The organism is Streptomyces sp. GQ60 (genome assembly GCF_059758875.1).
Window position 1 is genome coordinate 55,830 of the sequence record NZ_JCAXEG010000018.1, and the last position, 57,671, is coordinate 113,500.

46 protein-coding genes (1 of these 46 only partly in view) are annotated in these 57,671 nt (G+C 71.8%); 30 read left to right on the top strand and 16 right to left on the bottom strand.

The window, feature by feature from the left end:
- The 3 genes from AC6CKD_RS31655 to AC6CKD_RS31665 form a co-directional block, all read left to right on the top strand.
- A protein-coding gene (locus AC6CKD_RS31655) for an amino acid adenylation domain-containing protein (RefSeq protein ID WP_498332151.1) crosses the window boundary here: on the top strand, positions 1–3,402 show its 3' portion. The gene continues 2,295 nt to the left of window position 1, outside the view; 3,402 of the gene's 5,697 nt are visible here — the last part of the coding sequence; the start codon falls outside the window, past its left edge; its stop codon occupies positions 3,400–3,402.
- The gene (locus tag AC6CKD_RS31660) at positions 3,399–6,674 is read left to right on the top strand and encodes an amino acid adenylation domain-containing protein (protein ID WP_498332153.1); all 3,276 of its coding nucleotides are present in this window, start codon (positions 3,399–3,401) and stop codon (positions 6,672–6,674) included. The genes AC6CKD_RS31655 and AC6CKD_RS31660 overlap by 4 nt, the downstream gene beginning before the upstream one ends.
- Positions 6,675–6,750: 76 nt before the next feature.
- Positions 6,751–9,822, top strand: coding sequence for a class I adenylate-forming enzyme family protein (locus tag AC6CKD_RS31665; RefSeq protein WP_498332154.1), 3,072 nt, complete (start codon positions 6,751–6,753; stop codon positions 9,820–9,822).
- 141 nt (positions 9,823–9,963) lie between these two features.
- Here the strand turns inward: AC6CKD_RS31665 and AC6CKD_RS31670 are convergent, their stop codons facing one another.
- Positions 9,964–10,392: a hypothetical protein gene (locus AC6CKD_RS31670; protein ID WP_498332156.1), complete on the bottom strand. Its 429-nt coding sequence runs from the start codon at positions 10,390–10,392 to the stop codon at positions 9,964–9,966.
- A gap of 6 nt (positions 10,393–10,398) precedes the next feature.
- Entirely contained in the window at positions 10,399–10,644 is a 246-nt protein-coding gene (locus AC6CKD_RS31675; RefSeq protein ID WP_498332158.1) for a hypothetical protein, read from the bottom strand.
- Positions 10,645–10,830: 186 nt separating this feature from the next.
- Between AC6CKD_RS31675 and AC6CKD_RS31680 the strand changes: the two genes are divergently transcribed.
- The 6 genes from AC6CKD_RS31680 (at position 10,831) to AC6CKD_RS31705 (ending at position 16,298) form a co-directional block, all read left to right on the top strand.
- Positions 10,831–11,019: a DUF6381 family protein gene (locus AC6CKD_RS31680; RefSeq protein ID WP_498332160.1), complete on the top strand. Its 189-nt coding sequence runs from the start codon at positions 10,831–10,833 to the stop codon at positions 11,017–11,019.
- Positions 11,020–11,193: 174 nt separating this feature from the next.
- Positions 11,194–12,315: an amidinotransferase gene (locus AC6CKD_RS31685; RefSeq protein WP_498332162.1), complete on the top strand. Its 1,122-nt coding sequence runs from the start codon at positions 11,194–11,196 to the stop codon at positions 12,313–12,315.
- A gap of 263 nt (positions 12,316–12,578) precedes the next feature.
- Positions 12,579–13,379, top strand: coding sequence for an ABC transporter substrate-binding protein (locus AC6CKD_RS31690; protein ID WP_498332248.1), 801 nt, complete (start codon positions 12,579–12,581; stop codon positions 13,377–13,379).
- Positions 13,376–14,176: an amino acid ABC transporter permease gene (locus AC6CKD_RS31695; RefSeq protein WP_498332164.1), complete on the top strand. Its 801-nt coding sequence runs from the start codon at positions 13,376–13,378 to the stop codon at positions 14,174–14,176. The genes AC6CKD_RS31690 and AC6CKD_RS31695 overlap by 4 nt, the downstream gene beginning before the upstream one ends.
- A gap of 7 nt (positions 14,177–14,183) precedes the next feature.
- Entirely contained in the window at positions 14,184–15,002 is an 819-nt protein-coding gene (locus tag AC6CKD_RS31700; RefSeq protein WP_498332166.1) for an amino acid ABC transporter ATP-binding protein, read from the top strand.
- Positions 15,003–15,191: 189 nt separating this feature from the next.
- Positions 15,192–16,298 (top strand): mechanosensitive ion channel family protein, encoded by a 1,107-nt coding sequence (locus AC6CKD_RS31705; RefSeq protein ID WP_498332168.1) that lies wholly within the window; start codon positions 15,192–15,194, stop codon positions 16,296–16,298.
- A gap of 68 nt (positions 16,299–16,366) precedes the next feature.
- On the opposite strand, the gene AC6CKD_RS31710 is transcribed toward AC6CKD_RS31705, so the two are convergent.
- Both AC6CKD_RS31710 and AC6CKD_RS31715 read right to left on the bottom strand, forming a co-directional pair.
- The gene (locus tag AC6CKD_RS31710; RefSeq protein WP_498332170.1) at positions 16,367–17,311 is read right to left on the bottom strand and encodes an NmrA/HSCARG family protein; all 945 of its coding nucleotides are present in this window, start codon (positions 17,309–17,311) and stop codon (positions 16,367–16,369) included.
- A 120-nt stretch (positions 17,312–17,431) separates the two neighbouring features.
- Positions 17,432–17,842, bottom strand: coding sequence for a Fur family transcriptional regulator (locus tag AC6CKD_RS31715; protein WP_498332172.1), 411 nt, complete (start codon positions 17,840–17,842; stop codon positions 17,432–17,434).
- A 338-nt stretch (positions 17,843–18,180) separates the two neighbouring features.
- Between AC6CKD_RS31715 and katG the strand changes: the two genes are divergently transcribed.
- From katG to AC6CKD_RS31735, 4 genes are all read left to right on the top strand, one after another.
- On the top strand, positions 18,181–20,370 hold the full coding sequence (katG, locus tag AC6CKD_RS31720; RefSeq protein ID WP_498332174.1) for a catalase/peroxidase HPI: 2,190 nt from the start codon (positions 18,181–18,183) through the stop codon (positions 20,368–20,370).
- A 227-nt stretch (positions 20,371–20,597) separates the two neighbouring features.
- The gene (locus AC6CKD_RS31725; RefSeq protein WP_498332176.1) at positions 20,598–21,488 is read left to right on the top strand and encodes a potassium channel family protein; all 891 of its coding nucleotides are present in this window, start codon (positions 20,598–20,600) and stop codon (positions 21,486–21,488) included.
- Positions 21,489–21,552: 64 nt separating this feature from the next.
- On the top strand, positions 21,553–22,164 hold the full coding sequence (locus tag AC6CKD_RS31730) for an NIPSNAP family protein (protein ID WP_498332178.1): 612 nt from the start codon (positions 21,553–21,555) through the stop codon (positions 22,162–22,164).
- A 159-nt stretch (positions 22,165–22,323) separates the two neighbouring features.
- A complete protein-coding gene (locus tag AC6CKD_RS31735) occupies positions 22,324–22,527 on the top strand; it encodes a hypothetical protein (RefSeq protein ID WP_498332179.1) in 204 nt (67 codons plus the stop codon).
- A gap of 138 nt (positions 22,528–22,665) precedes the next feature.
- On the opposite strand, the gene ligD is transcribed toward AC6CKD_RS31735, so the two are convergent.
- A complete protein-coding gene (ligD, locus tag AC6CKD_RS31740; protein WP_498332181.1) occupies positions 22,666–23,682 on the bottom strand; it encodes a non-homologous end-joining DNA ligase in 1,017 nt (338 codons plus the stop codon).
- A gap of 526 nt (positions 23,683–24,208) precedes the next feature.
- Between ligD and AC6CKD_RS31745 the strand changes: the two genes are divergently transcribed.
- Complete coding sequence (locus AC6CKD_RS31745) at positions 24,209–24,778, top strand: hypothetical protein (protein WP_498332183.1); 570 nt, start codon at positions 24,209–24,211, stop codon at positions 24,776–24,778.
- A gap of 26 nt (positions 24,779–24,804) precedes the next feature.
- On the opposite strand, the gene AC6CKD_RS31750 is transcribed toward AC6CKD_RS31745, so the two are convergent.
- Positions 24,805–25,500, bottom strand: a complete 696-nt coding sequence (locus AC6CKD_RS31750) for a CAP domain-containing protein (RefSeq protein ID WP_498332184.1) — start codon at positions 25,498–25,500, stop codon at positions 24,805–24,807.
- A gap of 515 nt (positions 25,501–26,015) precedes the next feature.
- Between AC6CKD_RS31750 and AC6CKD_RS31755 the strand changes: the two genes are divergently transcribed.
- Positions 26,016–26,261 (top strand): hypothetical protein, encoded by a 246-nt coding sequence (locus tag AC6CKD_RS31755; RefSeq protein ID WP_498332185.1) that lies wholly within the window; start codon positions 26,016–26,018, stop codon positions 26,259–26,261.
- A 47-nt stretch (positions 26,262–26,308) separates the two neighbouring features.
- On the opposite strand, the gene AC6CKD_RS31760 is transcribed toward AC6CKD_RS31755, so the two are convergent.
- Positions 26,309–26,962, bottom strand: a complete 654-nt coding sequence (locus AC6CKD_RS31760) for a sortase domain-containing protein (protein WP_498332186.1) — start codon at positions 26,960–26,962, stop codon at positions 26,309–26,311.
- Between the two features lie 223 nt (positions 26,963–27,185).
- Between AC6CKD_RS31760 and AC6CKD_RS31765 the strand changes: the two genes are divergently transcribed.
- The 3 genes from AC6CKD_RS31765 to AC6CKD_RS31775 all read left to right on the top strand — a co-directional run bounded on the left by AC6CKD_RS31765 (position 27,186) and on the right by AC6CKD_RS31775 (position 29,056).
- On the top strand, positions 27,186–27,536 hold the full coding sequence (locus AC6CKD_RS31765) for a CU044_2847 family protein (RefSeq protein ID WP_498332187.1): 351 nt from the start codon (positions 27,186–27,188) through the stop codon (positions 27,534–27,536).
- 267 nt (positions 27,537–27,803) lie between these two features.
- The gene (locus tag AC6CKD_RS31770; RefSeq protein ID WP_498332189.1) at positions 27,804–28,490 is read left to right on the top strand and encodes a CAP domain-containing protein; all 687 of its coding nucleotides are present in this window, start codon (positions 27,804–27,806) and stop codon (positions 28,488–28,490) included.
- A gap of 77 nt (positions 28,491–28,567) precedes the next feature.
- Positions 28,568–29,056 carry a hypothetical protein gene (locus tag AC6CKD_RS31775; protein ID WP_498332190.1) on the top strand — a complete coding sequence of 163 codons (489 nt, stop codon included), beginning with the start codon at positions 28,568–28,570 and terminating at the stop codon, positions 29,054–29,056.
- Positions 29,057–29,123: 67 nt separating this feature from the next.
- Here the strand turns inward: AC6CKD_RS31775 and AC6CKD_RS31780 are convergent, their stop codons facing one another.
- Positions 29,124–29,978 carry a caspase family protein gene (locus tag AC6CKD_RS31780; protein ID WP_498332191.1) on the bottom strand — a complete coding sequence of 285 codons (855 nt, stop codon included), beginning with the start codon at positions 29,976–29,978 and terminating at the stop codon, positions 29,124–29,126.
- Positions 29,979–30,169: 191 nt separating this feature from the next.
- Here AC6CKD_RS31780 and AC6CKD_RS31785 point away from each other — a divergent pair, with 191 nt between their 5' ends.
- From AC6CKD_RS31785 to AC6CKD_RS31805, 5 genes are all read left to right on the top strand, one after another.
- Positions 30,170–31,060 carry a DNA/RNA non-specific endonuclease gene (locus tag AC6CKD_RS31785; RefSeq protein WP_498332193.1) on the top strand — a complete coding sequence of 297 codons (891 nt, stop codon included), beginning with the start codon at positions 30,170–30,172 and terminating at the stop codon, positions 31,058–31,060.
- A 1-nt stretch (position 31,061) separates the two neighbouring features.
- Positions 31,062–32,009, top strand: a complete 948-nt coding sequence (locus tag AC6CKD_RS31790) for a hypothetical protein (RefSeq protein WP_498332194.1) — start codon at positions 31,062–31,064, stop codon at positions 32,007–32,009.
- A 201-nt stretch (positions 32,010–32,210) separates the two neighbouring features.
- Positions 32,211–36,236, top strand: coding sequence for an AAA family ATPase (locus AC6CKD_RS31795; protein ID WP_498332195.1), 4,026 nt, complete (start codon positions 32,211–32,213; stop codon positions 36,234–36,236).
- A gap of 6 nt (positions 36,237–36,242) precedes the next feature.
- On the top strand, positions 36,243–37,373 hold the full coding sequence (locus AC6CKD_RS31800; RefSeq protein WP_498332197.1) for a trypsin-like peptidase domain-containing protein: 1,131 nt from the start codon (positions 36,243–36,245) through the stop codon (positions 37,371–37,373).
- A gap of 30 nt (positions 37,374–37,403) precedes the next feature.
- Positions 37,404–38,477: a trypsin-like serine peptidase gene (locus AC6CKD_RS31805; protein ID WP_498332199.1), complete on the top strand. Its 1,074-nt coding sequence runs from the start codon at positions 37,404–37,406 to the stop codon at positions 38,475–38,477.
- 87 nt (positions 38,478–38,564) lie between these two features.
- On the opposite strand, the gene AC6CKD_RS31810 is transcribed toward AC6CKD_RS31805, so the two are convergent.
- Positions 38,565–38,771 carry a hypothetical protein gene (locus AC6CKD_RS31810; protein ID WP_498332200.1) on the bottom strand — a complete coding sequence of 69 codons (207 nt, stop codon included), beginning with the start codon at positions 38,769–38,771 and terminating at the stop codon, positions 38,565–38,567.
- 209 nt (positions 38,772–38,980) lie between these two features.
- Here AC6CKD_RS31810 and AC6CKD_RS31815 point away from each other — a divergent pair, with 209 nt between their 5' ends.
- The 3 genes from AC6CKD_RS31815 to AC6CKD_RS31825 all read left to right on the top strand — a co-directional run bounded on the left by AC6CKD_RS31815 (position 38,981) and on the right by AC6CKD_RS31825 (position 41,836).
- Positions 38,981–39,340: a hypothetical protein gene (locus tag AC6CKD_RS31815; protein ID WP_498332202.1), complete on the top strand. Its 360-nt coding sequence runs from the start codon at positions 38,981–38,983 to the stop codon at positions 39,338–39,340.
- 86 nt (positions 39,341–39,426) lie between these two features.
- Complete coding sequence (locus AC6CKD_RS31820) at positions 39,427–40,638, top strand: M4 family metallopeptidase (RefSeq protein ID WP_498332203.1); 1,212 nt, start codon at positions 39,427–39,429, stop codon at positions 40,636–40,638.
- Between the two features lie 226 nt (positions 40,639–40,864).
- Positions 40,865–41,836, top strand: a complete 972-nt coding sequence (locus AC6CKD_RS31825; protein ID WP_498332204.1) for a PP2C family protein-serine/threonine phosphatase — start codon at positions 40,865–40,867, stop codon at positions 41,834–41,836.
- A 34-nt stretch (positions 41,837–41,870) separates the two neighbouring features.
- Here AC6CKD_RS31825 and AC6CKD_RS31830 read toward each other — a convergent pair whose 3' ends face one another.
- Together AC6CKD_RS31830 and AC6CKD_RS31835 are read right to left on the bottom strand one after the other, a co-directional pair.
- Entirely contained in the window at positions 41,871–44,510 is a 2,640-nt protein-coding gene (locus tag AC6CKD_RS31830; RefSeq protein WP_498332206.1) for a SpoIIE family protein phosphatase, read from the bottom strand.
- Between the two features lie 159 nt (positions 44,511–44,669).
- Entirely contained in the window at positions 44,670–45,710 is a 1,041-nt protein-coding gene (locus AC6CKD_RS31835) for a glycosyl hydrolase (RefSeq protein WP_498332207.1), read from the bottom strand.
- 218 nt (positions 45,711–45,928) lie between these two features.
- Here AC6CKD_RS31835 and AC6CKD_RS31840 point away from each other — a divergent pair, with 218 nt between their 5' ends.
- The 3 genes from AC6CKD_RS31840 (at position 45,929) to AC6CKD_RS31850 (ending at position 47,892) form a co-directional block, all read left to right on the top strand.
- A complete protein-coding gene (locus AC6CKD_RS31840) occupies positions 45,929–46,621 on the top strand; it encodes an SMI1/KNR4 family protein (protein WP_498332209.1) in 693 nt (230 codons plus the stop codon).
- A gap of 55 nt (positions 46,622–46,676) precedes the next feature.
- Positions 46,677–47,282: a hypothetical protein gene (locus AC6CKD_RS31845; protein WP_498332211.1), complete on the top strand. Its 606-nt coding sequence runs from the start codon at positions 46,677–46,679 to the stop codon at positions 47,280–47,282.
- A gap of 103 nt (positions 47,283–47,385) precedes the next feature.
- Positions 47,386–47,892 carry a DinB family protein gene (locus AC6CKD_RS31850; protein WP_498332213.1) on the top strand — a complete coding sequence of 169 codons (507 nt, stop codon included), beginning with the start codon at positions 47,386–47,388 and terminating at the stop codon, positions 47,890–47,892.
- Positions 47,893–47,994: 102 nt separating this feature from the next.
- On the opposite strand, the gene AC6CKD_RS31855 is transcribed toward AC6CKD_RS31850, so the two are convergent.
- The 5 genes from AC6CKD_RS31855 to AC6CKD_RS31875 form a co-directional block, all read right to left on the bottom strand.
- Positions 47,995–49,431: a serine/threonine-protein kinase gene (locus AC6CKD_RS31855; RefSeq protein WP_498332215.1), complete on the bottom strand. Its 1,437-nt coding sequence runs from the start codon at positions 49,429–49,431 to the stop codon at positions 47,995–47,997.
- The gene (locus AC6CKD_RS31860) at positions 49,428–50,237 is read right to left on the bottom strand and encodes an FHA domain-containing protein (RefSeq protein ID WP_498332217.1); all 810 of its coding nucleotides are present in this window, start codon (positions 50,235–50,237) and stop codon (positions 49,428–49,430) included. Before AC6CKD_RS31860 ends, AC6CKD_RS31855 begins: the two co-directional genes overlap by 4 nt.
- Before the next feature lie 486 nt (positions 50,238–50,723).
- Complete coding sequence (locus AC6CKD_RS31865; protein WP_498332218.1) at positions 50,724–52,754, bottom strand: DUF8189 domain-containing protein; 2,031 nt, start codon at positions 52,752–52,754, stop codon at positions 50,724–50,726.
- A gap of 84 nt (positions 52,755–52,838) precedes the next feature.
- Positions 52,839–54,347 (bottom strand): DUF8189 domain-containing protein, encoded by a 1,509-nt coding sequence (locus tag AC6CKD_RS31870; protein ID WP_498332220.1) that lies wholly within the window; start codon positions 54,345–54,347, stop codon positions 52,839–52,841.
- Positions 54,344–55,261 carry an alpha/beta hydrolase gene (locus AC6CKD_RS31875; RefSeq protein ID WP_498332250.1) on the bottom strand — a complete coding sequence of 306 codons (918 nt, stop codon included), beginning with the start codon at positions 55,259–55,261 and terminating at the stop codon, positions 54,344–54,346. Before AC6CKD_RS31875 ends, AC6CKD_RS31870 begins: the two co-directional genes overlap by 4 nt.
- Positions 55,262–55,825: 564 nt before the next feature.
- Here AC6CKD_RS31875 and AC6CKD_RS31880 point away from each other — a divergent pair.
- The gene (locus AC6CKD_RS31880) at positions 55,826–57,490 is read left to right on the top strand and encodes a PLL family lectin (RefSeq protein ID WP_498332221.1); all 1,665 of its coding nucleotides are present in this window, start codon (positions 55,826–55,828) and stop codon (positions 57,488–57,490) included.
- Positions 57,491–57,671 lie beyond the last annotated feature (181 nt).

Here is a 57,671-nt window from a genome sequence, read left to right on the forward strand (position 1 = left end):
CTGCCACGCCGTACGCTGGTCCTCGGCGGCGAGGCCAGCAGCTGGTCCTGGGCGGCGGGCATCGCCGCACTGGGCCGGTGCGCGGTGTTCAACCACTACGGGCCCACCGAGGCGACGGTGGGAATCACCGTCCACGAGGTCACCGCCGACGGCCTGAACGCGCCGGGCAGCACCCCTATCGGCAGCCCGCTGGCCGGTGGGCGCTGCTACGTACTGGACGAGGCCCGCGACCCCGTTCCGCCGGGCGTCACCGGTGAGTTGTACCTGGGTGGGGACCGGCTGGCCCGGGGCTACCTCGGGCGGCCGGACCTGACCACCGAGCGGTTCCTGCCCGATCCGTACGCCGACCCGGCCGACTCGCCGGGCGCGGATCCCGCCGCGGCCGGCTCGTCCGGCACCGACGGGGGCGTCCCGGGGACCGGCGGCCCGCGGATGTACCGCACCGGCGACCTGGCGCGCTGGCGGACCGACGGGACCCTGGACTACCTCGGCCGCGGCGACGACCAGATCAAGGTCCGCGGCTACCGGGTCGAGCCCGGCGAGATCGAGGCCGCGCTGACCGCTCTGCCCGGCATCACCCAGGCGGTGGTCCTGGCCCGCGGTGAGGGCGTCAAGCAGAACCTCGTGGCCTACCTGGAACGCCCCGCCGGCGGCGAGCCGCCGGCCGCGTCCGAGCTGCGCGCCGCCCTGGGCGAGGTCCTGCCGGACTACATGGTGCCGGCCCGCTACGTGGTGCTGGAGAGGCTGCCGCTGCTCGCCCACGGCAAGGTCGACCGCAAGGCGCTGCCCGCGCCCTCGGACGGGCCGGCCGCCGGCGTCCACGTCGACCCCGAGACCGGGACCGAGCAGGTGATGGCCGCCATGTGGGCGGACCTGCTGGACCTCCCCCGAGTCGGTGCGCTGGACGACTTCTTCGAGCTAGGGGGCCACTCCCTGCTCGCCACCCAGGTGGTCGCCCGGATGCGCCGAGCCTTCCCCGACCTGGCCGCCCCGGTCGGCGTGATGGACCTCTTCACGCACCCGACGGTCCGTCGGCTCGCCGGACTGGTGGCCACCCCCGAGGCGGACCGCGGCCCGCGCCGGCTGCTGCACCTGCTCACCCCGGAGCGCCGCAAGGCGGCCGCCAGCGTGGTCTGCGCCCCCTACGGCGGCGGCAGCGCACTGATCTACAAGCCGCTCGCCGACGCCATGCCGGCGGACTGGGCCCTGCACTCCATCGCCGTCCCCGGCCACGAGCTGGGCGAGGAGGCGATGGACATCGACGAGGTCGCCCGGCTCTGCGCAGAGGAGATCGTCGCCAACGTCTCGGGGCCGCTGGTGCTCTACGGCCACTGCGGGGTCGGCGTCCGGCTGACCGTGGAGATCGCCCGCCGGGTGGAGGCGGCCGGCCGGGAGATCGACGCCGTCCACCTCGGAGGGATCTTCCCGTTCGCCCGCCCGAAGGGCCGCGGAGCCGCGATGGCCGAGCGCTTCGCCGAGCTGGCCGCCCGTCTGCGCAGCGACCAGGGCATGATCAACGCCCTGGCCGCGGCGGGCCTGGACGTGGACGAGGTCGACGAGGACCAGCTGCGGCTGATCGTGCACAACCGCCGGGTGGGCACCAAGGGCGCCGAGCGCTACTTCGGCGACCTGTACGAGAGCGAGGGCGGCGCCATCACGGCGCCGGTGATCGCCGTCTGCGGCGACCGCGATCCGGCGACCGAGTTCTACGAGGAGCGGTTCCGCGAGTGGCACCGGATCACCGGTACCGCCGCCGTGGTGGTCCTGGACGAAGCCGGGCACTTCTACCTCAAGTACCGAGCCGAGGAGTTGGCCGGAATCCTCACCGGGGTGCACCGGTCGATCGCCGCCGGCGAGGAGGCGCGCCACGCACGCACCGCCGACGCCACCTGGTGGCTGGCCGGCCTGTCCCGCGACGCCGCCGACGCGGCGCCGGGCACCGCGCCGGACTCCCGGCAGCCGGGGGCGCAGGAACGATTCGGGACGCCGGACACGGCCCGGAAGGCCCGAAAGGAATGGAGGGCCCGGAAGGCCCGGAAGGCACCCGGGCGCGGCCCCGTCCGCCCGACCATGGGCCGCTTCCTGGCCATCGCCACCGGCCAGCAGCTCTCGATGATCGGCTCGGCGCTCACCGAGTTCGCCCTGCCGATCTGGATCTACCTGCAGACCGGCTCGCTGCTCCAACTCGGTCTGCTGGCCGCCTTCGGCCTGGTGCCCGGCATCGTGGTCGCCCCGCTGGCCGGCGCCATCGTCGACCGCGGCGACCGCCGCCGGGTGATGCTGTGGGGCGATGTCGCGGCCGGCCTGACCCAGGCGGCCCTGCTGGTGCTCTACCTCAGCGACTCGCTGGAGATCTGGCACTGCTACGTGATGATCTCCCTGCTCTCCGCCTCGCTGGCCTTCCAGCGCGTCGCCTGGGGCTCGGCGGTACCGCAGCTGGTGCCCAAGCGGTTCCTCGGCCGCGCCAACGGCGTGGTCCAAATGGCCTTCGGCCTCGCCCAGTTCCTCGTTCCGCTGATCGCGGTCGGCATCCTGCACGTGATCGGCCTCGGCGGCATCCTGGTCTTCGACGTTGTCAGCTACCTGATCGCCACCGGCGTCACCCTGGCCGTTCGCTTCCCCGACGTGATGGCCGCCACCCGCCGCGAGAGCGTCGGCGCCGAGATTCGGGCCGGCTTCCAGCGGGCCCTCGGAAGCCGCCACTTCAGGGCCATGCTGTTCTGGTTCGCGGTGCTGAACATCTTCCTCTCCCCGCTCTTCCTGCTCATCACCCCACTGGTGCTCTCCTTCTCCTCGACCGCCGCGGCCGGCTGGGTCTCCACCGCGGCCGGCCTGGGCGCGGTCCTCGGCGGCCTCACCCTGCTGGTCTGGGGAGGCCCGCGCCGGATGCGCCTGCGCGGCGTCCTGCTCGCCACCCTCGGCCTCGCCGCCGCCTGTGTCGTGACCGGCCTGCGGCCCTCGGTGACCGTGGTCGCCGTCGGCGCGTTCGGCATGACCTACGGTCTGGCGCTGCTCAACGGCATCTACGCGACGGTCATCCAGACCAAGGTGCCGATGCGCTTCCACGGCCGGGTCATCGCGGTGAACACCCTGGTCGCCTGGTCCACCCTGCCGATCGGCTTCGCGCTGGTCGCCCCGGCCGGTCCCGAGCTGCTCCAACCCCTGATGGACGAGGGCGGCGCGCTGGCCTCCAGCGTCGGCGCGCTGATCGGCACCGGTGACGGGCGCGGCATCGGCCTGCTCTACCTGGTGTTCGGCCTCGCGATGGCCGCACTGGTCCTGATCAGCTTCTGCGTCCCCGTCCTGGCCCGCTTCGACCGGGAAGTCCCGGACGCCGAATCCGACGACCTGGTCGGCCTGGAGACCTTGCGGGCCCGCACGAAGAGCGAGATGAACAGATGACCTCCCCCGCCCCGATCGCCCGCCATCCGCTGACCGACGAGCAGCGCCGCCTCTGGTTCCTCCAGCAACTCAGACCCCGGGACGCCGGGTTCAATATGTACCTGAACCGGCGCTGGAGCGGGCCGATGAACCCGCGGGCGATGGGCGCGGCGCTCACCCGGCTCACCGCGCGGCACGAGGTGTTGCGCACCCGGTTCGCCCTGGACGACGAGCAGCCCGTCCAACTCGTCGAGCCCGTACGGGATGTCGTCCTCACCCTGGTCCCGATACCGGACGCCGCGGAGGAGTCGTTCACCGCGGCCTGCGCCCCGTTCGTCAACGCCCCCTTCGACCTGAGCGAGCGCCCGCCCCTACGGGCCGTCCTGGTCAGCGCCGGCGAGCACGAGCACGCCCTGAGCCTCGTGGTCCACCACATCGCCGCCGACGGCTGGTCGTTCACCGTGCTGTGGCGGGAACTGCTCGCGCTGTACCGCGAGGAGATGGGCGAGGGTCCGGTCGAACTGCCCGATCTCAAGCTCCAGTTCGGGGACTTCGCACGCGCCGAGCGGACCAGGCTGGACGGCGGCGCAGCCGAGGAGGCGGTCCGGCACTGGAGCGGTCGGCTGTCCGGCATCAGCGCCCTGCGGATGCCGCTGGACCATCCCAGGCCCGCCGAGCCCACCCATCCGGCCGGCTTCGCCGACCTCGCCCTCGGCGCCGACCTCGTCGCCGGAATCGACGCCCTGGCGCGCGAGCAGCGCTGCACCCCGTTCATGGTGCTGCTCGCCGCGTACCAGAGCGTGCTGGCACGCTGGAGCGGCAGCTGCGACTTCGCCGTCGGCACCCCGCTGGCGGGCCGCAACGAGACCGCCCACGAGGCCCTGCTCGGCTACTTCTCCCGCACCGGAGTGATCCGCGCGGACCTCACCGGCGAGCCCGACTTCCGCACCGTGCTGCGCCGGGTGCGCTCCGCCACGATGGCCGCGCTGAACCATCAGGACGTCCCGGCCGAGCGGGTGGCCGCCGAGCTGGGGCTGCCCGTGCTGCCCGGCGTCGGCGCGCTCTACCAGGCGGTGTTCGTCCACCAGAGCCAGTACGACGAGGCGGCCGGCGCCGACGGCCGCACCGCGCTGCCCGAGGGCGTCCGGACGGCGAGCATGGACTCCGGTTTCGACCGGGCCAAGACCGATCTGCTGTTGGACAGTTGGCGCACCCCGCACGGCGGGATGACGCTCTCGTTCTGCTTCGACCGGGAACTCTTCGAGCGCGCCACGGTCGAGGCCCTGGCGCGCCGGGTCCGAGACCTGCTCGCCCGAGCCGTCGTGGACGTGGAGGTCCCGCTGCACGGGGACTGGCTGCTGACCGGCGAGGAGCGCTCCGCGCTGCTCGCCCTCGGCACCGGGCCCGCCGTCTGCGAGGACGCCCGCCCGATCCTGCGCGGCTTCGCCGCCCAGGTCGCCGCGCGGCCCGACGCGCCCGCTCTCGAGTGTGCGGGCAGCGTCCTCAGCTACGCCGAACTCGACCGCGCCTCAGATGAGTTGGCCGGCCGACTGGGGCCCGTGTCCGGCCGTGCGGTGGGCGTCCGGATCGAGCCGTCCTTCGACCTGGTCATCGCCCTGCTGGCGATCTGGAAAGCCGGCGCCGGCTACCTGCCGCTCGACCCCGCGCACCCGGCCGAGCGCCAACGTCTGATGCTCGGCGAGGCGGACGCCGCCCTGCTGCTCAACGGAGGCGAGCGTCCGGACGTCGGGGCCCCGGAGCTGGGAGTCCCGGAGCTGCGAGTCCCGGCCGCGCTGGCCGCGGGCACCGTGTCCGGCGGCACGGGGCCCGAAGGGACCGCACTGCCCGGGACCGACCCGGGCGGCCTCGCGTACGTCCTCTACACCTCGGGCTCCACCGGCGCCCCCAAGGGCGTCGCCGTCGAGCACGCCGCGCTGGCCGAGCGCGTCCGGTGGATGGCCGGACCGGAGGGCTACCGCCTTGGGCCGGGCGACCGGATCGTCCAGTTCGCCTCCATCGGCTTCGACACCCACGCCGAGGAGATCTGGCCCGCCCTCACCGCGGGCGCCTGCGTCGTCCTGCTGCCCGGCGGCGGCCGCATGCTGCCCGACCTGCTGCGCGCCGAGGCCGGACGGTCCGTCACCGTACTCGACCTGCCCACCGCGTACTGGGAGGAACTGGTTTCGCTCGGAGACCAGGTCCCGTGGCCGCCGGCGCTGCGCCTGGTGGTCCTCGGCGGTTCCGAGGCGCGCGCCGCCACCCTCGCCCAGTGGCGGGAGCGGCACGGCGACACCGTCCGACTGGTCAACACGTACGGCCCGACCGAGGCCACCGTCATCGTCACCGCGGGCGAACTCGGCGGCCGGCACGGCGGCGGCGTCGTCGGCCACATCGGCGGCGGGCCCGCCGCCGCGCAGCGCCCGCCGCTCGGCCGTCCGCTGCCCGGGGTGCGGCTCTACCTCTTGGACGAGCGCGGCAGCCTGCTGCCCGCCGGCTCCGAGGGCGAGCTGTTCATCGGCGGTGACGGCCTCGCACGTGGCTACCTGGCCCGGCCCGAGCTGACCGCGGAGGCCTTCCTCCCGGATCCCTTCGCCGACGCCCCGGACGCCCGGATGTACCGCACCGGCGACCGCGCCCGGTGGCGCACCGACGGGCAGTTGGAGTTCCTCGGCCGCGCCGACGGGCAGGTGAAGATCCGCGGATACCGGATCGAGCCCGCCGAGATCGAGGCCGCCCTCACCGCCCACCCCGCCGTCGGCCAGGCTGCCGTACTGGTCCGCGACGGCCGCCGACTGATCGCCTACGCCGCCCTCCGACAGGCCGCCGGGCAGCGATCCGCGGCCGCGCCGGAGGCGGGCGAACTGCGCGAGCACCTGGCGCTGCGGCTACCGGCCTTCATGGTGCCGGACTCCGTGGTGCTGCTCGCCGCCCTCCCGCTCACCGCCAACGGCAAGCTCGATACGGCGGCCCTGCCCGACCCGGACCCGGCGGACGCTGCCGCCGGCTACCTGGCACCCCGCACCGACGCCGAGGCCCTGGTCGTCGACCTCTGGCAGGAGGTGCTCGGCGTACCGAGGGTCGGCGTCCTGGACGACTTCCTCGCCCTCGGCGGGGACTCGCTGCTGGTCACCAGGGTGGCAGCCCGCATCCGGGCCGGTGTCGGCCTCGACGTGCCGATCCGGGACGTCTTCGAGAGCCCCACGCCGGCAGCCCTGGCAGCCCGGATCGAAGCACTGCTGATCGCGGAGATCGATGCCCTCAGCGAGGAGGAGGCCGCCGACCGGCTGGCCTGACTCCGCCTGCCCGACCGCCTCCCTCCCCTACCCTCCCCTCCCCCGACTCACCCCGGAGCCTGCCATCGCCACCACCGTGCCGCCCGCCGCGACGACCGTCCCCCAACTCCTCGACGCCCGGGCCGCGGAACACCCGGACCACGTGGCGCTGGGGGTCGTCGGCGGCGGGGAACTCACCTACCGCCGTTGGCGCGAGGAGGCGCTGCGCGCTGCCGTCGGGCTGGCCGCCGCCGGGGTCGCACCGCACGACCGGGTCGTGCTGCGGTTCTCCAACGCGCGCTGGGACCGGTACGCCGTCGGGTTCCTCGCCGTCCAGTACGCGGGCGGGGTACCCGTTCCGGTCCGCGAGGACCTGTCCGAGAGCGATGCCGCCGCCCTGGCCGCGCTGGCCGGAGCCGGCACGGTCCTGCGGGAGGGGGACGGTGAACCGCCCGCCCTCCCGGGACTGGTGGAACTGCGTCTGGACGCCCTGCTGGCGGCGCACCCGGAGCCGCCGGACGGCCCGCCGTACCGGGTCGGCCCGGGCGACCCGGCCCAGGTGGTCGGCACCTCCGGCACCACCGGCGCGCCCAAGGGCGTGCTCGCCGCCCACGGAAGCCTCACCGCCGGCCTGGCCGCCCACCCGCGCCGCCGCGCCTACGCGCACTCGCGGCACGCCCTGCACGCCTTCCCGATCGGGACCAACGCGGGCCAGGTGATGCTGCTGGGCGCACTGACCGCCGCGCCGACCACGCTCAGCCTGCCGCGTTTCGACGCGGACCAGTTCGGCGTCGCGGTCGAGAAGTTCCGGGTCGGCACCGCCTTCCTGGTGCCTTCGATGGCGATCGAACTGGTCAACTCGGGTACCGCCGGGCGGTACGACCTGAGCAGCCTGCACCTGGTCAACTCCTCCGCCGCCGCACTGCCCGCACCGGTGGCGGCCGCGCTGGCCGCGGCGCTGCCGGGTGCGACGCTGGTCAACACCTACACCTCCGCCGAGGCCTCGCCCGCGCAGATCTCCACCGTGGTCGACGCCCGCCGCCCGGGCTCGCTGGGCCGCCCGGCGGACCCCCGGGACGTCACGATCCTGGATGCGGACGGGCTGCCGCTGCCCGCCGGGCAGGTCGGCGAGGTCTGGCTCCGCCAGCCCGGACCGCCGCGCGGCTACCTGGGCGCCGCCGGGGAGAGCGCCCGGGTGTTCCGGGACGGCCGGGTGCGGATGGGTGACGTCGGACGCCTCGATCCGGACGGGTACCTGTACCTGGTCGACCGGGAGAGCGACGTCATCAAGAGCGGTGCGCTGAAGGTCTCCACGCTGCGGATCGAGGAGGTGCTCCACGAGCACCCCGCGGTCGCGGACGCCGCCGCGCTCGGCCTGCCGCACCCCGTCATGGGCGCCGTCCCGGTGGCGGTCGTGGTGGCCGGGCCCGGCGGCCTGGACCTGGACGAGTTGCGGCTGTTCCTGAGCGCCCGGTTGAGCAGGCCCGAACTGCCGGTCCGGATCCTGCTCGCCGGCGACCTGCCCAGGAACCCGAGCGGCAAGGTGGTCAAGCACCGGCTGCGCCCCCTGTTCGAGGCGCCCGCGGAGCCCGCCGGTCCCGCGGTAGCCCCGGCCACGCCGACGGAACTGCGGCTGGCCGGACTCTGGCGGCGGCTGCTCGGCCGGCCGGTCACCGACGTGGCGGCCGAGTTCTTCGCGCTCGGCGGCGACTCGTTCCGGGCGGTCCAGCTCGCCTCCGGAATCAGCGGCGAGTTCGGTGTCCGGGCGGGCACCGCCGTGGTCTTCGAGCGGCCCTCGCTGCGATCCCAGGCCGCCTGGGTGGACCACCCCGACCGGCGGCCGACCCCTGCTGAGGACGCCCTTGCCGGGACGGCGGACACGACCGTGACGCCCTACCTGGCCGCGCTCCGCGCGCAGCCGCACGCCGTCGCGCTCACCTCGCAGCAGGAGAACTTCTTCCGCTGGATGGCCGAGGCCCCCGGGCGGGACGCCGGCGCGGTGACGGCGCTGTTCCGGGTGGCCGACCGGCTGGAACCGCAGACCCTGGGCCTGGCGCTCACCGAGGTGGTCCGGCGCCATCCGGCACTGCGGACCCGGTTCGAGGCGGCCGGGGAGGGGGTCGTGCGGGCGGTGCTGGACGAGGAGCCCCGGGTGCGGATCACGCTGACCCGGGCCCCGGGGGCCACTGACGCGGAGGTGGACGCCCTGCTGCTGGCCGAACGCGACCGTCTCACGGACCTGGCCCGTGACCCGATGGCGCGCCTCCTGGTGATCAGCCGATCCGAGACCGACCACGTGGTGCTGGTCGCGGTGCACCACATGGTCTCCGACGGCTGGTCGGTCGGTGTGCTGCTGGCCGACCTCGGGGTGTTCTACTCCGCGCTGCGGCGGGGCCGCTCCGCCCCGCCGGCCCGCTCGGGCCCGGGCTACCGGGAGCTGGTGGACTGGGCGAACGCGCACTGGCCCGCCTCCCGGGCCCATTTCGGAGCGGCGCTGGCCGGGGCGCCGGAGGCCGTCGAGCAGTTCGCCGGCCGCCGGGCGGTGGACGAAGTACTCACCCAGGCGCACGAGTTCGAGGTGCCGGCCCCGTTGGCCGAAGCGCTGCGAGCGCGGGCGGCCGAGCTGGGCGCCACTCCCTTCCTCGCCGTCACGGCGGCCTGGACCGGACTGCTGGCGAGCCGCAGCGGCCGTCCCGACCTGGTGGTGATGACCCCGGTGCCCGGCCGCCCGCGCCCGGACGCCGAGCGCACGGTGGGCTGCTTCGTCCAGTCGCTGCTGCTGCGCGTGGACGCGAGCGGCGGACCTGGTTTCGCCGAACTGGTGGACCGGCTGCGGGCGGTCTACAGCGAGGCACTGGACCACCAGCTGTACCCGTTCGCCGAGTTCAGTCCGTCCGTGCCGTTCGCCGCCTGGCTCCGCTACGAGGCGTGGGCCGCGCCCGCGCAGCTCCCCGGCCTGACCTGCGAGGCCTGGGAGCTGCCGCGCGGGAGCACCGTCCCCTGGCCGCTGCCGGGCGGCGACCGGGGCGTGCCGGAGCTGACCGTGGTCGAGCAGCCGGACGGCGGCCTGCGGTGCTGGCTGCAGTACAACGCGCTGGCCTTCGAGCTCCCCGTCATCACCGAACTGGCCGGGGAGTTCACGGCCGCGCTGACCGCTGCCTGCGGTTGATCGAGGAGCGAGATCCGGCAGACGTACGGTCTCGATCCGCACGAGGCGTCCTCGCGCCGCCCCACCCGCCCGGGGCGGTGCGCGTACTCCCGCGGCGAGGGTGTCGCGGTGGCCGAACGGGTCCTCGAACTGGCCGGGGCGTCAGAGATCCGCGCGGGTGGTGGACTGGGCCGCCCGTACCGCGACGTTCGTCGCGTCCTCCACGAGCGTCGCCGCCGAGCGGCCGTCGTCGGTCAGCGTGAAGCCGCACAGGACCGCCCAGGCCAGCGCGGCCGAGGCCGCCTTGGCGCGCCCGGTCCGGTGGGGCAGGAGGGTGCCGAAGAGCAGCGCGTCCCCGACGTCGAGCGCCACCCGGCACAGTACGGCCGTACGCAGCCCGCTGCCCTCGGGGACGGTGAGCATGGCCGCGCCGACGACGGCGTCCCGTGCGCCCAGGGCTCGGATCGGCAGTGCGGAGGAACCCTGTACGGCCAGGCCGCACGGGCGGGCCAGTACCTCGGGTCTGCACGCGACCGCCAGGCCGTATGCGACGGTGGCCGCGCCCATCACGCGTGCCGCTGTGGTGCGCATCCGCGATCACTCCGTCTCGTGGTCCCCGGCGCCCGACGGCGCCTGGTCGTACGGGCGGTCCTGCTCCTCGCGGCCGGTACCCGGGGCCTGCCGCTTGGCCTCGTGTCCGCGGGCGTCCGCCGCGCCTCCGCGACCCGGACGCCGGACGACGGCTTCGTCCGCCTCCCGCCGGGCCTCGCGGTCGCCGCTCTCCCCCTCGGCCTCGGACGGGGTGGTGCGCGGGCGGTGCCGGGAGTCTTCCTGAGCCGCCATGTCGGGCCTCCTTCGCTGGTGCCGGTCCTCCGGCGACTACCCCGTCCTGCCCGTGGGACGCATCGGGCTCCGGCGCGCCGTCTCGTACGCGCGTGGTTCGACCTGTTGGACCCGTCACGGTGGCGGGTCCGGCGTGCTCCTGCTTGGCTTGAAGGACCTAGCCCCGAATCCCCTCGAGGACCGATCATGAGCACCGAAAGCCAGCCGAGCGAGCGGGCCCGGCAGATGCGCGACAAGGCTCAGGAACTGGAGCAGGCGGCGCAGCGGGCCGCCGATCCCGCGGAGCGGGAGCGGCTGACCGCCAAGGCCCTGCACATCCGGGAGAAGAGCGAGCAGGAGAACGGCAGGGGCAGCGGAACCATGGACCCCATGTAGACGTTTCGGACCGCGTGATTCCACCGTCCCCGCAGCCATGGGAGGGACGACCGCGGGTAGGCGGCGGGTACGGAATGCGGTCCGGCCCACCCCGGCGTCGGGACCGAGGGTGAGGGCGGTGAAGATCATGGAGCGTCCAGTGTCGGCGGGGTTCCACTCCCTGGGAGGCGCGTGATGTCGGTGTCGGCACCCGCGGCCGGCGAGGTCGCGGAGACCCTCGTTTCGCCGGTCAGTTCGCACAACGAGTGGGATCCGCTCGAAGAGGTGATCGTCGGGCGCCTCGACGGCGCTACGGTCCCCGGGAACCATCCGGTCGTGGCGTGCAACATCCCGCCGTGGGCGGCCCGGTTCCAGGGCCTGGGCGCCGGTTTCAAGTATCCGCGCATGCTGGTCGAGCCCGCGCAGGAGGAGCTCGATCAGTTCGTCGCCCTCTTGCAGTCCCTCGGCGTCACGGTCACGCGGCCGGCCGCCGTCGACCACAGGCAGCGGTTCGGCACGCCCGACTGGTCGTCCCGCGGCTCTTTCAACACCTGCCCGCGCGACAGCATGCTCGTGATCGGCGACGAGATCATCGAGACCCCGATGGCCTGGCCGTGCCGCTACTTCGAGACGCACTCCTACCGGGAGATCCTGAAGGACTACTTCAGGCGTGGTGCGCGCTGGACGGCGGCGCCGAAGCCGCAGCTCACGGACGCCCTCTTCGAGTCGGACTTCTCCGTGCCCGAGGCCGGCGAGCCCATGCGCTACATCCTCACCGAGTTCGAGCCCGTGTTCGACGCGGCGGACTTCGTACGCGCGGGACGCGATCTGTTCGTCACGCGGAGCAACGTCACCAACCGCATGGGCATCGACTGGCTCCGCCGCCACCTCGGGCCGGGTTATCGCATCCACGAGATCGAGAGCCGCTGCCGCACGCCCATGCACATCGACACGACGTTGCTCCCGCTCGCGCCCGGCAAGCTCCTGGTCAATCCCGAATACGTCGACGTCGACCACCTGCCCGACCTGCTGAGCTCGTGGGAGATCCTCGTGGCCCCCGAGCCGAACCCGATCGGCGAGCGCGTCCTCAAGCTCACCTCGCTGTGCGGCAAATGGCTCAGCATGAACGTCCTCATGATCGACGAGCACCGGGTGATCGCGGAGCGGCACCACACCGACATGCTGCGCGCCCTCGAACGATGGGGCTTCGAGCCCATCCCGTGCGACCTGGCGCACTACGCGCCGTTCGGCGGCTCGTTCCACTGCGCGACGCTCGACATCAGGCGCCGCGGGACCCTCGAGTCCTATTTCCCTTGACCGGCCCGCCATCGATCCGCCGGCGCGCCCGGGGGCCGGTTCGTGGGGGGCGGACACCCCGCCTTCGTGATCATGGCCGGATCCACACGGGTCGGCCGGGGGTCCCCAGAACGCATCGCCGAAGATCCCCCGACGGGCGCCGCCCGTGGCTTAGCATCTCGGCGGACGGTCCCGTCCCGTGATCGCCGCTCGCCCCGCACTCGTGGAGGTCAACCGTGTCCCGGACGGCCAGAGGAACCCGCAGTCGCCGCACCAGCCTCCGTATCCGCGCCGCGGCCTCAGCCGCCGCGGCGGGTGCGTTCCTCCTCGCGGGATGCTCCTCGGGCGGTGACGGCGCAGGTGAGGCGGCCGGCGGAGTGCCCGTCGTCGAGAAGGGCAAACTGACGACCTGCACCCATCTGCCGTACCCGCCGTTCCAGTACGAGAAGGACGGCAAGGTCGTCGGTTTCGACGTGGCCCTGGTCGACCTGGTGGCGAGCCGGCTCAAGGTCGAACAGAAGATCCTCGACACTCCCTTCGAAAACTTCAAGACGGGCGCCTTCCTGAACTCCGGCGAGTGCGACCTCGCGGCGGCCGGCATGACGATCACCGACGAGCGGAAGAAGAACGTCGACTTCTCCGTGCCCTACTTCGACGCCACCCAGGCACTGCTCGCCACCAAGAAGAGCGGCGTCACCTCACTCGCCGATCTCAAGGCGAAGTCGAAGAAGCTGGGCGCACAGGCCGAGACCACCGGCGAGAGCTACGCCAAGGCCCAGGGATTCGACCCCGTCGCCTTCGAGAGCTCGGACGCGGTGATCAACGGGCTGCGCACCGGCCAGGTCGACGCCGTCGTCATCGACTACCCGGTCGTCCAGGGCTGGCTCAAGGATCCCAAGAACGCTGCCGAGTTCACCCTCGCGGAGAACATCGACACGGGCGAGCAGTACGGCTTCTCGGTGAAGAAGGGCAATACCGCCCTCGTGGCCGCGATCGACAAGGCGATCACGGACGCCAAGGCCGACGGCACCTACAAGAAGATCTACGAGCAGTGGATCGGCCCGCTGCCCCAGGCCGCGCCGTGACCTCTCGGCTGACCCGGCGTCAGCGGCGGCGCGTCTCGCAGGGCGTGCAGTACGCCCTCTTCGTCGCCGTGCTGGTGCTGGTCGGCGTGAACGCCGACTGGGACCGGCTGCAGAACCAGTTCGCCCAGAAGGACCTGGCGCTGCGGCTCTTCCCGGAGATCATCACCACGGCCCTGCGCAACACGGTGGTCTACACGCTGTCGGGCTTCCTCCTCGGGCTGGTCCTCGGCCTGGTCATCGCCATGATGCGGCTGTCCTCGGTGGCCCCCTACCGGTGGGTCGCCGGCGTCTACATCGAACTGTTCCGAGGCCTCCCGGCCCTGTTGATCTTCATTTTCGTCGGCGTGGCGGTGCCACTGGCGTTCCCCGGTACGGAGATCCCCGGCGGCACGTACGGCAAGGTGGCGATCGGCCTCGGCCTGGTGGCCGCCGCCTACATGGCGGAAACGATTCGGGCGGGCATCCAGGCGGTACCCAGGGGGCAACTGGAAGCGGCCCGCTCGCTGGGTTTCTCGCACGCCCGGGCCATGGTCTCGATCGTGATTCCCCAGGCCTTCCGCATCGTCATCCCGCCGCTCACCAACGAACTGGTCCTGCTGTTCAAGGACTCCTCGCTCGTCCTGTTCCTCGGTGTGACACTGCAGGAGCGGGAGCTGACGAAGTTCGGGCGGGACCTCGCCAGCCAGACCGCCAACTCCACCCCGATCCTGGTCGCGGGTCTGTGCTACCTCCTGGTGACCGTGCCGCTGAGCTTCGTGGTGCGCCGCCTGGAGGCCCGCTCGGCCAAGGCCACGTGAGGACGAGATGCCACAGGAGACGGAAGCGGTGGGTGCGATGGCCAAGGACGGCCCGGAGATCGAGATCCGCGGACTGCACAAGTCCTTCGGCGACAACCACGTCCTGCGCGGCATCGACCTGGAGATCGCGCGCGGCGAGGTCGTGTGTGTGATCGGGCCGTCGGGCTCGGGCAAATCGACGCTGCTGCGCTGTGTGAACCTGCTGGAGGAGCCCACCGAGGGCCGGGTCTTCATCGGAGGCACCGAGGTCACCGACCTGGACGTGGACATCGATGCCGTACGCCGCCGCATCGGGATGGTCTTCCAGCAGTTCAACCTCTTCCCGCACGTGAACGTCACGGAGAACCTGACCCTGCCCCAGCGCCGGGTCCTGGGCAGGGACAAGGCCAAGGCCGCGGCCGTGGCCCGGGAGAACCTCGCACGCGTCGGCCTCGCCGACAAGGCCTCGGCCTTCCCCGCCCAGCTGTCCGGCGGCCAGCAGCAGCGGGTGGCGATCGCCAGGGCCCTGTCGATGGGGCCGGAGGTCATGCTCTTCGACGAGCCGACCTCGGCGCTCGACCCCGAACTCGTCGGCGAGGTGCTGGCCGTGATGCGGGTCCTGGCGGGCGAGGGCATGACGATGATGGTCGTCACCCACGAGATGAGCTTCGCCCGCGAGGTCGCGGACCGGGTCGTTTTCATGGACGACGGAGTGATCGTCGAGCAGGGTCCGGCGGCGCGGGTGGTCGGGGATCCCCGGCAGGAACGGACCAGGAGCTTCCTCAACCGCATCCTGGACCCGGCGGCGGCCGAGCCGCCCGGGCCCGAGAGCACGGGTGGGCGGTAGACCCGGCCCACCTGCGGCGCCGCCGTGGCCATGGGGCAGGATGGCAGCCCGTTCGGCATGCGCACGCCTGTCCCAACGCGGCTTCCCGCACGACGAACTGACAGGTGACAAGGTGACGACACACCTCATACGGCGGCCGGCTGCTCCCGCCGCCGCTTCCCCGGTCCGGCGAGGGGCGGGGGCCGTCCGTTGAACCGGGATCTCGTCCTGCACGACTGGCTGGTCGCCGGCATCGCGCTCGCCGCGGGCGCCTTGGCCGGTCTGCTCCTGCGCGCCCTCGTACGGTGGCTGGGCAAGCACGCGCTGCGGACGCGGTGGAGCGGGGACGACATCATCGTCGCCGCGCTGCGCACCTTGGCCCCGGGGGCGGCCGTCATCGCGGGCGCCGCCGTGGCCGCTTCGACGCTGCCCCTCAGTAGCCGGGTCTCCGGCTGGGTGAACCAGTCGCTGACCGCCCTGCTGATCCTCATGGCCACGCTCGCCGCGGCCCGGGTCGTCGCCGGTCTCGTCCAGTCCGTGGCCCAGGCACGGACGGGAGTGGCCGGATCGGCCACCATTTTCGTCAACATCACGCGGGTCGTGGTGCTCGCGATGGGCCTGCTCGTCGCACTCGAAACCGTGGGCGTGTCCATCGCGCCCCTGCTCACCGCCCTCGGCGTGGGCGGTCTGGCGGTCGCGCTGGCCCTGCAGGACACGCTCGCCAACCTCTTCGCCGGCGTCCACATCCTCGCCTCCAAGACGGTGCAGCCCGGTGACTACATCCGCCTCACGAGCGGCGAGGAGGGTTACGTGGTCGACATCAACTGGCGCAACACCGTGGTCCGCAACCTGTCGAACAACCTCGTGATCATCCCCAACGGGCGGCTCGCGCGCACGAACATGACCAACTTCACCCAGCCGGAACAGCAGTTGTCGATCCTCGTCCAGGTCGGCGTGGGCTACGAAAGCGATCTGGAGCACGTCGAGCGGGTGACCCTCGACGTGGTCGGCGGGGTCATGGCCGACATCAACGGAGCGGTCCCCGACCACGAAGGGCTCGTCCGCTTCCACACGTTCGCGGACTCCAGGATCGACTTCACGGTGATCCTGGGCGTCGGCGAGTTCAGTGACCAGTTCCGGATCAAGCACGAGTTCATCAAGCGGCTGCACCGGCGGTTCCGGGAGGAGGGCATCTCGATCCCCGCCCCCACGCGGACGATCGCGCTCCACCAGGACGTCCCCCGGCCCACACCGCCCGCGCCCGTCCCCCACCAGCGCGAGGCTCCGTCCTCTGCGCTGGCGGACAGTGGGCGGTAGCGGGTAGCGGGCAGTAGCAGGCGGTCGGCGTGGGGTCGTGCCTCCCGCCGCGGCCTCCACCCGTGCCGTCAGCTCGGGTGGAACTGATCGTGGTGGGCGGCCAGCCAGGTGGCGAAGTCCTGGATGTCCGGGTTGACCGTACGTACGGCGTCCAGGTCGCGGGCGGCGGTGAAGGAGGCCTCGCAGTCGGCGTAGAACTGGAACATGTTCCCCGCCTCGTCGGCGCCCGGAAAGCCCTGGGCGCGGTACGCATCCGGGGTCAGGGGCCGGTAGCGCACGGGCCGGCCCAGCGAGTCGGTGAGGGCGGCCGCCATGTCGGCCACGCGCAGGTGCTCGCCGGCGATGCTGATGGTCGCGGCCACGTAGTCGGCGCCGCCCTTGAGGATGGCGTGCGCGGTCTTGCCGACATCGCGTACGGCGATGCCGGACAGCCGCTTCTCCCCCATGGGGAAGTTCAGCGTGAGGGTGCCGTCCTCACCCGGCTGCGGCCCGAAGGCGCTGAGCAGGTTCTCCCAGAAGAAGGTCGTCCGCAGGTACGTGACGGGCACGCCCGCCGCCGGGAAGTAGGCGTCCGCCTCCGCCTTGCCGTCGAAGTGGGGCACCTTGTACGAGCCCTGGAGCGTCGGCATCCGGTCGTCGTCGATCGGAATGCAGTGGCGCGTGTCCTCCAGGGTGGACCAGATGGCGTGCTGCACGCCCGCGTGCGAGGCGGCCCGGGCGAGGGCGGCCGCCTGCCGCTTCTCGTGCGCGGCGTCCATGTCCTCCCAGAAGTTGGTCACCAGGTACGCCCCGTACGCGCCTTCGAAGGCCGGTGCGAGGCTCGCCTCGTCGTCCAGAGCGGCCTGGACCACCTCGGCCCCGAGGCGTCCCAGCTCCGTTGCCGCCGTCGACTCCGGGTGCCGCGTCACGGCGCGCACGACGAAGCCGCTGTCCTTGTCTTCGAGGATCGACCGGGCCAGTGAGCCGCCCTGCTGACCGGTCGCGCCGAACACGGTGACGATCTTGTCGGTCATCGCGAGCCACCCTTCTGTCACGCTGTGGCGCAGCCCCCGGACGCTCGCCGCGCGGGCCGCACCGGGCGCCTGCCCGGCCGCGCGGCTTCCATGCCCGTCCGTTCCGCCGCCCGGGCCGCTTCACGTACAGGCGGGGCACAGCCCGCGGTAAGTGACCTCGACGTCGGACACGGTGAAGCCGTACCGCTCCGCCGCCGGAAGCCCGGCCAGTGGGTCGCCGGTCGGGTGAACGTCGCGGATGACGCCGCAGCCCGAGCACACCAGGTGCTGGTGCGGGTGATGCGCGTTGGGGTCGTAGCGCTTCGAGCGGCCCTGTGCGGAGACCTCCGCCACCTCACCGAGCGAGACCAGCTCGCCCAGGGTGTTGTAGACGGTCGCCCGGGAGATCTCGGGGAGCCGGCGCGCCGCGCGGGCGTGCACCTCGTCGGCCGTCAGGTGCACGTGCTCGCCGTCGAGTACCTCCGCCACGGCTCGCCGCTGGGACGTCATGCGCCAGCCGCGCCCTCGCAGTCGCTCCAACAGGTCGCTCATTTTCGCTTCACGCCTCCATTACGTACGGGCCGGGCCGATCGATGGCCAACGCATTTCCGATTCCCATATCAGCAGTGGGGAATCGCGCTGATAGGAAGATGTCACCTTTGGATCTGGGCTGTTTGTTGCACGGGGGTGCCCTGCGTGTTCTCGTAGCGGTGCGCTCCACGGTGCGCGACCATACGGACGCCGATACGCGCTCGATTTATCGGCGTCGTTCGCGAGGATACGGTCTCGTCGGAGTCATGAGTCGCAGTCTCGGCTCGCACGAGCGAACGGCGTCGATAGCGGGCAGCGCAGCCGGCAGAGGAACACACCGCGAGAGGAAGAAGGACGACGTGTCCGGCAGCGACAGCGAGAACCCGGCAATCCCCGCCCCGACCCCCACGCCGACTCGCCCCCGGGCGAACCAGGACTGGTGGCCGAATCAGCTGGACCTCCAGGTCCTCCACCAGCGTTCACCTCAGTCCGATCCCATGGGTGAGGACTTCGACTACTCGGCCGAGTTCGCGACCTTGGACCTCGAAGGGCTGAAGCGGGACGTCTTCGGGGTGATGACCGCGTCGCAGGACTGGTGGCCCGCCGACTACGGCCACTACGGACCGCTCTTCATCCGGATGAGCTGGCATGCCGCGGGGACGTACCGCATCGCCGACGGCCGGGGCGGTGGCGGTTCCGGCGCCCAGCGCTTCGCGCCGCTCAACAGCTGGCCGGACAACGCGAGTCTCGACAAGGCGCGCCGTTTGCTCTGGCCCGTCAAGCAGAAGTACGGACGGAAGATCTCATGGGCCGACCTCCTGGTCTTCGCGGGAAACTGCGCCATGGAATCCATGGGGTTCAAGACGTTCGGATTCGGCTTCGGGCGCGAGGACATCTGGGAGCCCGAGGAGGTTTTCTGGGGGCCGGAGGACACGTGGCTCGGAGATGAGCGCTACAGCGGCGACAGGGAACTCACCGGTCCTTTCGGCGCCGTGCAGATGGGGCTGATCTACGTCAATCCGGAAGGCCCGAACGGTAATCCGGATCCGATCGCCGCCGCCCGGGACATTCGCGAGACGTTCGGGCGCATGGCGATGAACGACGAGGAGACGGCCGCGCTGATCATCGGCGGCCACACCTTCGGCAAGTGCCACGGCGCCGTCGATCCCGAGTACATCGGTCCGGAGCCGGAGGCCTGCCCCATCGAGCAGCAGGGCATCGGCTGGACGAATTCGTCCGGCAGCGGCGTGGGCGTCGACGCGCTCACCAGTGGGCTGGAGGGTGCGTGGACCTCGGAGCCGACGAAGTGGGACAACGGCTATCTGGACAACCTGTTCCGGTACGACTGGGAGCTGACCAGGAGCCCGGCCGGTGCGCTGCAGTGGACCCCCACGGACGCCTCCGCCCAGGGCACGGTGCCCGATGCTCACGATCCGGCGAAGCGGCACGCGCCGATGATGCTGACGACGGACCTCTCGCTGAAGCTGGATCCGGTCTACGGGCCGATCGCGAAGAGCTTCCACGAGAACCCGGACAGGCTCGCGGACGCGTTCGCCAAGGCCTGGTACAAGCTGCTGCACCGTGACATGGGCCCCCTCTCCCGGTACCTCGGCCCGTGGATCGCCGAGCCGCAGCTGTGGCAGGACCCCGTCCCCGCGGTCGATCACGCACTGGTCGGGGACGCGGAGACCGCCGACCTCAAGGCCCGGATCCTCGCCTCGGGACTGTCCGTCTCCCAACTGGTGTCCACCGCTTGGGCGTCGGCGGCGAGCTTCCGCGGCACCGACAAGCGCGGCGGGGCCAACGGGGCGCGGCTGCGGCTCGCGCCGCAGAAGGACTGGGAGGTCAACGACCAGCCCGAGGTGGCCGAGGTGGTGCGGGCCCTCGATCAGATCCGGCAGGACTTCAACGGCGCGCAGACCGGTGGTACGAAGGTTTCGCTCGCCGACCTGATCGTCCTGGGCGGGTGCGCGGCCGTCGAGCAGGCCGCCAAGAACGCCGGGCACGCCGTCACCGTCCCGTTCGCACCGGGGCGCACGGACGCCTCGCAGGAGCAGACCGATGTGGAGTCGTTCTCCGTACTCGAACCCAGGGCCGACGGCTTCCGCAACTACCTCCGGGCAGGAGAGAAGCTGTCGCCGGAGACCCTCCTGCTGGACCGGGCCAACCTGCTGACCCTGACCGCACCCGAGATGACGGTCCTGACCGGCGGGATGCGGGCCCTGAACACCGGCTTCGCGCGGTCCCCGCACGGTGTCTTCACCGACCGGCCGGAGACGTTGACCAACGACTTCTTCGTCAACCTGCTGGACATGGGTACGGAGTGGAAGGCGTCGGCGTCGCAGGAGAACGTGTTCGAAGGCCGGGACCGCGCCACGGGCCGGGTCAAGTGGACCGCGACCGCCGTCGACCTCGTCTTCGGTTCGCACTCCCAGCTGCGAGCCCTCTCGGAGGTCTACGCGTGCCAGGACGCGGGAGAGAAGTTCGTGCGCGACTTCGTGGCGGCGTGGGACAAGGTGATGAACCTCGACCGGTTCGACCTCGCATGATCCCGCTGTCCCGGTAGCTGCCGGCCACTGAAGGCCGGGACCGGACGGACCCCGGCCTTACGCACGGCAGCCTCCGCATCCGCGGCATCGGATGCCGAGGCTGCCCCGCAGCCCGAACGACGGGCCATCCGTCGCCTCCTCGATCCCGGCGCGGTTGCGGACCGCGGGAGCGGATGTGCGGGAGCCTTGGTGCGTCGCGGGCGAGACGGGCGGGAGAGGAGTACCGGATGCAGTGGCTGGTGACAGGCGTGGGCGCGGCCATGGTGCTGCTGATCCTGCGGGACGTGTTCCACACCCTGTGGCATCCGACGCGTCACGGAGGTCTGAGCCGCCTCGTCATGACCGCGATCTGGCGGATCTCGGCCGGCCTCGGTCCGCGACTGGGCCCGTCAGGCCTGACGGGCCCGCTCGGCATGGTGTCGGTCGTCGCCCTGTGGGTGCTGACGGTGGTCACGGGCTGGGCGCTGATCTACTGGCCGCACCTGCCCGAAGCATTCGTCTACGCCGATGTCGTACGGCCCGCCGATCGCGTGAGCCTCCTCGACGCCGTGTACATCTCGCTGGTGACCCTCTCCACCCTCGGCCTCGGTGACATCGCGCCCACCGAGGGGTGGCTGCGCATCGTCGCCCCCATGGAGGCCCTGGTCGGCTTCGCGCTCCTGACCGCAACCGTCTCCTGGATCCTCGGAATCTTTCCCGCACTCGCCCGCCGTCGCGCTTTCGCTCTGCGCCTCTCCCACCTCGTACGGGCCCATCCCTCGCCGGAGCGGACCGGCTCCCCGGCGGGCGCGGCCCTGCTGCTCGACCTGGCCGCCGGGCTCTCGGTCGTCTCGGTCGACTTCCTCCAGTACCCGGAGTCCTACTACTTCCACGACGGGGACGACCGCACCTCACTCGCCGGCCACATCGGATATGCCGTGAGGGCCGCAGATCAGGCAGCGGGCGCCCTGGACCACGACGTCAGAGTGGCCGGCGCCGTCTTGAGTGCCGCGCTGGAGGATCTGGCCGACATCCTGGACCAGCGCTTCCTGCACACGGACGGCCCACCCCGCCAAACCCTCGACGCCTTCGCCCGCGACCACGGCCAACGCCCGGGCCGAGGCAGCGGTCCGCGCTAGGTCCTTGGGTTGCTCCTCGTCCACTGACAGGGGGTGTCAGTGGACCGGCTCTAGCATCCGGGCCATGCACACCATCGTCGAACTCCGGCAGTACACCCTCCACCCGGGTGCCCGGGACACCCTGGTCGACCTCTTCGAGCGGGAGTTCGTCGCCGGACAGGAGGCGGCCGGCATCACCGTAGGGGGCCGGTTCCGGGACATGGACCACCCGGACCGCTTCGTCTGGCTACGCGGCTTCCCTGACATGGCGGCGCGGGCCCGGGCGCTCCACGCCTTCTACGGCGGCCCCGTCTGGCAGGCCCATCGCGAGAAGGCCAACGCGACCATGGTCGACTCGGACGACGTGCTCCTGCTGCACGGACCGGGCTTCGCCGCCCCGGACACCAGGGGCCCCGTCGTCGCAACCATCTGCCACCCTCTGGACCCGGTGGCATTCGCCGACCACTTCGAGCAGCACCTGCGCCCGGCTCTGACCGCCGCCGGAACCCCCGCACAGGCGGTACACCGCTCCCATCACGCGGAGAACACCTTCCCCGCACTGCCGGTCCGGACCGGTGAGGACGTCCTGCTCTGGTTCACGGCGGGACGGGCACCGCGCCTGCCGGACCTCGCGACCCACCTGAAGTCGGCTCCGCAGCAGCTCCGGCTGAAGCCCGTCCGGGGGAGGCAGGCCTAGGTACGGGGTCCCCGGTGGTGTGGTCTCACCACCAGCCCACCGGCCACCGGCCACCGGCCCACCACACGCACAGTGACGCAAATGGTGCGGATCGTCACTGCGTGTGTCAGCGTGGTGGGGAAAGAGCTTCACCCATGCGTCATCGAGGGAGTCACCGTCATGGGCGGTAGGCAGGACAAGCGCCAGCAGTCGGGCAAGGGCCGTGAGGAGCAGGATTCCGTGGAGCGCGTCGGCCCGGATCCCGTCCACCCCGGATCCGCGGAGCGCGCCCGGGGGAAGAGCCCCGAGGAGCTGAAGCGCCGCCGCGAGGATGACACGGCGCACGAGCGCGCCGGCGACGAAATGCGCGACGAAGAACTCTGACCGCGGTCGGATCCGTCACGCCCACGCACACAGGACCCGGCCGGGCCCGACAGTCACCGGCCGGGTCCTGTCATGCGTCCCCGCCCCCCGTAGGCCCGCCCGCGGGCGCCACGGGCTGCGTCGCATGCCGCTTCGCTGTCATCGGCCGCTCCCGTCCGGTCGCTCCCGGACCACCGCACGAGCGGGCTTGTCCTCGCGCAGGCCCAGGTAGCGGGGATGACGCAGCCGTCCGGCGGTGGTCCATTCGGTGAAGGCGACCTGCGCCACCAGTTCGGGTCGTACCCAGTGCGCGGACCGCTCGCGCACCTCGCCGGCCGCGAAGGGGGCGTGCTCCACCGCGAGGCCGTCGAGACGCCGTCGCAACGTGCGCAGGGTTTCTGTGTCGAAGCCCGTGCCCACCTTTCCCCCGTACCGCAGGCGGCCGGCCTGGTGGTAGCCGAGGAGGAGGGCGCCGAAGCCGGTCCGCTGCCCGGCGGGTTCGGTGAAACCGCAGATGACGAACTCCTGCCCGGCGGAGCATTTGAGCTTGAGCCAGTCGGTGGTCCGGCGGCTGACGTAGCGGGCGTCGGCGCGCTTGGCGATCAGCCCCTCCCAACCGTGGGAGCACGCATCGTCGAGCAGAGCGGGGTCGAAACGGTTCCGGTGCGGGGTGAACCGCAGAGACCGGCCGAAGCCGAAGGCGGTCCGGAGCAGCGCTTTGCGGGTGCGCAGGGGCAGTTGGGTGGTGTCGATGCCGTCCAGGAGCAGCAGGTCGAAGAGGTAGTACGTGACCTTGATGCGGCCCGCGGCCCGCACGGCTTGGGGATCCGTGAGCCCCATGCGCTGCTGGAGCAGGGCGAATTCGGTACGGCCACCGCGGAGGGCGACCAGCTCCCCGTCCACGGCGAAGTCGCGGCAGTCCTGGGCCTCCAGCGCGGCCACGACCTCCGGGTAGGTGGCGTACAGCGACTTGCCGTTGCGGGAGAGCAGACTCACCTCGTCCCCCTGACGACCGGCGAGGGCCCGGATACCGTCCAGCTTGCGTTCGAAGATCCAGTCGTCGCCGAACTCGCGGCGGGCACTGAGCGTGGCGAGCATCGGCGTGCCCGGCAGGCCGGAGGACGGACGCAGCAGGCGCCTCTGGTCCTCCGGCAACCGGTCCAGGTATGCCGTCACCGCCGTTCACCCGCCGATCGCCCGGCGCCGACCTGCCGCTCGGCGCGGCCCTTGCCCTCCGGCTCCCGCGTTCTCGAGGAATCCCTCCGTCGGCGGTGGCGCGCCGGCCGTCCTGCGGGCGTCATGCCGTCCTCCTCACGACGGGCCCCTCGAGGCCGAAGGGGCGTCGGTCAGGGCGAAGTGCCGTCTGCCCTCCCTCACCGGACCCGCACGGCGCCTGCCCACGCGCGTGCGACGCACACCATGGACGCCGCGAAAAGACGGCACGGCCAGGATCACCTCGTCCTTACGGAGCCTCGGTCGGCGGCAGGCGAGGGCAAGTGAATGCCGGCGGGAGGGTTGCGGCCGGGTGACGCGGGCAGCCGGTAGAGCGGCGGTGAATCTCGCGAGCACCGCGCCGCCTCAGCGTCCGGTCGTACGTGCGTGCCGCTGCCCTGAAGGCGGGGACCCCCGGACCCGGCACCCCGGATCCCCGCCTCCTGCCTGGGCCCGGGCCCGGGCCTGGAACACCCGATCGGAGATCCCCATGAAACGTGTCGCCCCGGACCCCCACCGCCTGCTGGGCATCTACCTCAACGACCACCTCGCCGGAGCGGGGGCCGAAATCGCCCTCGCCAGACGGACCGCACGTGCCCAGGAAGCCACCGACGCCGGGCCGCGCCTCGCCGCCCTCGCCGAGGAGATCAGCGAGGACCGCGACAGCCTGCGCGAGGTCATGATGACTCTCGACGTCCCCGCGAAGAACCTCCGCATGCTCCTGGGCATCGCCGCCGCGCAGGCGGGGCGGCTGAAGCCCAACGGCAGGGTGTTCTCACGCTCGCCTCTGAGCGATGTTCTCGAACTGGAGGCCATCAGGATCGGTGTCGAAGGCAAGAAGGAACTCTGGCGGACCCTGCACACGCTGGCCCGCTCGAACCCCCGCCTGGACACGGAGGCCATGGGCCGGCTGCTGGCACGCGCCGAACGCCAGGCCGACACCCTGGAGACGCTGAGGCTCACAGCCGTGGGCCGGGCCCTGCGCAGCACACCCCGGACGGCACCGGCCGTACCGCGCCACGGCGCCGGGCGGGCGCCGAAGGCGGGGTATGCGTCCTGAAGGTCGCGCACGGCCGTGGGGGCGGATCAGCGGGTGGCGCCGAAGTCCTGTGTCCAGTACTGGCCGGGCTGCGCCAGGCCTATGCCGATCTCCTTGACCTGGCAGTCGAGGATGTTCCGCTTGTGGCCCGGGCTGTTCATCCAGCCCTCCATGACCTGGGCGGCGGTGTCGTAGCCGTAGGCGACGTTCTCGGCGTACGTACTCCACTCGTACCCGGCACGGGTGATCCGCTGGCCCGGGTCGGATCCGTCGGAGCCGGTGTGGGACATGTTGGAGTGGGCCGCCATGTCCTCGCTGTGGTCCTGCGCGGCCTTCGTGAGCTTCGCGTTGACGGTCAGCGCGGGGCACCCGACCGTGGCGCGCTCCTTGTTGACGAGCGCGAGGACCTCGGCCGGTGCACCGGAGGGTGCCGCCGAATCCGAGGGCGCGGGGGACCCGGCCGGCTCGGCGGGCGGCTGGACGACCGGCGGCTCGACGATCTCGGCGGGGGCGCCGGCCTGAACCGGGACGTGCACGGGCTGCTGCGCGCCGGGGTCGCCGTAAGGGCCGCCGTACGAGTCGTACCGGGGACGGCTGTCCTGCTCGGCCGCGATGGACCGCATCGGGCCGGTCTCCTGCGGGTCGATGCAGGCCATGGCCGTGGCGGGTACGGCCACGAGGGCCAGTGCCCCGACAGCGACGGCCATCTTCCTGTGGTGCGTCTTCTTACGGTGCTTCTTCATGCGGGACCTCACTCGGTGATCGCGAAGCTCCCGGCGCCGGACCGCGAAAGCGCCGGAGGAATCGCCATTCTTAGAAGCCCGCCGGCAGCCTGGCAAGGGGCCGCCGCTCGGCCGCGCGGGATGTTCGGACGACGGCTTGAAACGGCCGGAAGATCGTGCATTCCAACCGCCGCGGCCACCCCGGAACACTCCTGGCCTGCCGCCAGAACCCGTCCCCGTCAGCCCTGTTGGAGGCGGGGAAACAGGAACGTCGGAATCCGCTTCCGGCAGAGTGCGGCACGCCGGCGCCAAACAGGCACATACGGCGAAATGTCCCGAGGTGGAGGATCTCCGCGAGGGCGGCGGAGCGGCAGCCGGGCCGTGACGCATGTCACGACGCGGAGGAGGAACCGGACCCGGTTCCCGCGTCCGTGCGCCGAGCGCCACGTCCGGAGCGTGCGACCGCTCAGCGGCCTGACGAACGCGACGGACGCGCCGCCCGCTCGGACGCCGGTGGCTCAAGCGGACCAATGCGCATGCGCGACATGGGCGGGCGTGGTGGGATCGGCCGGGTGAAGGATCCCTTTGGTTGTGACGAGCCGGCTTTCCTGGCGTGTTCCGGGACCGCGGACCGTGTGGCGGCGCGCCGCTTCATCGCCTCACGGGCCGCCGACGCGAGCGAGCTGGCGCTGCTGCTGGACATGCTCGGGCTACTGCCCGAGACCGACCCGCCTCCCGCGCGGCGTGATCGAGGAGCGGGTCTCATGCCCCGCAGCCCGTGAGGCCGTTCCCCCGGCGATCGGGCGCACACGTCCAGGGCCCGGCCCCTTCACTGCTCCTCGGGCCCGGTCCCGGTCAGGACACCGATCTTGTCGAGGCGGTGCTCCGGGTTGTTCTGCGCGTCACGCCAGAAGTTGCCCGCCGCGTCGTCCTCCGGTGTCAGGCACGTACTCACGGTGATCATGGCCCGCGTGGGGGCGGTGCCCGGCGAGCCGGGGACCGCGGCTCGCTGCTCGTCCATGGAGGCCTGCGACCGGAAGGACGTCGTCCGCGTCGTGGTGATGACGTACTCGTACCGCACGCCGTCGGCCGTCACGAACACGGACGCGCCCGTCTTCAACGACGGCAGCGACCACAGCGGTCCGCCGGCCGAGATGCGGTGGGCGGTCACGATGTAGTTCCCCACGTCTCCGGGACCGACCCCGCCCCGGGGCCCGTACGGACTCGATGCCACGCCGCGATCTTGGATCACCGTGCCCGGGGCGTCGTCGGGGCTGCCTTCGTAGGGGATGACGGTCAGGTCGGACACCCCGATGGCGGGTATCGCCAGCACGGCTTCCTGGACACGGGCGACCGCCTGAGGGTTCAGCGGACCCCGATCGGCCGGAGCGGCCACGGCCGGCGCGGCGAGCAGGAGGGTGAGCGCGGCGTACACCAGCGCCTTCGGCGCGGTACGGGAGGCGTGGAACGGGTGCTGGGTCATGGCGGGGTCCATGCGGCTCGACCGGGCCGCGCCGGGTGCCGCGACCCTTTCCCTTCCACCCTCCCACGGGCCGGCGGGGCGGGCGAGGTGTCACGCGGACGGCCCCCTGTGCCATGCGTCGGGACCCCGTCCCTGTAACGCTGGCCGGGGTCCGGTTCTGCAGGCCCGGAAGGGGTCGTCGCCGTACGGACGGGGTCGTCGCCGTCCATACGGAGGAGGAGTCGTGGCACCTCTCGCTCGGATCCCGCTGGAAGGCGGCGGGTACGTCCTGGTCGAGGCTCCGGCCACGGCCGAGGGGCCGATGGAGGAGAGCCGTATCGGCGACGCCATCCACGACCTCCCGGAAACGCTGCAGGAGGCGCTCGGTCCGGTCACGGAGGCGGCGCGCGTGGCCCTCGAGCAACTGCGCAAAGCCCGCCCCGACGACATCACCATCCAGTTCGGGGTCGACCTCTCGGTCGCCGCCGGGGCGGTCATCGCCAAGACGGGTGCGGGCTGCCATCTGACGGTGACCATGGCGTGGAGGGGCGGCGATGCCGGCCGTTCCCGGGATGCGTCCGAACGACCGGACTGACCCACGTGGTCGCGGGCCCGGCCGAGCGGTCCGGGAGGTCCCCAACGGCCGTGCCGGCCGGCCCCTTACCGGGAGCTGACGGTCCGACACCGGTGTGACCGCCGAGCCCGCCCCGCCGGGTATCCCGCCGCGGGGCAGCCGTGCGGGGCCGAGTGGCAGAGCCGTCCCGCGGAGCGCACCATGGGAAGCGGCGCACCGCGCCTTCCCCACCACCTCCAGTTCCGGACCCGTTCCCTGTGCCGGTCCGCGGGAGAGGAGGGAGTCTCCATGAGGGTCCGCATTCCGCGCGCCACTGCCGTCGTGTCCTTCGCGGCCGCCGTCGCCCTGTCGGTTCCGGTCGGCCCGGCCGCTGCCGCCCCGGCCACCGCCACCCCGACAGCGGCCTCCCCGACAGCGGCCTCCCCGGTGGACTGCACCGCGATGGGGCCCGAGGCCGACGACACGGCGCCTTCCGCCAACCCGGGCCGTTTCGGCTTCGGGACGATGTTCCAGACCCTCGCCACCGTGTGCTTGATCAACGACGAGCGCCGGCGCCTCGGTCTTTCGGAACTTCCGCTCGACTCCGAGCTGACGGCGGCCGCCCGGACGCACCTGAACGCCTCCTTGGCCCAGAAGTGGTGGGGCGAGGGCAAGAACCCGCACCAGAACCCGAGGGTGTCCGGAAGCGCCGACGTACAGATCGGGCGCCGCATCCAGAACGCCGGCTACTGCGCCGACGGCGGGTCGTGGAGCGGCCACGAGATCGCGTACAACGGGTGGGGCGGAGGCGGCACTCCGAACGCGGCCGTCAACTGGTGGCTGAACATCAGTACGCAAGGTCACGCCGAGATCATCCGCGACCCCTCGCTGACCGACATCGGTGCCGCGTCCAGGGGCGGAGCGGCAGACCCGGCCGGAGCCGACCAGAGCCTGGCCGGCACCTACGTGGTCACCTTCGGCAGGTGCGGGTCCTAGGAGTCCGGACCTGCAACCGAGGCGCGCCGGCCACGCCGCTGGGACCGATCGGTCCGAACCGCCCCAAGGAGCGAGCCATGCACACGTTCCGACGCTCGGCCTCTCGCTGGGCGCGCCGTTCCGCGGTAACCGCGACAGCCCTGGCCGTGGTCGGCTTCGGAGTCTCGCCGACGGCGACGGCGGCGGCGACCACGACGGCCGACCCGGCACCCGCCGGCCTGCCCACCCAGGTCCGGTCGACGGCTCCGGCCGCGCTGGACAAGGCGCCCGCCGGCCTCTACCTGTTCCAGTACACCTACCGGGGCCATCTCAAGATCGGTGGTGGCAACTTCACCCTCGGCGGCAAGGTGTACGTGGTCGTCAAGTTCGACTCGGGGAAGATCAGGTACCACGGCACCGTCACCGCGAAGACTAATTCCGGCGTCCCCGGCGGGGCCGTCTACCTGGAGACGAACATCTCCGCTCCCTGCGCCCCCGGGAACAACGGCTATGCCCGCGCCTACGACCACAGCACCGAAACCTGGTCACCGAGGCTGCCGGTGGCCATCTGCGTACGGATCGACTGAGGTTCGGCGGCCCCGTGCCGCGAGACACCGCGAGGGACTCCCCCGGGGCGGCCGTACGACAGCCGTGTCAGATGGTGAACGGCTTCTGCTTGAGGAAGCCGTCCGACGGGTTGCCCGTCGTGTAGAAGTTCGGGCTCTGGTTGGCGGGCATGCGCTTTTGGATGTCGCGGTGGAAGGTGCGGTAGTTGCCCAGGAAGGCCCCCTTCCCCCATACCTTGAGAAGGTTCGCGGTGAACAGTCCGTTGACGTCTCCGTCGGACGCCACCTGGTTGTCCTGGCAGGCGGCGATGAGTACGGCACCGGGCGCCGGACGGCCGCCGTCGCCGTCCTTGAGTTCGCGCTGGAGGCCCTCGTAGAACGGCCGGTCCCGGGCGAAGATCTCCTGTTGCTTGAGCAGCGGCATCAGCCGGGACGCCTCCTCCACCTGGTCCGGGTCACGGGTCTGGAACTGCGACTCCAGCGCCTCCGGGGTGAGCAGCCCCTGGAGGGACTCGATCGCGCTGCCGCTGTGGCAGCAGTCCAGCAGGGCGAAGATCCTGACCCCCTCCTCGAACCGTCGGAACTCCCGGTACAGCTCGTCGTCGAGGAACTGGCGGTCGAAGAACACCAGCGTCTCGTCCAGCCGGTCGGGCTCGTCGTCCGATCCGACGACGTTGTCCATCTGGCCGCCGTGGCCCGAGTAGGTGAACAGCAGGATGTCCCCGCTCTTGAGCCGTCCGGCCGCCTTGCGCAATTCCCCGGTGATGTTCTCCACCGTGCCGTCGCCGGTCAGGATCACGGTGTCGCCGAACCCTGCGGCGCGGGCCACCGAGGCCATGTCGTGGGCGTCGTTCTCGCAGGCCAGGAGCTTGCCGTCCCAGCCGTCGTACGCCGCGGGATCGACCTTGTTCAGACCGATGTGGATGGACAGACCAGTGGGCACGGGTACTCCTCGGGGCGTGGCGGGCAAAGGGAGGTCGACAGCATGGGTTCCGCAGCGGTCGCCGCCCGAACCGGGGTGCCGGGGACGCCGCCCGATCGGGCCTGCCGAGCGGAGCCGGCGGGAGGGCCGCTGTTCGGGTGGCCCGTCGTCTCGCACCGTAGATGATCACTTGTGCGCGGTATCGCTATCGTATGAACGCAATTAGCACGCCACCGGACCGGTCGGCGGGCGCCACGGCACGGCAGGGCTCCCTCGCCGATCGCACCGGCTACGACGAGTCCTTCCTCGGGGCCGTCGTCCCGCTCCCCCTCCCGGCCGCGGCCGGGATCGAGACCGTGGTCCTCCCCTACACCCACTTCACCGTCGTCCTGCGCCCCGACCGCAGGCTGGCCGCCTCCACCGCCGTCTGCATCGACGGCGAGCAGCTCGTGGAGGACGTACCCCGTGACGACGACTGGGGGTTCGACCCGCGCGTGCCCGAAGCCCAGCAGGCCGGCAACGACGTCTACCGCGACAACTCCCTGGACCGGGGCCACCTGGTCCGCCGTCTGGACCCGGTCTGGGGTGCCGCGGGCGAGGCCAACCGCGCGAACACCGACACCTTTTACTTCACCAACGCGGCCCCGCAACAGGACGCCTTCAACCAGGGCAAACAACTGTGGCAGGGGCTGGAGAACCACTTGCTCGACCACGCGGCCCGCTTCGACCGCAAGCTGTCCGTCTTCACCGGTCCCGTCCTGCACGACTCCGACCCGCCCTACCGGGGCATCCAGGTGCCACTACGGTTCTGGAAGGTGGCCGCCTTCGTCCAGAACGGCCGACTGGCCTCGACCGGGTACATCCTCGACCAGAGCCCGGACCTCAGCCGGGACCGCGAACGGGCGATGGCCGGCGCCAGGCCCGGCGATCCGCCGCCGCTCGGCCCGTTCCGCACGTTCCAGGTGCCCGTGACCGACATCGTCGAACTCACGGGACTCGGCTTCGGGCCGCTGCCGGCCGCCGACCTCATGCCCGTCACCCGCGCACCCGCGGAGCGCTGGAAACGACTGCAGAGCTACGACGACGTGGTCCTGGACGGCTGAGATGCACGACGCCACCGTCGTCTACGTCCACGGAAACGGGAACAAGGTCCGCGAGGACCTGCTCAAGTCCCAGTGGGACAGGGCGCTGTTCGGCGAGGACATGGGCGCGGCATCGCGGATGGCCTACTGGGCGCCGGTCCTGCACCGCGCCCCACTGCCCGACGACGAGCCCGACCCGCTGTCCGGCGACCGGCCGTCCGTACGGGAAATCCCGGGCCCGGCGGCGCTACGGACTCCGGAGGAGTTCATCGAGGAGACGCTCCGCGAGGCGCGCCGGAGGGCAGCTCCGGCGCTCGGGACACGGTCGGCGCAGGCCGGGGAGGAGCACCTGGCGAACTGGCTGGCGAAGATGGCGTACTCGGCCGAGACCCTCGGCCGGGCCGAGGACGCGGCGCCCGCACCGGCCCCGTCGGACCTGGCCGAGGCGCTGCCGCTCCCCCTCTTCATGCGCGCACCCGTCTTCGAGCTGCTCGTGAAGCTCACCTTCGAGGACGTGTACGCGTACTTCTTCGGCGGCGTCGGCGAGGCGATGCGCGCGGTCGTCCGCAGCGAGCTGGCCGACGTGCGCGACGGGCCGCTCGCCGTGCTGGGGCACAGCCTCGGCTCGGTCATCGCGTACGAGGTGCTCCGCGAGGAGCGACGGGACGTCAGCCTCTTCGTCAGCGCGGGGTCCCCTCTCGGCATCACCGAGGTGCAGGACCAGCTCGCGCTCCCGCCGGCGGTCCCGACAGGCGTGGCGGCCTGGTCCAACGTCTCGGACCTGCGGGACCTGGTGGCGCTCGACCACTGGCTGCGGCCCGAGTACGGTCCGCCCGATCTCGTTGCCGACCATCTGGTCAGGAACGGGAGCGACAACCACCACGGCATCGCCGAGTACCTGCGCGGCGCGCCCGTCCAGCAGGAGCTGCGCACGCTGTTCGGCCGCGTTGCGGGCGACCGGGCCGAGTGAAACCATGGCAGGTATCAGGCAGTCCGTCTTTCCGCCCCGCTACTGCGGCTGTGCAGGTGCGGTATGTCTCCCAAGGATACTGAATGGGGACTCGTCACCGAAATGGTGCGGGACCACTTTTTCATTTCCGGCGAACCCCGACCCAAGCTGGTCCAGTTCGGATTCTCACCCGAGTTCGTGAGCAAAATCCCACTGAATTACGTGAGCAGCGACAATTCTGTCGCCCTGGTCGAGGCCGTGCGGAACAGTGGAATCGAAACGCAACTCCAGCTCCTCCGGACGCTCGTGGCGATCGACTCGCTCACGTCCATTCCAGCCGGAAACGAGGCCAGGCGCCTCAAGAGCGAGCTGGAGGAGGCCGCGCGGCTGCATGTTTCAGTGCAGGACTTCTTCCTCAGCAGCGTGCTCAGCAACGGCGCCGAGGTATTCATCGACCGGGCGGACTTCAGGAAGCGGCTCCGCGAGTTCTTCGAGAATCCCGACAAGACCGTTCTGGTGGTGGACGGAGAACCTGACAGCGGGCGCTCCTACAGCCACAAGCTGATCCGGCACATAGGCGAGCACTGCAATTTCCGTCCGGTGCGGGTGACGCTGAACCGGACCTCGACCGCCGAGCAGGTGGTCCAGCGGCTCTCCGAGTGCGTCGCCGACCCGACCACGGTCCCGCCGGCGCTTTCGCACACCGCGCTCTCGCCCCTCTCCCCCCTCCCGCCGTTGAATCCGACACAATTGAACGATCCACTACCCGAGATCGATGCCGCGGTGCACCGCGTCGTCAGCCAGGCCACCACGGCGCGCGGGCAGTACTGGCTGGTGCTGGACGACTGCGACAAGCTCGACGTCAATTCCGACGTCTGGGACTGCATCGGCAAGCTGGCCCTGACCATCCACAAGCAGAGGCCGGCGCCGCCGGACGTACCGCCCCGGCTGGTCCTGCTCGGGTACTCGCCGGCGATGCGCCAGCTCCCGTACGAGATACGCAAGAACGAGGTCAGGGACACCGCCCGGATGTTCGGCCCGGACGATCTGCGCGAGTTCTTCCGGCAGTTCTTCACCGAGGCTTCGACTTTCCCGGACACGCAGCGGATCTCCGCCCTCGTGGAAACGGCCGTCCCCGCCGTTCTGCAGGCCTGTGAGGCCTGCGGTCCGGGCAGCTACATGCGCAGGATCTGCACGGCTGCGGCGGCGTCGGTCCGTCTCTACGGCGCACTCCTCCCCGGCGAGGACTTCGGCGCGCGCCTGAGCGAGCAGCTGAGCGCCGCCGCGGCCTCCCCCGGCCCGGCGGACGTGTCTGACCTGCGCAAGGCGTACCGGGAAGCGGCGTCGCTGATGAGCCGGTTCGACCCCGCGCGGCTGAAGCTGCCCGGCGAGGAGGAGCCCTCCGGGGCGGCCGGGGTGGAGCTGCTTCGCGACTGCCGGGCCGTCGGCGCGCGCAACACCTTCACCTGGGTACTGAAGTCGGAGGTCCGCGACACGGCGCTGAGCGGATTCGCCGGCCCGGAAGGGGCCCGCCGTGCCCTGCTGGCCAACCTGGAGCAGATCCCGCCCGGCCCGGGGCCGGAACGCATCGCGCTGGCCTACCTCGACGGCACTCCCCCGAACGTCACGCACCAGAAGGTGGACGAGCTGTCGCACACGCTGCAGGCGGTGTTGTGGCTCGCACAGATCCCGGGCATCACCGGCATCCCCGAGAGCGCGGAACTCCAGCTGCTACTCGACCGGGCGCGGCTGATGCAGCCCCTCGAACGCCTCGAACACAGCGCCTTCAAGGGGCGCGCCGAGGAACTCGCCCGTCTGCGCGCCTACATCGGACTGCCCACGCCGTTGCAGGACGAGTTCACCCGGGCGGTCGGCGCCGGCACGAAGCGGCCGGTGCTGGTGCACGGGCTGAGCGGCGTCGGCAAGAGCACCCTGCTCGCGACGTTCCTCCGGGACAGCCTGCACGACTACCCCACCACGTTCCCCTTCGCGTACGTCGACTTCGAACGGCCCACCCTCTCGGCCCACGAACCGGCCACCCTGATCGCGGAAATGGCTCGGCAGCTCAGCGTCCAGTACCCCGGGCACCACGCCGATTTCGACGCCCTGGCGCACGCGTGCGAGGAGACCGTCGGCCTCCACCGGGCCGAAGAGGGCACGGTCGACGAGCTCTACGAGCTCGCCACCACCCGGGCGACGATGGCGCGGCTCTCCCAGTCGGGGGTGCACGCCCTGGCGTCGGCCCGCGAGGGCATGCTGGCGGCGCAGCTCGCGACGCTCGTCGTCCAGGCGGTGGGAGTGCCCGCGGCCGAGCAGCCGCCCCTGCTTCTCGTGATCGACTCCTTCGAGGAGGCCCAGTACAGCGGTTCCCCGGAGCTCGGCCGCATGTGGGCCGTCTGGTCGGCGCTCCAGAAGGTGCACCCGCGGCTGCGGACCGTCGTCGCGGGGCGGCTGCTGAAGCGGCATCCGGCCCGAGTGGTGGAGCCCCTGACCATCGAGCTGAACGACCTCGGCCCCGAGGCCTCCGTGGCCCTCCTGGTCTCCTGCGGGGTGGCCGACGAACGGCTCGCCGAGAAGCTCGCCGACCGCGTGGGCGGCAATCCCCTGAGCCTGAAGCTGGCGGCGCGGGCGGCCGAGCAGGAGGGCGACCGGGCCGGGTCGCTGAACGAACTGATCGAGAGCCTGCCCCGGCGGCGCCGCCAATTCTTCCGCAAGGTCGACCAGATGCTCATCCAGGGGACCCTCTACGAGCGGATCCTGAGGCGCATCGGGGACCAGGACGTCCGCGCTCTGGCGCAGGCCGGAATGGCGTTGCGGACCATCACCCCCGGGCTGATCCGGGAAGTCCTCGCCGGTCCGTGCGGACTGACGGTGGACTCCGACGTGGAGGCGGAGCGCCTCTTCGATCTGGTCTCCCGGCTCGACCTGGTGGAGTCCGCCGGCCCTGGGACCGTACGCCACCGGGCCGACCTGCGGGCCATCATGCTGCGGCTGGCCGACCGTGCCCGTGCGGACGTGATGCGGGAAGTCGGGCGGCGCGCGGTCGCGTATTACGCACCGCGCGAAGGCCTGGAGCCGCGGGCCGAGGAGATCTACCACCGGCTGCGGTTGAACGAGAGCCCGCGCGACGTGGAGTTGCGCTGGCTGCCCGGTGTCGAGCGGTTCCTCGTCGGGGCCGACCAGGACATGGCGGGGCGGTCCGCCGCGTACCTCGCGGGGCGCTTCGGCGGCCACACCCCGGACGAGGTGATGGCGGAAGCGGACCAGGAGGACTGGGAGCGCATCGCCGCCCGCGAGGTCGAGGACCTGCTGTCGCAGGGCTACACCGAGGCGGCCGCCGCCCGGATCGAGGGGCGGCGCCCGTGGACCTCGGGCAGCCCGTTGCACCCGCTGTGGGTCGAGACCCTGGACCGGCTGGGCCGTCGCGCCGAAGCCCGGGCGGCCGCCGACGCGGCCGTGGAGCGCGCCGACGAGGACGGTTTCCCCGGACTGCAGCTGGAGCTGCTGCTCCTCTCGGCGCGGCTGGCCGAGGCGGACGGCGACCTCGCCGAGGCCGACGACGACCTCGCGGAGGCCGAGGAGATCGCGACGGGCCTGGGGAAGGACTTCGAGGCGCTGGGCGCCCTGCTGACCCGTGCGCAGCTGGCGTCCCGTACCGAGGAACACGATGAGGAGGTCGGGAGCAGGCTCGCCGAGCGACTGCGGCGGCTTCCCGATGCGGAGCTCGTCCGGCAGCCCGCCCTGGTGCGTGCCGCGGTCGCCGAGGTCTCTCACGACCATCCGCGGATCCTGGAGCACGCCCTGGACGTCGTGGGCCTGCCCGCGACCGAGGAAGGTGTCCTGGACGTACTCGGCGAGGCGATCGAGCGGGTGGTGGCCGACCGGCCCGAGCTGCGGGCCCCGCTGCTCCGCCTTCTGGAGGACTCCGCCGGTTCGCCCGACCGTTCCGCCGCTGTCCGCCGGTACGCGACCGGCGTCACCCACCAGGGGGTCCAGGGCATGCTGCGCGAGTCGCGCCGACTCGGGACGCTCGACCGGCTCGCCGGACGCCTCCTGACCCTCGACGACCGGACCGGCGGGCTCGCCTCGGGCGTGGCGGCGGCCATGGGGGTCGGCGCCGTCACCCCCGGGGCCGTCACCCCCGGCCCGGCCGTACGCACGGACACGCGGCTGGCCGCCCAGGAGCCGGGCGATGCTTCCCCCTCCGCAGAAAGCCCAGCCGAAGGGAACGGCCACCGAGCGGCCTGATCGACCATGAGCGATCCGTATCTCTCCCAGGACGACGTCGTACAGCTGCGGGACACGGCGGTGGAGGCAGGGCTGACGGACCCGGGGCTGCGGAATCTGCTGTTCGCGGGAATCCTCCCCAAGTACCGCGGCTCGCTGCCGCACCTCGCGGCGCCCGGCCAACAGGTCCACTCGGACCTCAACGAGATGAACCGTGTGGAGCGGCTGATCGACGGCACCGTTCCGCTGGCCGTCTGGCTCCGCAACGCCGCCGACCAGCTCACCGATGCCGCCGCCCGCGACGTCATCCTCAAGGCACTGGACCGGGTGGCGCGCGACGCGGCCGGCGAGCCCGACGTGGCACCCGATGTCCCCACCGGGGAAACCAAGGAAGAGGTCATCTTCCGGGACGACACGGTGCCCTTCGGCTTCCTGAGCGGCGGAGCGCTGGCCGGGTCCTCGGTCGCCCGCATCAAGGTGCTGCCGTACCAGGGGGGCGCCCTGCTCCATCCGGTGGCGCTGCCCCACAGCGGCACCGGCTGGCTCATCGCCCCCGACCTCCTCGTCACCAACCACCACGTGGTCAACGCCCGCAAGCGCACCGACGGCCGGCAGCAGGTCGCGGACCCGGCGGACCTCCGGCTCCAGGCCAAGGGATCACGCTCCCGGTTCGACTACCTGAGCGAGGACGACACGGACGCCGAGGAAGCACAGGCGAGCGAACTCGTGGCCTGGGACGAGGAACTCGACTACGCCGTGCTGCGCCTGACCGCCGCCCCGCCCCGCCCCTTCCTCCGCGTCGCCACCGCACCACTGAAGGTGGCCAAGGACACGCCGGTGGCACTCAACATCATTCAGCACCCGGGTGGAGAGCCGAAGCGGATCGCGCTGCGCAACAACCTCGCCTTCGAGGCGGACGACATGGACGTGCGCTACTTCACCGACACCCGGGGCGGCTCGTCCGGCTCGCCCGTGCTGACCGACGACTGGACGGTGGTGGCCCTGCACCGCGGCACGCGGCGCGTGACGGACGTCAGCTTCCAGGGCAAGAGCACGGCCTTCGTGAACGTCGGCACGCAACTGAGTGCCATCCTGCGGCACCTGCGGGATCACAGCCCGCAGATCCACGACGAAATCGCTGCGGCCCAGTCGCGCTGACGCGGCGGGCACGATCACAGGAGGTGCGAGATGCGCGGTGGATCACCGGTGGCGACCGGGCCGGAGCAGGTCTTCCGAGAGGATCTGCTGGAGGTGGCCGCACGCGTGCGCAAGGGGCTGGACGCCGAGATCCCCGAGTCCGCCGAGGAGCTTCCCCGGGAGGAGGCGGCGGCCGCGCAGATCGGCCGCGCCGCCCGGGAGGAGCGGGCCAGGGTGCTGGAGGCCGGGGTGCGCGGGCTGGAGAAGCTGGCGGCGGGCCGCAGGGGCGACGTGGACGCGGACGAGTACTTCGGGGTGGAGGCGATCGTCCTGCTCGAAGGCCGCCCGGCGATCCTGGTCCAGGGCCAGGACTTCGCCTCGCAGCCGGGCGACTGGGCCCTGCTGGACGGGCAGCGGCCGTCCATCCGGGCGTCGATCGAGCGGGTCGGCCGGGTGGAGGTGACCGGCCACGCGGAACTGGACTGGCTGGGCACCGGGTTCCTGGTCTCGCCGTTCGCCGTGATGACCAACCGCCACGTCGCGGCCGAGTTCACCCGCGCGGACGGCGAGGGCGGGTTCACCTTCCGCCAGGGCATGGGTGCCCGCATCGACACCGCCGAGGAATTCGGCGCGCCCGCCACCGACGGATCGTTCGAGTTCGAGGTCACCGAGGTCATCGGCATCCACCGGGACGTCGACATGGCACTGCTCCGGGTGTCCCCGGCGGCGGGCGGCGGCGGGCCGCTGCCGACGCCGCTGGCGGTCGCCGCCGACGCTCCGCCGGACCTGGAAGGCCGGCCCGTGTACGTGGTCGGCTACCCGGCGGCGGACGGCCGCCGCAACGAACCGGCGGCCATGAGCCGCATCTTCATGGACATCTACAACGTGAAGCGGCTCCAGCCGGGCACGGCGACGGCCCTGGTCCCGGACGGGCCGGGGTTCACCATGACGCACGACTGCTCCACGCTCGGCGGCAACAGCGGCTCCCCCGTCTTCGACCTGGCCGACCACCGGGTGCTCGGCCTCCACTTCGGCGGCCGGTTCAGGTCGGGCAACTTTGCCGTGCCGCTGTTCCAGCTGACGGACGACCCGCTGCTGGAGCGGGCGGAGGTCAACTGGGTGTAGGGCGGCTCCGCAGTTGCGCGCGCGCAGGTCTCGCAGGCCCCGGGGCACACCACGCCCGGCGCGGGACGGAATGCCCGGGGCCCGCTTTCAGCTCGTGGTGATGGGTTCGCCGTCGTGCTCGCCGCCTATGCAGGTCCACAGGCCGGTGCCGGAGTCGTACTCCACCTTGCCCACCTTGTCGGCGATGCACTCGGGTCCGGTGACCGTCGGTGCGACAGCCGACGCGACGGGGACGGCCGCACCGAAAGCGGCCAGTACGAGTGCGGCGGTGAATCCGAGAACGCGTCTACGCATGGGAGCTCCTCTGGGGACGAGCGAACCTACACGTCAACTCCAGCTTCGCCCTGCGGCGCCTTGACCGCACTCTGACGCGGCGTTGCTCGGAGGGGGCGTTCTCCGGGGGCGTGTCCCCCGGACCGGGAGGAGGCTGATCACATGGCGAACACACCCGAGGTAACCGTAGGGGCGCCTGCGTGTACGTGATCAGGAAGGACAGAATGAAAATGCCCAGCACTTACGAGCGTTCCGGGATCGGGGGCAAGGCGCTCGATGAGGAGGAGAAGAAGGAGGACGGATATCCTCCCGGAACGCATTACAGGTACCGATCCGAGATCTCGAACAGCAGTGAAATTCTGAACGTGACCCGGGGCCGGCAGCGGACAACGGTGTTCAGAGTGGACAGTGGCGCGTGGCCGCGCGTCGTCGTGGACGTGTCGCCGCCTGATGAACGGATCGAGTTCGATCCGGTGAATCCCTACGCGAACGAAGAGAACATCGACCGGTACGGTCTTTCGCCGGTACGCGGCTCCACGGCGGAGACGCCCTACCGGGAGCTCCTGGAGAAGGCCCGCTCGAGCGGGTAGGGGGCCCGCTCGCCTTGCGTTTGCCGGTCGCTACGGGCGGCCGGAGACTGGTGATGTCCCTCGCCCTCTCCTTCAAGAGGTGTCCTATGCGCAGGACCTCGCGACTCAACTGCATCATCCCGCCGTACCTCCTCAGAAGGCTCCTGGAGAGCGAACACAGTGAGGTGCGCCAGGCCGCCTTGGACACCATGCTGACCACTGCTCGCCTGCGAGGTCAGCGAGAGGTCCGGGCGTCCTTCGCCGGCGCGGCCGCCCCCGGCAACGGCCGGCGCACCGTCTTCGACTGCGAGGAGGGAAGTTCCCTACCGGCCGCCGTCCTCGCCAGGTCCGAAGACGGACCGGAGGCCGTGGACGAGTCCGCGAACCGGGCGTTCGACGGACTCGGCCTGACGCGCGACTTCTTCAAGGAGGTGTTCCAGCGTGATTCGATGGACGGCCGGGGGATGCGCCTGGACGGGTACGTCCACTTCGGCGTGAAGTTCAACAACGCGTTCTGGGACGGACAGCACATGGTCTTCGGCGACGGGGACGGAAAGGTGCTCGGCAACCTCACCGGATCCCTCGACGTGATCGCCCACGAGCTGACGCACGGACTGACGGAGCACACCTCCGGCTTCGAGTACCACAATCAGTCCGGCGCCCTGAACGAGTCGATTTCGGACGTCTTCGGGTCGCTGGTCAAGCAGTGGTCGCTGAAACAGGCGGCCGAGGAGGCGGACTGGCTGATCGGCGCCGACGTGTGGACCCCCGGAATCGACGCCGACGCCCTGCGATCGATGAAGGCCCCGGGGCACGCCTACAACAATCCGCTGTTCGGAAAGGACCCCCAGCCCGACCGCATGAGCAAATTCGTCCACCTTCCCGACACCGAAGAAGGGGACAACGGCGGGGTGCACCTCAACTCCGGCATTCCGAACAAGGCGTTCTTCCTGACGGCCATGGGCATCGGTGGATTCGCATGGGAGGCCGCCGGGCCCATCTGGTACGAATCGCTCAAAGCGTCCGGCGCCGAAGCCGAGTTCCAGGATTTCGCCCACACCACCGTCCAGAAGGCCGGCGAACTGTTCGGCGTCGGCAGTGCCGAACAGTCGGCCGTGCTGGCGGCGTGGCAGGAGGTGGAGGTCTCCGTCAGGGGCGTCCCGATCGGCGCCGCCCGAGCACGGAGCCGGGCGGCCCACGAGAACGGCGGTTTGGGCCGGCAGGACGGCCTGGCAGCCCTCACCAGGCAGATCGGAGCACTGAGCGCCAAGGTGACGGCACTGGCCAAGGACGTGGACGCGCTGAAGGCAGCCAAATGAAGGTGGCGGCTCCCGCGACGCGCGGCGGGCCGGCGGCGGCCGGGGCGGGAGGCCGAGTCGGCTCGCCGGAGTGCCGTGCCTCCCATAGCTGGATACTCTGGGCATTGTGATCGAGTCTGGACCGCCGCGGCACCGTAGGCGCCCAGGACCCGGAAGACTTGTACGGCTGTCGCCGGTCATCCTGACCGTCGTCATCGCCAGCCTGGCCTACACCACTCCGCCGGACATGGCCTTCAGCCGCCTCCTTCCCGCGGCGCCGGCCCTGGCCGCCGCGATGTGGCCGGTCCTCCCCACCGTCCTGCTCGGGACGGCCTGCCTCCTTCTGATGATCGGCCTCAGCCTCGTCTTCCCCGATCTGGGCACGTGGTGGACGGCCTCGGGAATCATCGCGGTCACGGTGGCGGCCGCCTACGGAAGCCACGTCCGGCTCCAGCGCGAGCGCACCCTGTTCCAGGTACGGCTCGTCGCCGACGCCGCGCAGCAGGTGGTGCTGAGCCCCATGCCGCGCCGCCTGGGCAACATCGAGATCGAGTCGCTGTACCTCGCGGCCGCGGCGGAGGCCCGCATCGGCGGGGATTTCTACGAGGTGGTCGACACGCCTTACGGGATCAGACTGCTCATCGGTGACGTGCGGGGCAAGGGCCTGCCGGCCGTGGGAGCGGCCGCGGCGATCGTGAACGCGTTCCGGGAGGCTGCCTACGGCGAGGCCGACATGGTCAACGTGGCACGCCGGCTGGACGCCAGCAGCACCCGGTACAACTCCGCGTTTCCCCCCGACGGGGCGATGGAGCGCTTCGCCACGGCCCTTCTCGTCCAGATCCCGCACGAGGGCAGACGCATCGACATCCTCAACTGCGGACACCCTCCGCCGATGCTCCTGACCCGCGGAAGACTTCGTGTCCTGGAGTCCGCCACTCCCTCGCCGCTGATCAGCCTCGCGGAGCTGGTCGGCGATCACTACAACGTCGACACCTACGATTTCGACCCCGGCGACCTGGTGCTTCTCTATACGGACGGGATCGCCGAGGCCCGCGCCCGCGACGGCGAGTTCTTTCCCCTGGCGGCGTGGATGCGCCGACAGCCGCCGACGCCGCCCCGCGAACTGCTCACGGCTCTTCACCGCGATCTTCTGCGCTACAGCAGAGGACGCCTGGACGACGACGTCGCCGCCCTCGCCGTACGCCTGTGCGAGCCCTGAAGACGGCGGCTGGTGTCGGCGCAAGCCCGCCCGTTCACTGTTCCGGCAGCGGCTGCTCGGACCAGATGATCTTCCCCGTGCGCGTGTAACGGGTGCCCCATCGGCCGCCGATCTGAGCCACCAGGAAGAGCCCGCGACCGCCTTCGTCCGTGGTCGCGGCGTACCGCAGGTGGGGTGAGGTACTGCTGCCGTCGGAGACTTCGCAGGTCAGAAGCCTGCCGTCGTTCAGCAGTCGTACGCGGACCGGTGCGCTGCCGTGCCGGATGGCGTTCGTGACGAGCTCGCTCAGTACGAGTTCCGTGCCGAAGGCGAGCTCGGAAAGGCCCCATTCTTCGAGCTTCGCCACGGCGCGGGCCCGCACGCCCGCCACGGCATTCGGCTCGAACGGCACCTCCCAGTCGGCGATGCGGTCCGCGCCCAGCGCGTGCGTCTGCGCGATGAGGACGGCCACGTCGTCCCTCGGGCGGACCGGCATCACCCCGCTCAGGACCGCCCGGCAGGTCTCCTGGGGCCCCGGGCCGGCGTGCGAGAGCGCCGCACGGAGCAGCTCGAGTCCCTCGTCGATGTCGCGGCCGGGGTTCTCGATCAGGCCGTCGGTGTACAGCACCAGCTGCGAGCCCTCGCTCAGGTCCAGCTCCGCCGACTCGAACGGGAAGCCCCCGAGCCCCAGCGGTGCGCCCGGGGGCAGGTCGGGCATCTCCGCCGATCCATCGGGACGCACCACGAACGGCGGCACGTGGCCCGCGCGGGCCATCGTGCACCGCTGGGTCACCGCGTCGTACACGGCGTACAGGCAGGTCGCTCCGATCAGTTCGCCGTCGGTGACGCCTCCCTCCCCGGTCTGGTCGATGTACTGGACGAGGTCGTCCAGGCGCGCCAGCAGTTCGTCGGGAGGAAGGTCCAAGGACGAGAAGTTGAGCACGGCCGTACGCAGCTGGCCCATGGTCGCCGCGGCGCGCAGTCCGTGCCCGACGACGTCCCCTACGACCAGGGCCACCCGGCTGCCGGGAAGAGGGATCACGTCGAACCAGTCGCCGCCGACCCCGGAGTGGGCGGGCAGGTAGTAGTGCGCCACCTCCACGGCGTTCTGCTCGGGCAGCTCGCGCGGCAGCAGGCTGTGCTGGAGCGTCACGGCCAGGGCGTGCTCGCGGGTGTAGCGGCGGGCGTTGTCGATGGTGAGGCCCGCCCGTGCCACGAGCTCCTCGGCGAGCGAGAGGTCCTCGTCGTTGAAGGGTTCCGGCTTCCGCGAGCGCCAGAAGTTGGCCACGCCGAGCGTGACCCCGCGGGCCGTGAGGGGAGCGGTGATCAGGGAGTGGATGCCGAAATCGACGATCTCCTGGGCCCGCCGGGGGTCCTGGGCGTACCAGCCGGGCGCGTCGGCGAGGTCGGGCACCACCTCGGCCCGGCCGCTGGTGAAGCCGCGGGCCTGCGGTGTGGACGGCAGGAAGTCGATCAGCCTGCCGCGCGGATAGAGCGGCGAGTCGTCGCGGATGCCGCTGACCCCGGTACGGCGCAGCTCCGCGTCCGAGGTGGGCTCGTCCCCGTGCAGCACGGTCTCGGCCAGGTCCACGGTCACGAAGTCCGCGAAGCGCGGCACGGCGACGTCGGCGAGCTCCTGGGCCGTCCGCGCCACGTCGAGGGTGGTGCCGATGCCGGTGCCGGCGTCGTACAGCAGCTTCAGACGTCTGTGGGCCGCGTCGGCCCGTGCGCTGAGCACGCGCATCTCGGTCGAGTCACGGATGGTGACGGCCGCCCCCTCGGGGCCGCCGCCGGGCCGGGTCGGCCTCTGACTGATCACGAGCAGCCGGTCCGCGGCCTCGTGCACCTCGTCGGTGGCCTCCCGACCGGACTGCAGGAGCTCGGACACCTGCCGATCGAGGCCGGGCAGGTCCCGGATGAGGGACCCTTCGGCATCGGGGGAAAGCCGGAGGAGCCGCTTCGCCTCGTCGTTGGCGAGCAGGAGGCGCCCCGCGCCATCGATGATCAGCACCCCCTCGCGGACGGCGTGCAGCACCGCGTCGTGGTGCTCGTACATCCGTGTCATCTCCAGGGGGCCCAGCCCGTGGGTCTGGCGCCGGAGGCGTCTGCTGATCAGCGCCGCGCCCGCGGTGGCCAGGGCGAGGCCGGCCGCGCTGACGCCGAGGATCACGGGGAGTTGCCGGTCGACCACTCCGGTGACGCTCTTCACGGTGAGGCCGGCCGACACCAGTGCCACGACCCGGCCGTCGGCGGCGACCACGGGCACCACGGCCTGGATCTCGTTCCCCAGCGGACCGTCGACACTCTCCGTGTACACCCGGCCGGCGAGCGAGGGCTCGATGGTCCCCACGAACCGCTTGCCGATGCGGTCGGGCAGGGGGTGGGTGTAGCGGATCCCCTCGGTGTCCATCACCACGATGAAGTCCACCCCGGTGGCCTTGCGCGTCGACTCGGCGAGCGGCTGGAGGATCGCGGAGGGATCCGGGGAACGGAGGGCCTCCTGCAGCCCGAGCGAACGCGCGAAGGTCTCGGCGACCGCCACGGACCGGGTGCGGGCCTCGCGGTCGATGTCGTGGCGCGACTGGAGCACCAGCGCCAGCACCGTGCCGGCGGCGAGCAGCACCACGACCGCCACCTGCAGGAGGAACACCTGGCGGGCGACGCTGCGCCGGCGATTGCCGTTCAGTGACCGCACCGATTTCCCCGGTACGGGTTACATGGAGAGGTCACAAATCAGTTGTAGCATTGTCGGCCGCCCGTCGTGGGTTATGACGGCGATGCCGGGCGAGGCGCCTGTCCCCCTCCGATGATCACGGCGCCGGCCGTTCCGCGAACCGGCCCACGGGGCCGCCGGTCATCCCCCGCCTCGCCGACCTCCCGCGCGGGCGCCCGGACGGCTCTGGCCATCGGAGAGGAAGTCCCGGAAAACCTGCGAGGAGCGCGGATTCTGCCCGCACTGCCACACGCCGTGCGGGCAGAAGTCCGTGATGCTGTGGTAGAGCGGCCTGTGCTCCTCGATCCATTCCAACATGCGCCGGACGTACTCGGGATTGTCGCCGTGCCGGAACAGCCCCCACTCGGGATACGAGGTCTCCTTGCCGTGGGCCCTGGCGAAATCGACCTGGTGCCGCAGTCCATAGGGCTGGGTGACCTGCTGGTCGAAGGTCCGGCCGGGTTCCTGGTCGTACGAGTCCATCCCGACGACATCGACCACGTCATCACCCGGATAGCACCGGGTCCACGCGATCGCGTCGCCGCCACGGTTGGGGGCGAAGTCGAAACGGAATTCCTGTCCCGCCACGGAGCGCATGGCGGCCACGATGCGCCGCCAGTACTTCTTCCAGTTCTCGGGGTCGGGCCGGCACCGGTGGGTGTAGTCGAAGCCGTTCATCTCCCAGCCGAGCACGATCACCGTGTCCGGCACGCCGAGGTCGACCAGGCGCTGGGCCAGCCGCCGGAAGTGGTGGTCGTACGTGCCCCGCGCACCGGTGCGGATCAGCTCGGCGACCCGTGCGTCGGGGAAGCGGGCCTCGTTGCGCTCCTGCATGGGCACGTTCAGGACGAACAGCCGGTCGGCTCTCGCGTTGCGCCATCGCGCCCAGCTGCGCAGGGAATCGGGCGCCCCCTCGATGTTCGCCCAGGTGTCGCCCGGCAGATAGGTGTGCCCGGCGCGCAGCTCGGTACCCCCGAGCCAGCGCGAGAACTCCTGCATCCGCTCGACGCCGGGCGATCCGTAGTGCAGGTAGGCACCCAGCGCGACGTCGCTCCCGGCATGCGTGCCGGAGTCCTGCCGCTGCGGCGTCAAGGTGCCGCCCCGGGCTCCCCCGGTCAGGAGCAGGCCGAGGGCGACCGTGGTCGCGCACACGCCCGCCACGAAGCCGCGTCGACGGGACATGACACCTCCACTAGCCGCGCACCGATGTCTCTGGCAGCGACGTTAGGCATCTCATCCGATGCGCGTCCTGTCCTGCGTCCCGATGCTGGGCCATTCGCGGCAGCCACCCGCCGCCGCTTGACCCGACCGGGTGAAGCCCGCCCGGCGCACCGGGCGGCCCGGACACGACCGCGCACACCGGCTCCTGCTGCCGGGAACCGCTCCGGTAGCGTGGCCGGGTGATCTCCGGTGACACCCTCCTCAAGCGGCTGCGGGAACTGGCCGCCCGAGTCCCGTTCGACCTCGCGGTACAACCCGGCGTCCCGGCCGCCGACTTCGGCAGCTGGCCGGTCCCGGTGCCGGCCGCGGCCCGCGAACTGCTGGGCCGGCTCGGAGGCTTCGCCGTGCCGCCGGTGGAGTTCACGCTGACCGGCCACCCCCGCCAGTCCGGCGACCACGGCCTGCCGCACCCCCACTGGCTGGTCACCGACGACGGAGGCGGCGGCGTCACCTGGGTCGACATCGGGGCCGACGGCCGGTGGGGCCAGGTCCTGATGCAGTACCGCGAGGGCGGCCTCCACGTCGAGGCCGACTCGCTGGCCCAGTGGCTCGACCGCCTCATCGGCACGGCGGAGGAGCTGGTCGAGCAGACCGGCTTCGAGGAGGGCGTCCAGGCGTACGCCGACGATTTCTGGGACCTCCTGCACCCGGACGGCCCCGAACTGCCCCTCCACGGTGCAGCCCAACTCCGCGGCAGCCCGGACCCGGTCGTCGCCCGCTTCGCCGCCCGCGTGCCGGACGGCGCGCTGATCGCAGACCTCCGCGGAGCCCTGCCCGGCAGCCGCGCCCGGTTCGACCGGGTGCTCAGGCGGTACCGCCTGGCCCGGGCCGTCGGTGACCCCGTGTTCGCCGCCGTTCCCAGCGAGGAGTGACCGGGGGCCGGTAATCGGCCGTCCCCTGCCGCCGGCACCGGAACAGGAGCAGCCCATGCGTCTCTACGCCCAGATCCCGGCACGGCGGAACCGACAGATCCTTGCGGACCTGATCGCCGTACTGCTGATCGCCGCCACGGTGAAGTTCGCCCTGACCGTCCGCGACGCGATCATGCGGCTGGCCGAACCCGGACGCAAGGTCGAGAGCTCCGGCGAGAGCCTCGCCGGCGCCCTCGCCGAAGCCGGTGACACCGCCTCCGACGTGCCGCTCGTCGGCGGCCTCCTGACGAAACCGTTCCGGTCCGCGGCTGACGCCGGCATCGGACTCGCCGACGCGGGACAGTCACTGCAGGACGTCGTCGGCCAGGTGGCCACCCTGGCCACACTCGCCCTGATCGTCCTCCCCGTGGCCTTCGTCCTGCTGCTGTGGCTTCCCCCGCGCGTGCGCTGGATGCGCCGCAGCGCCACCGTCCAGGGCCTCCTCGACGCACCCGGCGGCGCCGACCTGCTCGCCCTGCGCGCCCTCACCGGACCGCCGCGTGCCCTCGCCACGATCCCCGCCCCCGCGGGCGGCCTCGCCGACGCCTGGCGCCGCGGCGACCCTCAGGTCATCGCCGACCTGTCCGAGATCGCTCTCAGGCGAGCGGGCCTGAGGCCCTGACGGGCGCGGCGGGGACGAGGACGGGACCGAGCCGGGAGGACCGGTGCGGACCCGTCGGAAAATGCCTCGACACCCGTCGTGCCGATCGGGGACGCTTCGGGGGATGACGAGAATCGACGACACACCTCCAGCGTGGGACGAGCGCACCCAGCTCACCACGTTTCTCCAGTACACACGTGACACCGCCCACGCCAAGTGCGCGGGCGTCTCCGCCGAGAACGCGCGCAGGGCGCTCCTGCCGGGCTCACCGCTGATGACCATGAGCGGAGTGATCAACCACCTGCGCTGGGTCGAGTACTACTGGTTCCAGGTGGTCTTCCTCGGCGAGGAAGACCACGGCCCCTGGACCGATGAAGACCCCGACCGCGAGATGCGCATCGCCGTCGACTTCCCGCTCGCGCAGCTCCTCGACGAATACGCCGAACAGAGCGCCCGCTACCGCGAACTGGTCGCCGCGGCAGCCCTGGAGCAGCGCGCCGACCGCGCCGTCCGCGACGGCCTCCACGTCGACCTGCGCTGGATCCTCCTCCACCTCACCGAGGAGACGGCCCGCCACAACGGCCACCTGGACATCCTGCGCGAGATGCTCGACGGCACGACCGGCACCTAGGTTCATGATCGACCACCCTGTCCAGGGGCCCGCGTGCTCCCTGGCATCGGTGGCCCCACCACCGTGCTGCGTTCGACCGGCTGCGGTGCTCGCGCGGGGGTGTCAGCGCCCGGTCGCGGGGTGCGGGCACGTGCGCAGTGCCGGGCGGTCCTTCGTGCGGACGGCGGGGAGCCATGCTGTGGGGGGTGTGGAGCCTGGCCGGAGGCGGACGTGGAACCAGCGGGTGGACTGCAGGTCCGCCTCGTCGATCACGGCCCGGCCGTCGGGCAACTGGCAGTCGACGGCGAGGGCGTCGCCGTGCCACACCCGGGACGGTACGACGTTGTCCGCCGTGTACGGGAGCATCGGGTCGATCGCCAGGCCCAGACTGCACTGCGGGTCGCGGTCGGCCCGCTCCTGGCAGCCACGCTCCGCGTTGAACACCCGGACCGTGCCGGCCGCCGCGCCCTCCAGACCGTCCCGTGCGGACGAGCTCGCCCGTGCCGCGTCCGACCACAGGGTCGTCCCGGCGATCCCGCAGAGGGCGGTGGTGAGGATCGCGGCGCGGGCCCGGCCCCACAGCCGTCCCGCGCACCTCCCCCGTGCCTCCTGTTCCGCGGCGATCCGGGCGAGCAGGCTCTCCGCGGTGTGCTGGGCACGTGCCTCGTGGGTCGGGGCGAGGCAGTCTGCGGCCAGTGCGCGCCAGAACGGCGGCACGGCCTGGTCCATGCGCAGCGGCGCGCGCCCTTCTCCGTACTCCTGGACTCCGGCGCCCCGTGCCATGGGCGTGGCGCCGGAGAACGGGGAGGCGCCGGAGCCGAACACCTCGTGGATGATGATGCCCAGGGCCCAGATGTCGGCACTCGGCCGGACCTTCACGCCCAGCTCGCCGAGGGGTGCCCGCCAGCGCTCGGGCGGCAGGTAGTCCAAGGTGCCCATGGGGGGCGCGTACCCGTACGTTCCCGTCAGCTGGGTGGCGAGCCCGAAGTCCGAGAGCTTCACGGAACCGTCGCCGTCCAGCAGGACGTTCTCCGGCTTGAGGTCGGCGTGGACCCAACCCGACCGGTGGAGGTGGGCGAGTCCCTCGCAGATCCCCGCGATCAGCCGGGCGCGGTCGGCCTCGGCCACCCCGGCGTCGAGGAGTTCCCGCAGGCTGCCCGTTGCCCGCTCCATGACCAGCACGATCGCGCCGTCCAGGGCGGGGCGGTCCGGTGCCTCGAGGACGAAGGAGTCCAGGAGGCGGATCAGCCGTGCGTGCCCGGCCCCGCGTCCCAGTTCGACCTCCCGGCGGGCGGATTCCACGATCCTGCGCGTCTGGCGCGGGGCGTACCCGGCGGTCGGCATGATCTTGAGCGCGAATTCTGCCGGTGCCTCGGACGCCTGCGCGGGGGCCCGGCCGGTCCGGTCCGGGTGCCCGGCGGGCTGTGCGGCGTAGACCGTGGACCAGCCTCCGGCCCCGATCAGGTGGGTGATCGTCCAGCCCCGCACCCGGTGGCCGGGTGGGAGCAGGTCCGTTCCGTCGCATTCCGTGATGTCGCGCAGGGCGTGGGGCGTCGTCATCGCGCGGTCTGCCGCTCCCGTCCGCCCGCCCCCGTCAGGGGTGGCAGCAGCGTCAGGTGCTCCTCGCGCACGAGCCCGAACCGCAGGGCGAGCCCGACGATCTCCTCGCGCTTGCCGTTGCGGCGGTCTGCCTTGCCGGGTTCGCGCGGGTCCGAGGCGCCGATGCGCAGCTTCTCCTCGGCGAGGTAGTCGATGTGCGAGCTGACCGCACGCGCGGTCAGGGTGGCGAAGGCGGCGTGGCCCTTGAGCCGTTCGACGATCTGCGGGGTCGTGGGGACGGCGACGCGGGACTGGTCGCGCAGGCGCGGTTCGCAGAGGGCGACGAGGACGAGGAAGTACGTGGCCGTCTCGTCCAGGGAGTACGCGGTGACCGTGAGGCGGCCCCAGGGGGCGCCCATGGCTTCCGTATCCAAGTAGATGTGGTCGGGTGCGAACACCTGGAAGGAGACGGGGACATCGCTGCGCGTGGGCAGCACGACGCGTGAGAACTCGAACGGGACGGGCGCCCCTACCCGGCGGGGCGGAACCCTCAAGTACTCGCCGGCACCCTCCGGGTTCTCCACGAGGTAGCTGTGGGTGGTGCTGTGGTTCGTCAACTGCCAGTGGTCATCGGTCACGCGGATCTCTCCGGCGAGCCGGGAGATCGCCGCGTCGGCGAGACGGAGCTCTACGGGGATCGCCGCGGAGCCGCGTCCGAAGCGGGCGACCTCGCCCGGTCCGAGGCGTAACGTCACGGCGTCGCCGTTCGGTTCGCCCCCGTCGGCGCCGCTGCACCCTTGCGGCAGATGGACGACTACACCGCTCACCGCTCCCCCCGTTCCACGCGTCGTGCCTGACCGTGAGTGGAACAATACTCATCTCTCGGGGGAGTTCATCGGCGCACTTCAGCCACTTCGGGCGGAGCTGTCCGCCGGGCCGGACCGCCGGGTCGAACTGCCGGCACCGGCTGCCCCGGGAGACTCCCGAGGGCCCTGCCCGAGAGGCCCGTCGGCCCCCTCCGCGCGGTCGACGCGCTGTGTCCCGGGTCACTTCGGCCCTGTGTCGGCGGTGGCGGTTTGGGGCTGTTTTCGACTCTCTGCCGAGCGGATCGGCGGAAGTTGTCGGGCCGCGGCGGGCGAGGGACGCCGTACGGTCGCCGTGGGCGTCCGCGCGGGATCCGCGCTCCCGTCCCGGTCGCGGGCGTCCCCGTCCGGGACCTGCCGGGGTGGGGAAGGTCACCGTGTCCCGTGGGGTCGCGGCGCCGCGGAACCGGTCTTTCGCCCCTTTCACTTGGCGCGATCCGCACTCATGGCTCAGAGTGCGGGACTGCCCGATACGACGGGTGCGACCGTCCGGTCTCCGAAAGCCGTCCACGGCCGCCAGCCGCCGCTCGGCCGGGCCTGGACGCGGGTGCGCATCCGGCCCTCGGTGGTGACGGCGAAGACGTGCGTGCGTCCGGTGGGGTCGAGCGCGGCCGCGGGCGGGGCGGCGAGCCTGAGGCCGGGCTCACCGAACTCCCTGCTGAAATCCCAGCTTCCGCCGGGGGCGGTCTGCCAGCGGTGGTCGAGCCGGGCGCCACCGGGCGTCAGCGAGAACGCCTCGAGGCGGCCGTCGGTGTTGGTGGCGAACACCGGGGCGGCGGCGCTCCAGCCGAACATCGGCAGCCACTCGTCCCAGCCTCCGTTCGGCACGGACTGCCGCCTGCTGAAGGTTCCCACGCCCGACGGTCCGATCGCGGCGACGGTGAGCCGGCCGCTGCCGTCCCTGGTCACCCGCGGCGCGGCGCCGGACGCGGTGCCGAAGCGCTGCCACGCGGCGGTCCAGGCGCCGCCCGGCGTCTCCTGCCACCGGTGGAAGATCCCGGCACCGCCGGGCGAGAGGGCGAACACCTCCAGCCGGCCGTCGGCGTTCGCAGCGACCACCGGTGGCGCGCCCGCGGCCCCGCCGAAGCCCGTCTCCCACGGGTCCCAGGCCGTGGATCCCGGTGCCCCCTGCCGTCGCCGGGCGACGGAGGCGCCGCCGGGGCTCAGGGCGAACACCTCCAGCCGGCCGTCGGCGCCGCGGGCGACGGCCGGGGCCGCGGCGGCCGGGCCGCCGAACTCCTCCCAGTCGTACCAGCCTCCGTCCGGGCGCTGGGCCCGGTGGTGCAGGTTGGCGCCCTCCGGGGCGAGCGAGAACACCTCGAGCGCTCCGTCGGCGTTGCGGCCGAGTGTGGGGACCGCACCGGCCGGCCCGCCGAACACCTCCCACTGCGACCAGCTGTCGGTGTCCGGGTCGAGCTGGACGCGCCGGAGCATCGAGCGGTCGGAGGCGTCGAGCGCGAACACCACGAGGCGGCCGGCGGCGTCGAGTCCGGCCACCGGGTTGTCCGCGCTCTGCCACGGCGGTGGCGTGTCCCGCCACTGGAGGGGTGCCACGTGCAGCCCGCCCCGGAACCAGCCCGCGGCGCTCGCGTACCAGGTGTCCCCGTCGGCGACCACTTCCACGGCGTGACCGGCCACGTGCCCCGCGTAGCCGGCGAGGTCGAAGCGGAAGGGGTCCCGGGACGCCAGCACGTCCGTGCCCTCGTAGCCACCCCGGGGCCCGATGAACAGGTAGTACCAGCCGTCCCGTTCCACGACGTACGGAGACTCGGTGACCGAGACGGTCGTGTCCGTGGTCGCGTCGGTGAACACGGTGCCCGGTTCGCTCCAGTGCACGAGATCCGCGGACCGCCGGCAGGCCACGACATGGTGACCGCCCGGGCCCGAGAGTTCCGTGTAGTACATGACCCACTCGCCGCCGACCCGCAGGACCATCGGGTCACGCGCCGCGAGCCCGCGGAACAGCGGGCCGGAGGGCACGCGCGTCCAGGTGAACAGGTCGGACGAGGTGGCGAGGTTGATCGCGGCGCCGCTCGCGCCGCCGGCCGCGTAGAACATCCAGAACCTGCCGCCCGCCTCCACGACGTGGGGCGCCCAGAGGTGCTCCTCGCCGAAGTAGGACGGGGCGACGGTGAGTGCGTCGGCGTGGGTGGTCCACGGACCTTCCGGGCTCGGCGCGGAGGCGTGGGCGAAGGAGGTCTCCCGCGCACTGTCGGGGGATTCACCGCGCGGCGCGCTGCGTCCGACGATGCCGAACAGGTGCCAGCGGCCCTGCGCCTTGATCAGCGTGTGGTCGTTGAGATAGCGCGGGCCGTCGGAGGTGGAGGGGTCGTAGACGTACGTGAACGGTCCCGCGCCGACCCATCGAGGAGACGGGACGGCGTCGGCGGCGTCGGCCGCGGCCCGGCCGGGGCCCGCGAACGGGAGCGCGCCCGCTCCGGCGGCGCCCAGCAACAGGTTCCGTCTGCTGATCGGAAGCATGAGTCTCTCCAGGGAGACCGCCTGGTCGGCCGGGCCCCCGCGGGCACGGCCGACCACGGGTCGGGTGGGAGTGGTCGGAGGGCGTCAGTCGAGGGCGGGACCGGCGGTGCCGTTGAGCCACATCCAGTCGGACCAGCTGGAGTAGCCGGTCTGCCATCTGTGGTAGGTGCCGGCGCGGCTGGTCCCGAAGACCTCGATCCTCCCGTCGGCGTTGGCGACCGCCGTGACCTCGCTGCCGCCGCCGCCGAAGGCTGACCAGTCACCGTACGATGCGTTGACGGCCGTCTGCCAGGCGTGCACGGCCGTACTGCCGTTCATCGCGAAGACCTCGATCCGTCCGTCCGCCGTGCGCACACTGGTGAGTTGCGCGTCCGCGGGACCACCGGTCGGCTCCCAGCTCGACCAACTGGACGGGCTCGTCTGGTACTTGTGGAACACGCCCTCCGGTCCGGAGGCGAAGACCTCCAGGCGGCCGTCGGCGTTGTGATCGGCGGTGAGGTCGTGGCCGCCGCCCCCGAAGGCGTCCCAGTTCGACCACCCTCCGTTGGGGGCCGTCTGATACTTGTGCTGGAAGGTGTCGCTGCCCAGGGCGAACACCTCCAGCCGGCCGTCGGGCGACTTCTCCAGCTCCAGGCGGCCGTTGGCGGGGCCTCCGCCGGTGGCCTCCCATTCCGACCAGCCGCCGTTCGGGGCGACCTGGTACCTGTGGAAGATGCCGGACGGATTGGAGGCGTAGACCTCGATCCGGCCGTCGGCGTTCACACCGGCCGCCGTGTCGCGTCCACCGCCGCCGAAGGTCTCCCAGTTCGACCAGCCGCCGGAGGGAGAGAGCTGCCAGCGGTGCTGGAAGGTATCGCCGGCCAGGGCGAACATCTCCAGGCGGCCGTCGGCATTGGGTGCGATCGCCAGTTCGGCGTTGCCCGGCCCGCCGAGCCGCTCCCAGGCCGACCAGTTGCCGTTCGCTTCCTGCTGCCAGGCATGCTGCACACCATCGGCGCCGGCCGCGAACACCTCGAGGCGTCCGTCCGCCGACCGCGCCGACACCACCCGGCCCGACTCCGCCGGATACACCAGCGGCTTGGGCCGCGGACCACTGCCCGGGGTGCACGGCAGCACGACGCCGCGCTCCGCGAGGTAGATCTCGGGGTCGATGCCGTAGGAGGTCGACTGGTCCCCCCAGATCCGCAGGTGCAGGTGGGGACCGTCGACGTTGGTGCCCTCCGCGCCCACCAGGGCGATCTGCTGGCCCGCCACGACGTGGTCGCCCTCGAAGACGTCCCGTCTGGACATGTGCCCGTACTCGGAGATCCTCCCGTCGGGGTGCAGGACGCGGATCCACTGGCCGTAGTCGCCGGTGTATCCGGAGATGGTCACCTTGCCGTCGCCCACCGCGTAGATCGGTGTCCCGACGTCGGCCCCGATGTCGACGCCGTTGTGGCCGCTGTGGAAGGGCTGGGTCACGGGTCCGGTGGTGGGACAGGCCGCGGTGAGATCGGCGGTCCGGGCCGCGGCCGACCCCGTGACGGCCGGCGCCGACAGCGCCGAGAGGAGGACGGCAGTGACCGCGAGAACGCGGCTCAGGGGGCCTTTCACGCCTTGCGCAGCCGGTGGATGACGCCGTTGATGTCGTCCTGCAGCAGATTGCGGCGGACCCAGTGGCCGCCGTCCACCTCATGTTGCTCGAAGGGGATGCCCGCGCGGTCGAGGTGCCACTTGAACTCCCGCTGGGTGGCGAGCACCACGGTCTCGTTCGCGTAGCCCTGGATGTCCTGGGGGCTGGTGCCGGCGACCAGGAAGACCCTCTTGTGCCGGTAGCTCTCGACGCGCTCGCACGGGTTGTCCGCGCTGACCCGGGCCTGGTCCCAGAAGGGCACGCCATAGATGCTGCCGCCGTTCAGTTCCACCGCGGCGGAGGAGGCGTTGGCCCAGTGGGTCACCACATCACCATTGCCCCCGCGCAGGTTGGCCGGGCCGGAGTGGGCGCTGACCGAGGCGAAGTGACCGTAGTACTTGGCCGCGTACTTCAGGGCGCCGAAGCCGCCCATGGAGAACCCGGAGACGGCGCGGCCGTCGTACTCGGCGTACGTGCGGAAGTTCGCGTCGATCCACGGGATCAACTGCCCGATGTGGAAGTGCTCCCAGTTCCGGGCGCCGACATTGGAGCTCACCGCGTTGGAGTACCAGCCGGCGCGCCCGCCGTCGGGCATGACGACGATGAGGTCCTTCCAGGCCGTCAGACCCCGGATGTCGTGGTGCGCGTCGAAGGTGATGAAGTCCTCCAGGCCACCGTGGAGCAGGTAGAGAACGGGGTAGCGGCGCCCGCTGGTGTGGTAGCCGTCGGGCAGCAGCACGTTGACGGCCGGGGTCCAGCCGCCGATGGCGGAGGTCTGGAACCGGTAGTACCACATCCGGTGATCCTGCTCGGCGCGTTCCGTGATGCGCAGGCCGAAGCCGTCACCGACGGCGGAAGCGGTCGACGCGGCGGCGAGGACTCCCGCGCCGCCCATGGCCAGCGCGGCCGAGAGGCCGCCGGCGGTCTTCAGGATGTTCCTGCGGGTGGGGTGCGCGCTCACTTTGTCCTCCTGGTTCGGGAGCCTGACGATGCGTCTGGAAGGTAGCAACGGTGCGCCGCGGGGAGACCCCGGAGGATTCCGGACTGACACGCGTGGGCGCGTCGGCTAAGGGCGGTGGGGGGAGCTGCCGGAACCGCCGCCGGCCGCCGGTAGCGGCCATGGCCGTTTGGTGACGGTGACGGCGATGAGCACGGCGGCGGCGACCGGTTCACAGGCTCCGGAGCGGGCCGGATCAGCCCATCCCCGTCGATGGCGTGAAGCCCCATGCGCTCCGGGCCGATGCGGCCGATGCGGCCGACAACGTAGTGGTGGTGGGGGTGTCGTGGGAAGCATCCGGAACGCTCCGGAGTGACACGGGCACGGGTGCCAGGTGAACTCTGTGTGCCCGGACTCTTCCGGCCGGTACCCGATGCGCGTCGGAACAGGTCGGCCGCCGCGGTCGGAAGCCGAACGCCGAGCGGGTACCGCGCACTTCACTTCACGACGGAAGGGAACACCATGGCGATATCCGGCTTGTGCCGCATGTTCACCAGACTGGCCTTCGTGGTCGGCGTATGGGCGCTGGTCATCGGTATGACAGCCTCGATCGCCTCCGCCGCGCACGCTCCCGCTCCGGCGCCGGGCGGCGACCGCTCCGGCGTCTCGCGGTACTTCAGCGGCCCGCAGGGCTTCGCCATTCCGACCGTGCCGTGCGATGCGGCCGGCCCGTCGGCCGCCGACGGCATCATGGCCGACCAGCTCAACCCCCAGTTGCACGCGAAGATGGCCGGCTACATGGACGCCTACAAGGTGTCCTGCGCGCGGATGGTGACGCAGGCGGTGAAGGACCGGGGCCTGAACCAGAGGGCCGCGACCATCGCCATCGCCACGGTCATCGTGGAGTCCAGCCTCAACAACTACGCCCAGGCGGTCGACTACACCAGCCTCGGGCTGTTCCAGCAGCAGGACTGGTGGGGCAGCCGGGAGGAGCGTCTGGACCCGGTCTACGCCACCAACGCCTTCTTCGACGAGGTGGAACGGATGTATCCGGGCGGCTCGTGGAACAACGAGGCGATCGGAGAGGTGTGCTGGAACGTGCAGCGGCCGAGGGAGGACCTGCGCGGCCTGTACGCCATCGAGGCGGGCGACGCGGCACTCATCGCCAACGCCCTGTGGTCCGGTACGAACGCGGGCGGCCCCAAGCACCCGTACGCGTCGGGCCGGGTGACCACCGGGCGGTCCGCGGACGGGCGGCTGGAGGCCTTCGCCGCCGGCGCGGACGGCGTGTACCACGCGTGGCAGACCGCGGTGAACGGCGGCTGGTCGCAGTGGCGCTTCGAAGGGGGCCCGCGCAACGCGCAGTTGGCCGTGGCATCCAACGCGGACGGCCGACTCGAGGTGTTCGCGCTGTCGGACAGTACGTTCGAGCACATGTGGCAGACCGCTCCCGGCGGGAGTTGGTCGGCTTGGGGGAACTTCGGCGGCGGCGGGTACCGACTGGCGGCGGGCAACAACGCCGACGGCCGCATCGAGGTGTTCGCCTCCAACGCGACGGGAGTGTTCCACCGGTGGCAGACCGCGCCCAGCGGCGGCTGGGCCGGCTGGGAGGGCACCGGCGGCGGTCCGGCGAACTCCCGGCTCGCCATCGAGACCGCGGCCGACGGGCGCCTCGAGGTCTTCGCGCTCTCCGACTCGACCTTCGAGCACCTCTACCAGACCGGAGTCAACGGCGGCTGGTCCGCCTGGGAGAACTTCGGCGGCGGCGGACACGACCTGTCCGTCGGCTACAACCAGGACGGCAGGGTCGAGGTGTTCGCCTCCAATGCCAACGGCGTGTTCCACCGCTGGCAGACCAGCCCGACCTCGTGGTCGGAGTGGGCGGGCATGGGCGGCATCACCAACGCCGAGCTGACCGTCTCGCGGTCGGCCGACGGCCGGGTCGAGGTGTACGCGATCAACGCCAACGCCGCGAGCCACGCCTGGCAGACCCGCCCGAACGCCCCGTTCTCGGAGTGGGCGACCTTCGGTGGCGGCGGCACCGAGATCGCCGCGGGCACCAACGCCGACGGCCGCATCGAGGTCTTCGCCACCAGTCACGCCGGTGTCTACCACAAGTGGCAGACGGGCTTCGCCACGTGGTCGGAGTGGGCCTGGCTGAACGATGCCGGGCCGGCGGTGACCTAGTACTCCTGAAGGGTCTCGGCGTCTGACCTGCGGGTTTGGTCGGGCGCCGGATGGTGGCGGGGTGTCGTGTGGTCAGGGGCGGTCTCCGGTGCGCCGCCCCTCGACCGTGCGACATCGCCGCGTGGAGTGGCTGGGTGCGGGGCAGCTTCCCCTGGTGACCAGCGCGCGTGCGCCGACACCC

Coding starts and splice junctions, on each gene's coding strand:
- AC6CKD_RS31835 (WP_498332207.1), bottom strand. CDS start 45,710: ATGTCCCGTCGACGCGGCTTCGTGGCGGGCGTGTGCGCGACCACGGTC.
- AC6CKD_RS31850 (WP_498332213.1), top strand. CDS start 47,386: ATGACGAGAATCGACGACACACCTCCAGCGTGGGACGAGCGCACCCAG.
- AC6CKD_RS31790 (WP_498332194.1), top strand. CDS start 31,062: ATGCACGACGCCACCGTCGTCTACGTCCACGGAAACGGGAACAAGGTC.
- AC6CKD_RS31785 (WP_498332193.1), top strand. CDS start 30,170: ATGAACGCAATTAGCACGCCACCGGACCGGTCGGCGGGCGCCACGGCA.
- AC6CKD_RS31670 (WP_498332156.1), bottom strand. CDS start 10,392: ATGCGCACCACAGCGGCACGCGTGATGGGCGCGGCCACCGTCGCATAC.
- AC6CKD_RS31700 (WP_498332166.1), top strand. CDS start 14,184: ATGCCACAGGAGACGGAAGCGGTGGGTGCGATGGCCAAGGACGGCCCG.
- AC6CKD_RS31730 (WP_498332178.1), top strand. CDS start 21,553: ATGCACACCATCGTCGAACTCCGGCAGTACACCCTCCACCCGGGTGCC.
- AC6CKD_RS31875 (WP_498332250.1), bottom strand. CDS start 55,261: ATGGGCGGCGCGGGAGTCCTCGCCGCCGCGTCGACCGCTTCCGCCGTC.
- AC6CKD_RS31755 (WP_498332185.1), top strand. CDS start 26,016: ATGCGCGACATGGGCGGGCGTGGTGGGATCGGCCGGGTGAAGGATCCC.
- AC6CKD_RS31735 (WP_498332179.1), top strand. CDS start 22,324: ATGGGCGGTAGGCAGGACAAGCGCCAGCAGTCGGGCAAGGGCCGTGAG.
- AC6CKD_RS31810 (WP_498332200.1), bottom strand. CDS start 38,771: ATGCGTAGACGCGTTCTCGGATTCACCGCCGCACTCGTACTGGCCGCT.
- AC6CKD_RS31815 (WP_498332202.1), top strand. CDS start 38,981: ATGCCCAGCACTTACGAGCGTTCCGGGATCGGGGGCAAGGCGCTCGAT.
- AC6CKD_RS31770 (WP_498332189.1), top strand. CDS start 27,804: ATGAGGGTCCGCATTCCGCGCGCCACTGCCGTCGTGTCCTTCGCGGCC.
- AC6CKD_RS31710 (WP_498332170.1), bottom strand. CDS start 17,311: ATGACCGACAAGATCGTCACCGTGTTCGGCGCGACCGGTCAGCAGGGC.
- AC6CKD_RS31680 (WP_498332160.1), top strand. CDS start 10,831: ATGAGCACCGAAAGCCAGCCGAGCGAGCGGGCCCGGCAGATGCGCGAC.
- AC6CKD_RS31660 (WP_498332153.1), top strand. CDS start 3,399: ATGACCTCCCCCGCCCCGATCGCCCGCCATCCGCTGACCGACGAGCAG.
- AC6CKD_RS31825 (WP_498332204.1), top strand. CDS start 40,865: ATGGCCTTCAGCCGCCTCCTTCCCGCGGCGCCGGCCCTGGCCGCCGCG.
- AC6CKD_RS31715 (WP_498332172.1), bottom strand. CDS start 17,842: ATGAGCGACCTGTTGGAGCGACTGCGAGGGCGCGGCTGGCGCATGACG.
- AC6CKD_RS31760 (WP_498332186.1), bottom strand. CDS start 26,962: ATGACCCAGCACCCGTTCCACGCCTCCCGTACCGCGCCGAAGGCGCTG.
- AC6CKD_RS31725 (WP_498332176.1), top strand. CDS start 20,598: ATGCAGTGGCTGGTGACAGGCGTGGGCGCGGCCATGGTGCTGCTGATC.
- AC6CKD_RS31675 (WP_498332158.1), bottom strand. CDS start 10,644: ATGGCGGCTCAGGAAGACTCCCGGCACCGCCCGCGCACCACCCCGTCC.
- AC6CKD_RS31775 (WP_498332190.1), top strand. CDS start 28,568: ATGCACACGTTCCGACGCTCGGCCTCTCGCTGGGCGCGCCGTTCCGCG.
- AC6CKD_RS31685 (WP_498332162.1), top strand. CDS start 11,194: ATGTCGGTGTCGGCACCCGCGGCCGGCGAGGTCGCGGAGACCCTCGTT.
- AC6CKD_RS31800 (WP_498332197.1), top strand. CDS start 36,243: ATGAGCGATCCGTATCTCTCCCAGGACGACGTCGTACAGCTGCGGGAC.
- AC6CKD_RS31820 (WP_498332203.1), top strand. CDS start 39,427: ATGCGCAGGACCTCGCGACTCAACTGCATCATCCCGCCGTACCTCCTC.
- AC6CKD_RS31845 (WP_498332211.1), top strand. CDS start 46,677: ATGCGTCTCTACGCCCAGATCCCGGCACGGCGGAACCGACAGATCCTT.
- AC6CKD_RS31805 (WP_498332199.1), top strand. CDS start 37,404: ATGCGCGGTGGATCACCGGTGGCGACCGGGCCGGAGCAGGTCTTCCGA.
- AC6CKD_RS31865 (WP_498332218.1), bottom strand. CDS start 52,754: ATGCTTCCGATCAGCAGACGGAACCTGTTGCTGGGCGCCGCCGGAGCG.
- AC6CKD_RS31750 (WP_498332184.1), bottom strand. CDS start 25,500: ATGAAGAAGCACCGTAAGAAGACGCACCACAGGAAGATGGCCGTCGCT.
- AC6CKD_RS31855 (WP_498332215.1), bottom strand. CDS start 49,431: ATGACGACGCCCCACGCCCTGCGCGACATCACGGAATGCGACGGAACG.
- AC6CKD_RS31745 (WP_498332183.1), top strand. CDS start 24,209: ATGAAACGTGTCGCCCCGGACCCCCACCGCCTGCTGGGCATCTACCTC.
- AC6CKD_RS31880 (WP_498332221.1), top strand. CDS start 55,826: ATGGCGATATCCGGCTTGTGCCGCATGTTCACCAGACTGGCCTTCGTG.